Genomic DNA, 57,671 nt, shown 5'->3' with positions numbered 1-57,671 from the left:
TATGACAGTTCTGTCAAAGGACGCTTTCCTGATTTACTTGATCACTGGTCCGTTCGCCGGCTAAAAGAAGCTGGTGCGGACGCCTGCAAATTTTTGCTATATTATGATGTGGATGAAAATAATGAAATTAACGATCGAAAAAAAGCATTTGTTGAACGCATTGCTTCTGAATGTGTTGCAGAAGATCTCCCTTTCTTTCTTGAACTGGTTTCTTATGATGACAGCATTGCAGATCCCAAATCCAGAGAATATGCACAGGTTAAACCTCATAAAGTCATCGAAATGATGAAAGTCTTCGCTGAACCTCAGTATCATGTGGATGTTCTCAAAGTCGAAGTACCTGTTAATATGAATTTTGTTGAGGGCTTCGGAGAAGATGCTGTTCACAGTAAAAAAGAAGCTCAGAACTATTTTATTGAACAGAGTAAAGCAACCAACCTGCCGTTTATTTTCCTAAGTGCAGGTGTCTCTGCAGACTTATTCAAGGAGACTCTACGTTTTGCCAAGGAAGCAGGCTCGACCTTTAATGGCGTTCTCTGCGGACGGGCTACCTGGGCCAATGGTGTGGAACCATTCATTAAAAATGGAGAAGCAACTGCCAGAGAATGGCTGCAAACGCAAGGGCGACAAAACATAGAAGAATTAAATGATGTATTGAAAGAAACTGCAACTCCCTATAAAGACTGATGAATGTAAAAGCTAAAACTGGCAGCTCCAATTTTGTATCGGAGCCGCCAGTCTTAGCTTTTTACTGCTATTTCATTTTTTTAAAGTATCTTGGTAATCAGCACTTCATCCACTCGATGATCCTGCATTTTCTTAATCTCGAGATTCAGTGAACCAATCCTCAGCTTTTCTCCTGCCACAGGCACATGCCCCAGTGTAGACATGATATATCCCCCCAGCGTTGATGAAGAGGTATCATTTTCAATATCGAAGAGCTCTTCCAAGACATCAAATTCAGCTGATCCCTTTACCAAGTATTGCTTTTCATTCAGTTTTTTAAATTCAGTCTGTCTGTCATCAAATTCATCCCAAATCTCACCAACCAGTTCTTCAACCACGTCTTCCAATGTAACCAGACCTTCTGTTCCGCCATATTCATCAACAACAATTGCAATATGGCATTGGTCAATCTGAAACTTTTTCATCAACTCTGAAATACGCATACTTTTCGGAATATACAGTACCGGCTTTACAACCTCAGCAAGTTTCTTCTCTCCAACCAGTACATCATAGTAAAAGTCTTTTTGGTTTAGCACGCCAGTTACTTCATCGATGGACTGTTCATAGTAAGGCAGTCGAGATAACCCTGTTTCCCGAAAAATATCAGAAATCTCTTCCAGCGTTTTTTTATTATTGACTGAAACAATCTCCAATCGGGGAGTAAAAATATCCTGCACTTCCAAATCATTAAATTCCACAACATTTTTTATCAAAATCTCGTCTTCTTCATCTATAGAACCTTCTTGAGCAGCCTCTTCAACCAAAGTCAGCAACTCCTCCTCAGTAATGGAAGGACCCATATTTTTTCCGGGAAGCAAGACTATCAACAGCTTTTTAATTTCTGAAAAAAACAGAGTCAACGGATATAAAATTATCGTCAGGACCTTAAGCTGTCGTGCAAACAGAACAGCAAAATATTCAGGAGATTCTTTTGCTATCGTCTTTGGAAAAATTTCTGCAAAAGTCAGTACAACAATAGTCATGACGACCGTTGACAGCATCACACCGATATTTCCAAAATAGGCCACAAACAGTAATGTCGCAATTGAGGAGCTGGCAATATTTACAATATTATTTCCAATCAGAACTGCCGAAAAAAAGCAATCAAAATCATTAAGCAGTTCCAGCACAACCATCGCTCGTTTATCTCCTGCTTCAGCCATCTTCATAATTCTTTTTCTGTTTAGCGAAGAATAAGCCGTTTCACTTGAAGAAAAGAAAGCCGAAAGCAATAACAATATAAACAGTACAGGCAGCAAGGTACCTATCTGAGGGTCCATAAAATGTCATCATCCTTTTTTCATTTTATTCTATTATAGCGGAGTCTCAGACCATTCGTCTATACTACAAGGTAAACTAATCAATTCGTTAAAAATCGAAAGGTCAACCCTTTTCTTGACAATTTTATAAGGTGTCTATTTTCAGCTTGTATTCTTACTCGATTGACCTCAATAATAAGCCTCCTTGGATAGGAGGAGTCCCGGCAAAAGCTAATTATGAACCATTAAGCTGCCTCATCGCTATCATATCCGAACGAATCATCAAGGTTTCCACCCCGCCAATCTCAGATTTAGATAGCCTTGCTGGTATCTCGTAACTTAATGTTCCATGCAATCTCAGATAATTCCAATTGCAGTTACCGAAGACTCTCAAACTGATGCGGTTGAACTAATTCTGCTTTTTCATCGATTTGTACGATAATTCTGTTGCTGCGTTATCATAAGGACAATCTTTTTTACTTAATGAGTGCTCGATTTCAAAATTGGTCAGCAGCTCGATGATAGTTTGTTTGTCAAACTCCTTTCCTCACTCAGTATGAATGAGTCCCGCTTCTGTTAGTGGTTGCTTAATTTGATGAAATGCTTATTGAACCAGTTTCACATCTTTATATTTTTCAATTGAACAGCCAAATATCGCTTGATTGAACAGGTCTATTATTATGCAAACATAATACTTGCTGTTTCCTACTTATATATAGGTGAAATCAGTCACAATGGCTTCCAGTAGTTTTTTTTAATTCTCAATTGAGAATATTTTCTCAGCCGACTCATCACTTTTTGTCGCATGTTCCCTACAGGGTACGGTTGTGTAACTTGACTGTAACCCACAGTGTTTCATAATCTGATTCATTTTTTCGTTGGCTCAGTTAAATGCCCTAGTTAAGCAGTGCCTATTTGATTTTTCTTGTACCATATACTTTCCAACTTTTCATAAATTCTTCCGTTACAGCTTCTTCCAGTGCTGCTTCGTCCTTTTTTGGTTTTACTTTATAATAATAAGTTTGGCGGGAGAGCCCTAAAATATTGCACATCACCAATGCAGAATATTTATGCTTATTACGTGTAATCACTTCTCTTTTTGTCCAAATATCAGCACCGCTTGCTTTAAACTATCATTTTCTATTTTCAGCTGCTGATTCTTTTTACGTAGAGCCGCTAATTCCTTTTGTTCAGGAGTCAGATTGTCTTTCTCTTTAAATGACTTAGTCAAAGCAGCCTGTCTCACCCATTTATCAAAGGAGGATGGCGTAAGTTCATATGCTCGGATAATCTCTGCTCGAGATTTTCCAGCTTGATACAAATCAACCATTTGTTGTTTAAATTCTTGAGTATAGGTTCTCCGTGCTCTTCTTGACATAATACTGTCCCTCCTAGTGTGTTTTCTTTTAGTTTGCACACTTTATTTTTTTATCTACTGTATTGACCGAATTATAAATTATAATAAAATATAGTCTATAAATGATGTTTAATGATAGAAAATTTTAACTTGTATACTTCAAAACCAAGAACGAACAGCTTCAAAAACAGCTGGAGATCCGCCAACACGTTTCCAAATAGAAGCGTTTGTATCGAGAATCGAACAAAGTAAGACTCGCAGATACAAGGATTTTCTACTGATGCAGGAACCTCTAGTGGGATGGTATGCGAACCGACAATCTGAGGAATGTGTATACATTCAATCACTTTTTGGAGGTAGCTGCCAGTCTCACTAAGATAAATAAACTAGTGAGATGGTAGGCAATACTCTGATAGAGATACATGGGTTAAAATTTAGATCCTTATCAGGAGTTTGCTCCTACGCTTCTTCAAATGCTCGTCGCATGTCTCAGGAACATGGAGGACATGCTATATGCGCAGCCTCGATAAATATTCCTTGAATAGAGGCTCGCCTCATCTAGGAGCATTAGCAGGATGGTATGCAATGCTCTGATTGAAATAGATGTGCACCCATTTATGTTCATAACTAAGAGATTGCTAGTAGACGAAGCTCTGATATACATTTGTCAAAATTCACCCAATTCTAAATGAAGACGCCATTTAGAATTGAAGGTCTCTGTTACAATCATCGATACATAGGGAAGCTTTGGAATGCTGTTTATTCAGTTTTTTAATTTGATACAGCGCCTTTCCTTTCATTCTATATCTTCTTTATGTATAGAAGATATTATTGTATGTTCCTATAATTTTGTACATAAATACTATCGTTAACAATAAAACAAAGATACACCTGTTTCACTCTAAAAAGATAATTTTTTTATTTCATCTGCTACTTTATAAAATTTACTGGAAGCTGACCCCTTGACAAAAACTAAAGAATTATCTGTTAAATATGGTTGAACATGTTCTGCCAACAGGTTCTTATCCGCGACCCATTGTGCATCAGGCAATTCTTCCGCTATTTTTTTGAATGCCTCGCCCCATAAGAAAATTTGAGTTGCTTTACAGTCAGCTAACTCTTCTTTCAACTGATAATGCTGATCAAAACTATAATCACCTAATTCTGCTACTTCACCAAGAACCAACAGATTACTTCCACTATAAAACTGTTGTCTTTCTTTAAATGCTCGTATACCATTTTTTACGGCAAGTATAGAACTGTTATGACTGTCATCAATCAAAGTAAACTGCTTGCCATTATATTTGACTACAACCTCTTCCAAATTACGTGGCAAATTATTTTTCGTCTCCAATAAATGAACATATTTATTTACATCGTAACCAAGTGTGTCTAAAGTAAGCAAAGAGGCCATTACATTTTGAATCTGTCCATCACTGAAAGCAGCCATCGAAAATCGTTGTATTTTTCTATTTAAAGAAAGGATTACTTCCGTATGATCTTTTCCAACCTTTTTCTCAACCAAATAACAGTCCGCCTGCTCATTAATTAGGCTATATGATTTTATTGTTAAAGCTTGACGTCTTGCCTGTCTCAAAAATTTCCAAAGATATTTTTCTTCTATATCCCCATTGATAATAGCTGTACCGCCATTTTTAACACTAGTGAAAATTTCCGATTTTAAAGAAAGGTTACGATCGATTCCGTATTTAGAGTGAGCCATTCCAAAAGAGGTTAAAATTGCCACATCACTTCTATAACGATACCCCTCATTACCGTATGCCAAACGATTCATCCCTCCAACAGCAATTTCAAAAATTGCCTTAGCCGGCTGTCGACTCAGCGCCAGAGCAAGTCTTAAATTTGCAAAATGTAAATTTGAATTTTTAGTATTGCTTAATGGTGATTCCTCTGCTAATAGTTGTTCCAAAAGTAGTCTTACTGAAGTTTTTCCCACACTCCCCGTAATAGTGATCATTTGTCCCTGATAGGCTTCTACGATACAATCTGCTAGTAATGAGGCTGCAGCTAAAGTATTCGAAACAATAAACTGCGGCACCTTTCCTCTATACTCCTCAATTGGTGTATCGGTAAGAATCAAGCCTATTTTTTCCGGACATCCCACTTCTATTAATTTTTTATTGCGATGAGCAGGAAACCATTTTTCATCATGATACAAAGCCTTCATGTCCTTAGTACTTAGAGAAACAAAAAGTGCCTGTTCGCAAGAAACAGTTTTGAGATCCTCTTCAAAAATTGTTATATAATCAAAGGTGCCTGCTGGCAGATACCCATCTAAAAAAGAGCCGGATATATTCTTTTTTAACCAATTTGCATTTACTTGGTGATTTTCCTGTTCATGAGAAGCAGCATTGATTTTTACAGGATAGTAGAGGTGTCCAGCTTCATCAAATTGAGGAGCTTCCAGTAAAGATGAATTATCTAATTTTCCGATATCTTCTATTACCTGGTTCTGAGTTGCTTTTTCAACAAAATATGGTTGCCAAAAATTAGCTAAATTATAATTCCAGAAAGGATACACCCGAATCAGTTGATCTGTTAAATGCCAGTTAAGAAAATAGCTATAGGGTAAATTTCCTGGTTTTGACAATTCTTTCCCGTCACTATTAAAAACACCATTTCCTAAACTATAAAATACTAAAGTTCCATCTATTATTTCAACCGGTTGAATTTTATGTGGACCACTTCCAATAATTAAATCAGCTCCCGCTGAAACTAATCGTTTCGCCAAATTCTTTTGTCGCTGCGCTAAATTTCTAAAATCCTCTCCCCAATGAGCCAATACAATAGTAAACACTTCTGAATTCTCTTCTTTAAATGCTCTAATAGCTTCTAACAATACCCCATCCAAGGAAGCAACTCCCGATCGATTTGTTGCATAAAAATCAAAATACCGATCCCTGCCTTTTCGATACCAATAACCTGAAAAAATTGCTATTTTTTGATTATCATGACGAAGAAGAATCGGCTTCACCGCCTCCTTGAGATTTCTTCCTGCCCCCACTGTTGCAATCCCATTCTGATTAAATGCTTTGATCGTCTCCAACAATGCTTCATCCCCATAATCTTTCGCATGATTATTTCCGAGATTTGCTAAATGAATATGCCTTTTTTTCAGTTCATTGATCGTTTGTTGTTTATCGCCACCTAAATAAAAAATCTTTCTTTTATTAAAGCACTCCTCTTCTGGTTGAATCAAGACACCTTCATATGTAATTATGTTATAGTCATTTGCAGATAATTTTTCACCAATTTTTTGAAAAGAATACCCATATCCATATTTCTGTAAAGCATCCGTACGTTTCTTCCTTTTGCGCACTTCTGTCTGAAACTCACCAAAATATGTGTCTGCTAAAAAATTAATGATCGGTTTAGACAACACTATTTCTTTAGGTGAACAGGTTTCTTCAATAAACGGTAAGTAAGCAGTCTCAGAGGTATGTGTATAGTTTGTACCATTGATTACCAATGAACAATACAGCTCATTATCAATTTCTTTAAATATCATACAATCGTTTTGATTCGTTCCCCAAAAAATACTAGCAAGTACGTCTCCTTTTAAATCAGCTTCTGACTGCGGATAATATACCTCAGTTCCAATCACATGTATGCGGTTTCTAATATAGGCGAAGCTGTTTCTTGCTAAATTCAGATAAGCAGAAGCAATTTTGAAATAATCAAATAGATTAGACTTTTGCTTTTCTACTAAACGACCTGTTAAAGAAGTACGGGAAATACGAGAAATATTCAACTTAATTCCCAATTCATCAATCTTCTTTCTCGCCCCTTTTTGTCCGCCATATATTTCCATCAAAGCAACTAGACAATCTGGTGCATTCAAAGAGACTGCCTGATTCAATACATCAATCAACAGACGCTCTTCTCCTTTATGAGCATTGGTGGAACGTAAAGATTTTTGTTCACGTTCTACTCTCTCTGGAAAAATAATCGTTTGTTCTGGTGAAAGTTTGTTCTCTTGCAAATCAATTAAAATACTTAAGTACAACAGCAAATGTGATGTTCCATAAGGTGACGATCTATTCCCAGCCGGTCGTTTATTCAATAAACTTGTGTTAGAAAATGCTAGACATGCAATATTTTGTGTATTATTCTTTAAATCTGTCATATACATTCTTTCCTCTCGGCTTCTATATGTCTTTGGTTAATTTAAGTAAAAAGACCTCAACTACATAAAAATTCTAATTGATTATTGTACACTACCTTAATATAAATAAAACTCAGGGACCTAGAGCGCTTTCCTTCGGTTATTTATCAATCATATAAAGAAAATTCCACTACATTCCAAGCCACCTTGCAATGCACTATACTATACTTCGCTTGCTTTGTTCCAAGAAAGAGATTTTTTTGATTTTCTCCTCTATCAGGAACTAACTGAATGTAGATAAGCTGTTGAATGAGAAAATAATCATTTCTTAAATAGGGTTAATACGCTGCCCAAATTATAATAAAAGATAGTCTATAAAGGATATTCAATGATAGAAAATATTAACTTATATACTTCAATAATAAGACCGAACAGCTAGTGGGATGGTAGGCAAAGCTCCGATGGGGATAAATTTGTCAAAATTTATTCCAGAAACAAAGAGATAGCTGTATGCGAACGGCAATCTTTGAATGTGAAACATTCATCCAATAATTAGAGCAACTGTTCATTTATATTGGTGCATGTCTTAAGACTTTTTGCATAACTTACTCCTACGCTTCTTCACATGATCTGCTCCATACAAGATATACCAACGCTTTTCCAAGCAAACGCGTTTGTATCAAGAATCGAACAAGGTAAGACTCGTAGATACAAGGATTCCCCGCTTTTGTAGAAGTCTTTAGTGAAATGATATGCACAACTTCAATAAATATTCCTTGAAAGAAGCAAGCTTAGTTAAATGTTATACTACTTTACAGCTAGTTTGACTCCGATTAAGAATGAACTAGATATTCTTTTCCGAATCACCCCTGTACTGGCTGCTTCTCGAACTATAGGTATGAATAAGCTTTAATATTATCAACAGACTAGCTCTTAATTTTTTCAAACAAATTTGCCGTTTGAGTTTTCAAACCTGTTCAGAGTCTATTCTGAAAAAAGTATCACCAACGCCCTCTCTTAATTTTTTCCTTTTCTTTAAATCGTTTTGCATTTGCAGGAATACTTTTAGGCGAATTATCGGTATTTTTTTCCCAAGGATACAGTCCGTCTATATCCTTGGAATAATTTTTCAAAGAATCTGACAATCGCCCTTTCCTTCGTTTTCTGATCTTTTTTCTAATCAAAAAAGTATATGCTGCTAAAATAAAAAGAACCAGGAATCTTATTAGTCCATAGAATTTCATTCCTCTACACCTCCAAAGCGAAGTACTCGATAGTTAATCAAGCCTGATAAAAAGTGCTCTGCATCATCGATCCTCATTCTAAAACGATCATGTCTAGCAAAGAAACCGTATTGAATCTTTTCAGGCGACTGAAAAAACATGGCAAATTCAGGAAACATTGTTCCAGTAACTATTTCATGATATGCACGATAATCCATTACTTCAAAAATACGTTTTTTTCCTGCTGTAAATTCTTCAGCAGAAACCACTTCTCGTTGTTTATCATAATTATCTAACTTAAGCACCATTTTAGCTGCTGCAACTAATAGTTCCAGCATTGTCGGATAAGCGGTATCCCTATTTTCCATAAAATCAATTCTGCTTAAAGCATTTTTTAAGCCAAAGGTATAATACTCATTTTTCTGTTCATGTTTTAAAAATTCATTGACTGCGTAACTTAACCAATGATCATGATATTTTTCATAATTATTATCAACAAAATGCGTCATCATTCTCTGACAAATATTAAAAATTTCTTCCTCATTCATTAATTCATATGCCCTAAGCATGGAAAACAGAGCCTCACCATCATAATAAATGATTCTAAATCTATCTTTAACTTCAAGTAGTTTATCAAGAACATGAATCGTATCATCATTTTCGGTGATAAATCTTTTTTCTATCGTATGTGCAAGCGTACGCATCATGTTGAAAAATTGCGTATCACCAGTAATCTGTGTATATTTTGCCGAAGCAAGAATAGCCGTTGCCTGTGCACCAAGTTTATATTCGACAGTTGATCCAATTTGATCTTTGATTAAGCTGTCACCGTCAATTACGTCCAATAAATAGTCAAAGCCCCAAATTAAACCCTGATATGCTTTTTTAATCATTTCCTGATTATTCAAAAGTTCCCCAGCTTCAAATAGTGCATACAATGAAGAAAAGTGTCGAATTGCATTATAATTACGAATGTTTTTATCGTAGCAAGGAAAATAGCCATATATAAATTTGCCATCCTCTTTTAATTGCTCCAACAAATAAGCAGCCCCTCTACGAATAACATCATCCAAAATTTCTTGAAAATTTTCTTCCTCTACTACTCTAAAGTGATTTCCAAAACCATAATCCTTCAGTTCAAAAATTTTATTCTCTTCAATAAAATATGCTTGTGTAGTAAAGGTGTATATTGATGATTTTTTTAGATAGTTTAATGAATAATCATCCACACGATATTTTCTCTTTACATATGATTTATAGTTTGAAATATCGATTCGTAAGTTAGGTAAATTTTGCCCGATTTTATGATTTTCATCTGGAACAAATAATGCGTTGGATGTGATCTCTTCTTTCAAAAAACATCTCTTTTTAAACCCCTCAACTCGGAAGCCAAAAGTTATATAATTATTACGCTTGATTTTACCAATTTTTTCAATCAGCTGCTCTAAAGTAGTTTTACTTTCTTCTATAATTAGATCAATACGTACATACTCATTTGTTTCTGGCAAAGCTCGATAAAATAAAAAAAGTTTTTCCCAGCTTTGCTTAAATGTTTTTCCATAAAATTCTTTGACATAGCAACGTTCAGAACGATTGCCATAACTTAAAATAAACGTGGTAGCTTGAAGCTCTGAATTTTGATGAGCTTCAAAAAGCTCTAACAATTGGTTTAATGTACCTGCAATCATAAATTAATTCATCCTTTACTTCTTTAAATAGAAAAAGAAAATGTAAAAAAAATTTTGTTTCAAAAAATATCAAACTATGTAAACATTGTTAAAATATAAAAATAAAGTGAACAAAAATCAATATCCTCATGAAATGGATACTATCCAACTTTTGGGCATCCTCTTGTTTCTAATCAAGTATTTTCTTCTAAAGTACATCGGTTAATTATTTTTATGAGCTGTGACATTATCAATATGACTAATATCACAGCTCATAAAATATTTTAAAAGTTAGTTATTTTTTTCTATTTTTTCTAGATTTCAAGAATCCTAGTCCGGAAAATCCACCTAGTAAGCTCCCAATTATAGACATTCCAACACCTGCATCCGTGCCGGTTTTAGGGAAAAATCCACTTTTTGCTCCAGAACCTGCTCTCCCATTAGTATGGGAAATTTTAAGATTGGTTCCATCTTTTGAATTGTCGTTAAAACGATTGCCAGAGCGGTTATCTTTATCCCCATCAGAATCGCCGTCTGAGTCGCCATCGGAATCCCCGTCGGAATCGCCGTCGGAGTCGCCGTCGGAATCCCCATCGGAATCCCCGTCGGAGTCACCATCGGAATCGCCATCGGAATCCCCGTCGGAGTCGCCGTCGGAGTCTCCATCGGAATCGCCATCGGAATCCCCGTCTGAGTCGCCGTCGGAATCGCCATCAGAATCGCCGTCTGAGTCACCGTCGGAATCGCCATCAGAATCGCCGTCTGAGTCGCCGTCTGAGTCGCCGTCTGAGTCACCGTCGGAATCGCCGTCGGAATCCCCATCGGAATCCCCGTCGGAGTCACCATCGGAGTCGCCGTCGGAATCCCCATCGGAATCTCCGTCTGAGTCGCCATCGGAATCGCCATCGGAATCCCCGTCTGAGTCACCGTCGGAATCCCCATCGGAATCGCCGTCGGAGTCACCATCGGAATCCCCATCGGAATCCCCGTCGGAGTCACCATCGGAGTCGCCGTCGGAATCCCCATCGGAATCTCCGTCTGAGTCGCCATCGGAATCGCCATCGGAATCCCCGTCGGAGTCACCATCAGAATCTCCATCGGAATCTCCGTCCGAGTCGCCGTCGGAATCTCCGTCTGAGTCGCCGTCGGAATCCCCATCGGAATCCCCGTCGGAGTCGCCGTCGGAATCCCCATCGGAATCCCCATCAGAATCTCCGTCTGAGTCGCCATCGGAGTCGCCGTCGGAATCGCCATCGGAATCCCCGTCGGAGTCACCATCGGAATCGCCATCGGAATCCCCGTCGGAGTCGCCGTCGGAATCCCCATCAGAATCTCCGTCTGAGTCGCCATCGGAATCCCCGTCCGAGTCGCCATCTGAGTCACCGTCGGAATCCCCGTCGGAGTCGCCGTCGGAATCGCCATCGGAATCGCCGTCGGAATCCCCATCGGAATCGCCGTCTGAGTCGCCGTCGGAATCCCCATCAGAATCGCCATCGGAATCGCCGTCGGAATCCCCATCAGAATCTCCGTCTGAGTCGCCGTCGGAATCTCCGTCTGAGTCACCATCAGAATCGCCATCGGAATCGCCGTCTGAGTCGCCGTCGGAATCCCCATCAGAATCTCCGTCTGAGTCGCCATCGGAATCGCCATCGGAATCGCCGTCTGAGTCACCATCAGAATCGCCATCGGAATCTCCGTCCGAGTCGCCGTCGGAATCCCCATCGGAATCGCCGTCTGAGTCACCGTCGGAATCCCCATCGGAGTCGCCGTCGGAATCTCCGTCTGAGTCACCATCGGAATCGCCGTCTGAGTCGCCATCGGAATCGCCGTCGGAATCCCCGTCTGAGTCGCCGTCGGAATCGCCATCGGAATCCCCGTCGGAATCGCCATCGGAATCGCCGTCTGAGTCACCGTCGGAATCGCCATCAGAATCGCCGTCTGAGTCGCCATCGGAATCGCCGTCGGAATCCCCGTCGGAATCGCCATCAGAATCGCCGTCTGAGTCACCGTCGGAATCGCCGTCTGAGTCACCATCGGAATCGCCATCGGAATCGCCGTCTGAGTCACCGTCGGAATCGCCATCGGAATCCCCGTCTGAGTCGCCGTCTGAATCGCCGTCTGAGTCACCATCAGAATCGCCGTCTGAGTCGCCGTCGGAATCACCATCGGAGTCGCCGTCGGAATCACCATCGGAATCGCCGTCTGAGTCACCATCGGAATCACCATCGGAATCGCCGTCTGAGTCACCGTCTGAATCGCCGTCTGAGTCGCCGTCGGAATCGCCATCAGAATCACCGTCTGAGTCGCCATCGGAATCGCCATCGGAATCACCGTCTGAGTCGCCATCGGAATCGCCATCGGAATCGCCGTCCGAGTCGCCGTCGGAATCGCCGTCTGAGTCGCCGTCTGAATCGCCGTCGGAATCGCCATCTGAGTCACCATCGGAATCACCGTCTGAGTCGCCATCGGAATCACCGTCTGAGTCACCATCGGAATCACCGTCTGAGTCACCGTCGGAATCACCATCGGAGTCGCCGTCGGAATCACCATCGGAGTCGCCGTCGGAATCACCATCGGAATCCCCGTCTGAGTCGCCATCAGAATCGCCGTCTGAGTCGCCGTCGGAATCACCATCGGAATCGCCATCGGAGTCGCCGTCGGAATCACCATCGGAATCGCCGTCTGAGTCACCATCGGAATCACCATCGGAATCGCCATCAGAATCACCGTCTGAGTCGCCGTCTGTTTCTTCATCTTCCGGAACTACTACATAGGCTGGAGGGCTAACATGATTTTTATCATCCTTGGAAACCACTGTTAATTCTTCTGATTGTTCTACCTTATCTGCTGGGATCTCCACCACATAATTACCATTTTCATCGGTTTGTCCGATTCCCACAACGTTACCATCAGGATCTGTAATTTCTATTATCACATTAGGATCTGCTTCACCTGTTACCGTGTATCCATCCACACTGTCTCCTGTAATTTCTGCTGTTGGTGTTTGTAAAGTAATATCTTCCGGAACAACTACTTTTGCAGGTGCACTTTCATTCCCTTTATCATCCTTGGCAACCACTGTTAATTCTTCTAATGGATTCACTTTATCTGCTGGGATCTCCACTACATAATTACCATTTTCATCGGTTTGTCCGATTCCCACAACGTTACCATCAGGATCTGTAATTTCTATTATCACATTAGGATCTGCTTCACCTGTTACCGTGTATCCATCCACACTGTCTCCTGTAATTTCTGCTGTTGGTGTTTGTAAAGTAATATCTTCCGGAACAACTACTTTTGCAGGTGCACTCTCATTCCCTTTATCATCCTTGGCAACCACTGTTAATTCTTCTAATGGACTTACTTTATCTGCTGGGATCTCCACCACATAATTACCATTTTCATCAGTTTGTCCGATTCCCACAACATTACCATCAGGATCTGTAATTTCTATTGTCACATTCGGATCTGCTTCACCTGTTACCGTGTATCCATCCACACTGTCTCCTGTAATTTCTGCTGTTGGTGTTTGTAAAGTAATATCTTCTGGTACAACTACTTTTGCAGGTGCACTTTCATTCCCTTTATCATCCTTGGCAACCACTGTTAATTCTTCTAATGGACTTACTTTATCTGCTGGGATCTCCACTACATAATTACCATTTTCATCAGTTTGCCCGATTCCCACAACGTTACCATCAGGATCTGTAATTTCTATTGTCACATTCGGATCTGCTTCACCTGTTACCGTGTATCCATCCACACTGTTTCCTGAAATTTCTGCTGTTGGCGTTTGTAAAGTAATCTTGTTCTCATACCAAACAGAGGTTTTTCCATCACTGTTGATCACCCAATCCAGATCAATCAAATTGTCTTTAACAACTGTTCCATTAAAAACAGCATTATAAGGAACTGTAGTATCAACTCCGTAACTTTCTAACCGCTCAAATGTAGGGTCAGTAATTAGCGTTGGAATATCTATAGAAGTATCGCCTAATAATACGCCGTCTCCAAATTCATTAGCAATATTTCCAGTCGTATTGACAACACCTATAGCAACATTAATGGCACTAACAAATGCAGCTTTTGGAGCAATCAAGGCGGCATTTATTGCTGCTGCTATTGTAGAAGAAAATATATTATTTCCAGTCGCCTGAAGACTGTTTGTAGCAGTTTTCAGATTTTCCAAAATAATATTAATACGTTGCGCAATAACTAACGCTAAACCATCATCAAATTGCGCTACTATTTCTTTTTCATTACTTGTCAAATACTCGTCTACATAAAAATCAGCTTGCCCAAACTGAGCTAAATTATTAAGTAAATCCAGTTGATTGTGAATTTCATCAACATTAAATGTGATACCTGTCATGCTGCCAAAACCACCATTAATAACATTTTCAGTAAATGAAAGGAATGTGTTGGCGGCACCAACCAAGGTTTGTATGAATCCTATCTGATCCATTCTTAATGTCACACTTGTATTAATATGTGCTTGCCCATTTGGAGAAACTAACCCAACTAATGGTTCTGGTATTGCTAGTACAGCAGCCTTATTACCAGATAGCGCTACCGAAGCTCCAGCTAATTCATTTCCGCTAATCGTAAAATTTACTTGCCTAGTTACTCCCTCTATAGGGTAAGGTGTTTCAAATGAAGTACCACTATTATTATTTGCAATTAAATTAGTAAATATTTCACCTTGAAGAGCAGCCGCTTCAACTGTCTGAGGTGCTACTAACAATGTTGCCGGTACTACTGCACTTGTCAAAAGAATCCCAGTTGTTGCAACATTCATCAAAACAGATTTTCTGCTTAACGAGCGTTTTCGACTTTTACTGTTAAATAATCTCTTATAATCTCTACTTTTCATTAAATATCACTTCTCTTTCAATTTTTTGATAGCAAACATTAAGGAAGTAAAAATATTACATTAGAACTATTTAACTTCCTTTACGAAACTAATTACCGATTATCATCTAATGAAAATACTAATTTTTGACAATAAAAAACAGATTGAAAAAACTAAAAAGAGAAATATACTCTCTATAATTTGTTTTTTAATCTGGATTTTTATTAGTATCAGTAGCATTCCTTATTCAAATTTTATTAAGAATAACTGTACTTGGGATCTATTAATAATCCAGCTATTCTAAAATCAGCTGACAGCTCCCCACTGCTACAATAAAAAATCTCTTAGCCCTATACTGTGCTTTTGTCTTTTATATTCGAAGTGGAAATCGTAGCTGTAATACATACTTACAACACTTCTCATTTTAAAATCACCCCCTTTGATACTTTCTTGCCTATTACCAAAAATACTTTGTACATTTTAACTCACATACCTAGATGTACACTTTATGTCTTTTTGATATCACATCCTTCTAATTTTATTAAAAGAATTTACGTGCCTAGATAAATCATTTCTTTTTGATACAGCTCCTTTTATTCAATAATTTGTTTATTTCAAGTTTACATCTATACCAATTATAATTTTGTTATTTCGTAACCTTTTTCACATAAACATAAAAAACAAATAAATCAGACTTAAAAATATCTTTAACGACTAAATGAATATATTTTTATCTATACTGAATAAAACACATCTGGATCAAAAATATATCAAGATCAGATTATGTGCTAAATTCTATGTATTCCAGTTAACAACTTCTTTAGTCAAAGATAACATGTAACAATCAGTCAAAGTTCTCATTTTTATTTTTTTTATTCCCAATATTTTTTTTTCTAAAATTTTGCGGTGTCATTTTGTAATAATTTTTAAAGTTTCGTATAAAGGATTTTGCATCATAAAATCCCAGCTGTATTGCAATATCTTTGATTTTTAAATCCGTTTCAAGCAATTGAAATTTAGCATCATTCAATCTCCTAAATAAAATATATTTATATATGGTCATACCAAATACTGATTTGAACTCTTTTCTGATTTTTGACTCCGATAATTCTGAAAGAGAAAATAAATCATCCAGAGAGATATCCTCCAAATAATGAGAATCTATAAATTCTTTGATTACTTTAATATCTTTATCCATCATTTTCTTTTGAATCAATGATTCATCTCCTGCACTTTCTGTATCCTTTGATTTTGAATACATTTCATACAGAATCAGATTGAGATAGCCATATAGACCCATTTTTTTATTAATCAAATTTTGCTCATTATTGGCAACCTCAATAAAATCTTCAAAGAAGGTCGCAATTTTTTTTGAATTTGATTTTCCTAAATTAAACTTGCTATCCCTTCCCAAAAGCGAAAACATATACGACTTTACAAGAAAAATTGTAAGTACCACATTTTCTTTGCGATATTTTATTCTTGCTGAATGTGGTACTTCCGAGTTAACTACAATAAAATCACCTTTTTCCAGCGAGTAAATCCTATCTGAAATCTGAAAATAATCAATTTTTCCACTTTTGACATAATTAAGTTCTATTTCATTATGCCAGTGTGGCTCTATTCTCCCCCCAATCTCTTTTTGAATTAAGTATTTAAAATTAGCATCTACATTTGCTTCTACAAATTTATATTTGATCATTTTCTTCTCCCCTCAATCTTTACTTTTTAAAGCTGGTTTTCAAATGACAATTACCATTTTTTAACTTCCTACAACTATTTTTTCATTGAATATCCATCAAGCTTTCGTCGTCTGTTTTTATATATACCAATTTTTTATAAAATCATAATATTTCTTCATATTTTGAGTCCCCCCTATATAATCCTTATTAAAATAACACTGTATCTATAGTATGTCTATTAATTGTTCTCTAAATATTTCTAACAATGCTTTTAAATAACGATCTATTACTATAAAAAAAATAGTGTTATTCAATTTATGCTTTTTTCATTAACAAACCTTAAAATGAATATTATTTTTTCAAAAACTGATAGTTTTAAATATAACGCGCTTTCTTTATTCTTTAATTCATCAATAAAGAACTTCTTGTTTATCAGATAAAAAAGTACTATTAAATTATATTTAGTTAGTTTTTTTCATCCCAAAATAAATATTTCAATTCTTTGTATTTCCAAATGAAAACTGTTGTTCATCTACATTTTTTATACTCTTTTAATTTTCCAGCAAATAATTGATGCTGTTTAGAAAGTAAAAGCTTCACAATGATTATATTTCTATTAATTCACATTTAAAGCATCTATAAATTGTTTAAAATAACGAAAAAAAAATTTTGATTTTATACATAAATTTCCAGAATTTAGTAGAAAAAGATGAAGAAGTATAGACCTTTCCTATATTAATTCTAAATTATTAACTTCATTTGATAGTGGATAACTCTTATTAATGCTTCCATATAGACATGCATGCGTAACAATCAATTAGTTTATAAAACTTGATTTTATTCCTCAAAAATAGCTTGTATACCTCAGTTATGTATACCTCTCTATTGGACTACTACTATTGCTCTAACTATAGAATCTCAAGAAAGCGCTTTCTGAATGAGGTTGTATTCATATTATGCTTTGATTAATTAAACAATAGGAGCACAAACAATACTTTGAATTTATCCAAAGAATAGGAATAGAAAAACCAAAGAGGCAAATCACAATAAAAAACATGTGATTTGCCCCTATTTTAATCAGAAATAAAATAAAAAAATACGCCTCTTTCTATGTTAACGTTGAATCATCACAAAACAACGGTTAAACAACGAGAGGAGCAACTTCACTTTATCATGAGATCAATTGATTTACATCTAGTAAAAGAAGAAGTAGTTGCTTTTTCAGAAAAAACTTGTCCTGGGATTTTCTAACCCACAGCAAAAATTCATTCAGAGTATGGTTTTTAGACTGGTAAAAGAACGGATATTCCTCGCTTCCTTTTATCAACCGGGTATTGGAAGAGTCCAACTAACTGAGTTCAATATTATCAGTTCCATTTTTGCAAGTTTTTTATTGGAATGATATAAGCACAATAGTCAAATAAATTAGTGATCATTCATTCCAGAAAAAGAAGTAATTAATCGCAAATACATATAAAGACTGGAACCCTGTTCATTCGATTTTTAAGGGGTGTGACAAACTATGTCACACCCCTTAAAAATTATATAGTTAAATTATTTATTTAAAGCACCTTTTGCTTGATCTGCTAATGCAGTAAATGCTGCTGCATCATTAACAGCCAAGTCAGCTAACATTTTGCGGTTGATGTCGATTTCAGCCAATTTCAAACCGTGCATCAATTTTGAGTAGCTTAAGCCATTCATACGAGCCGCTGCGTTGATACGAGCAATCCATAATTTACGGAAATCACGTTTTTTCTGACGACGATCTCTGTATGCATAACTGTAAGATTTCATTACTTGTTCTTTTGCTGTTTTGAATAAAGTATGTTTGGATCCGTAGTAGCCTTTCGCTAACTTAAGGATTTTTTTACGACGTTTACGGGTTACTGTTCCACCTTTAACACGTGCCATGTTGATTTCCTCCTAAATATCTATATCTCTTTGAATTTTTTTATTTTTCGTTACAAGAATCGGCCGCTCAAATAATTGCAGCCTTTCAAAATTTAAATTTTGAATGAAAGGAGTGAATTAATCGCAGACAACATCCTGGAAATAAATCGTAATATCTCAAAAATTTATAAAGTAATTTTTAGATATTTCTCAGAATTAACTGCTTTTGCTTCTACGATTCTCACTTTGTTACAACGCTCAAGTCACATAGAGATTATTACAATCTTCTATTATTTCATTCTCGCTAATTGTTGGCGAATACGTTTGAAATCGCCAGCTGATACCATTCTTGCTTTACGTAATTGACGACGTTGTTTTTTAGTTTTACCGTGGAAACGGTGACTTGTAAACGCGCGAAATCTTTTTAATCCGCCTTTACCAGTACGCTTGAAGCGTTTCGCTGATCCGCGGTGTGTTTTTTGTTTTGGCATGACTAATTTCCTCCTCAAAATCTTTTGTTCTAACGAACATATCCATTGATATTTCTCGAATTACTTGTCGTTTTTCGGTGCCAGCGTTAGAAACATGCTGCGTCCATCCATTTTCGCTTTCTGTTCCACTGTAGCAATATCTGCAGTTTCTTCAGCTAAACGATCAAGAACTTTTTGACCAATCTCTTTGTGGGTAATGGCACGGCCTTTGAAACGGATCGAAGCTTTCACTTTGTCTCCCTTTTCCAAAAACTTGCGTGCATTACGAAGTTTTGTGTTAAAGTCATTGACATCAATTGTCGGACTTAAACGAACTTCTTTTACGTTGATCACTTTTTGCTTCTTACGAGCTTCACGCTCTTTCTTCTGCTGTTCAAAACGGAACTTACCATGATCCATTATCCGTGCTACAGGTGGTTTTGCTCCTGGAGCAACAAGGACTAAGTCTAGGTTCGCAGCTTCAGCTATTTGTAGAGCTTCAGCTTTAGTCTTTACACCTAATTGTTCACCATCTTGTCCGATCAATCGTAACTCACGCGCACGAATGCCGTCGTTCACCATCATATCCTTTGCTATGGTCATTCACCTCCAAGTTTCTTAGAGAACATCAAGCAGAGTAATTGATCCGATTTTTCCTCTCATAAAAGAGTATAAAAAAAGCCGGTCCCATAAGAACCCGCGTTAGCTCACACTTATATCTTACTGATATAAGGAATCTACTTATCCGGCCCAGTGATATGCTCAACTTAGGCGAGAAGCGGGTGCTTCTGCTTTTATTTCTCAACTAAGATAGTATAAAACAAATTTGATTGTTTGTCAACATTTTAAATTTTTGAATTTATCCAAAATAAAAACTAATATGAAAAAAGAGAAGTCAATCTAAACAAATTCTTTATAACAAGGAACCGCCTATATTTTACCCTGAATTCTTCTGAACTGTATCAATCTAAACGATTTTGCTTCTCTTTTTCTAAAAATCTTTCTTTGAGTCTCTCCAAACCAAATCAACACTTCATTCGCGGCATGTTTTATGGCATTAGTAAAGTACAAATAGTGATTATTTCTAATATTATTCATGTTCTTGAGAGACCTTCTATTTTCAGAAAAACAAACGACTATGCAGAAGTTCCGCTTCTTTTTATCATTTTCAACTGCTTCGTTAAATAAAAAAGTCACCCTCACTGATTAGCCAAGGTGACGTATTTGTCCATTTAATAATTAGTGAACTGCATGTCTGAAATCAGAATGCTTCCTAGAAAGAGATAATTTGGATTATCTTATATGCCCTAGGCTATCCCTGTAGTCCCTACAGTTTTTATACTTACTTATTTTTTAATCCTTGAAGCAGCAGTTGAATACTGGCATCTGTTTCAGAATCTTCCTTTGCCAGTTCCAGATCAACATCACCAATTAGTCCATTCTTTAAGCTGACAGCCATCTTTTCATCACATTTTTTCAGCTTGATCAGCTGCTTGTCATGCCACGTCGCTTTATACTCCAGTTTAGAAACAAACAAAGCCCATGAGACATCGGAGACTCGCTTATTCAGTTTGTAGTTTCTGCAGAAGTCCTCCTTATGGGCATCTTCCACACAGATAACATCATAGGTATCAATCAGTTCTGTTGTTACTTTATTTAAGAAATCATGACGCTGATTCAAAAGTTTCTCCCTTAATTTAGCAACCTTCATTTTTTGCTTCTGGTAGTTTTTTTGATTCAGCAAATCCAATCCTTTTGTACCAGCCAAGTGTTTTTTTCTTGCCAGTTTCTTTTCCTCTCGTCGAATTCTCTGTTCTATTTCGTCAGTCAGCTGGTCATTATCTATTTTTTGACCATTTGATAAAACCGCAAATTCTGTCTGCCCAAGACTGATTCCCACAGCCCTATTTGTCTTTTCCTTGCAATGAATTTTTTCCTCACAAAGAAGAGAAACAAAATATTTACCGCTGGGAGTTTTGGAAATCGTTGCAGATTTAATTTTACCCTTTATCTCCCGATGTGCCTTAACTTTCACAAATGTTTTTAATTTCGGAATTTTCAAATAATTTAAACCGATAATTTTTATTGTTCCTCCCTGATTATTCGTCGTATAGGAGGTCACCGGATTTTTCCTGGATTTCAATTTGGGAAAACCAACATTTTTTCCCGTATAGTAATATTTTAACCCTCTTTCCAAATAGACCTGCGCATTTGCCAGCGCAAGGCTGTCGGCTTCCTTTAAAAAAGGATATTCTTTCTTATATTTTGCAGGAGTGGGAGGCTTTAAATGCAGATCGGGATTTTTTTTAGAAGCTCTGTACTGCATGATCCGATCCTGCAGCAATAAATTATGAACCAGACTGACACTGTAAAAATTTTTTTCAAAAAATTCAATTTGGGAAGGAGTTGGATAAAGTCTATATTTATAGGCCTTTAATACTTTCACCAATCCACCGCCCTGTATGAGCCAACGAATAAAGAACCCTTGGCGAATAGAAGACTTCCAACAAGTTGTTCCATATCCAGCCAGCTTATATTTTCTCTATTTTCATTTATACACCGAATATAATACAAAAGAGGTCGGGACAAAAGCGATCAGCTCCGAGAATCAAGAAAAAATATCCGAAAATTGTCAAGGAATACTATTCATAAAATGAATAGCTGTGAATGGATACCTTCCTGGAGCTGCTATTATTTTCAGGATCATTCGGCTTAATTCCGAAGGAGCTGCTTTTGTACCGCCATTTATTCGGGGTTAGATATGAAGAGAGTTTGAAACGTTATTTCTGTCCCAAACTCCTTTGTATGGCCAGTCAGAGAACTTAAAAGTCAGAATCATCCGATACTTTCTCTGACTGTATAACAACAAAATAATCATCCGAAAAATTTTGGAATCTCTCATCCTATTACTCAGTTTTAAAAAGCGCCACACCTCACTGATGTGCCTGTGCTTTTCTATTTTCAATTTTTTCATGATACATTTCAACTTCATCTTCTGAACAGTAAACATAGTGCTCTGGAGCCACTTCACGCAATTTGCGCTCTTTTCCATCTTCCGGCTGCGGTTTATAAATAATCCGTTTACGTGTACGTTCGTAGTCAGGGTCCGGCAACGGAATCGCAGAAAGTAAACTTTCTGTATAAGGATGAACACCGAAGTTATAGATATCATCACTTGAACCCATTTCAAGTAGTTTTCCGCTATGCATTACACCAATACGGTCACTGATATGTTTCACCATTGACAAGTCATGGGCAATAAACAAATAAGTTAAACCTGACTCTTTCTGCAGATCCTGAAGCAGGTTTACAACCTGAGCCTGAATCGATACATCCAATGCAGAAATTGGCTCGTCACAAATAATAAATTTAGGATCAACCGCCAATGCGCGGGCAATTCCTATTCGCTGACGCTGTCCGCCAGAAAACTCATGAGGGTAACGAGATGCATGATTCGGATCAAGTCCAACTACTTTAAGCAATTCTTCAACCTTCGCTGTCCGCTCTTTATCATTATTTACCAGATGGTTAATATCTAATCCTTCAGCGATAATGTCATTTACTTTCATTCTAGGATTTAGAGAAGCATACGGATCTTGAAAAATCATTTGAACTTCCCGTCTAAACGCCTGCATCTTCTGTTTGGAGCGAATATCAGCGATATTTTCTCCATCAAAAATGATTTCTCCAGCTGTCGGATTGTACAGACGAATAACACTTCGTCCAGTTGTTGATTTCCCGCTGCCTGATTCGCCAACCAATCCAAATGTTTCACCTTCATAGATATGGAAACTAATGTCATCTACTGCTTTTACTTCATCTGGACGGCCAACATTGAAATATTGCTTCAGCCCTTTAACATCTAAAAGTAATTTACGTTTTTCAACATTCATTAATTAGCTCCTCCTGTTTCTGAAAAATGATGACGTTCGTTATAAAGAGCCCAACGTCTTTGTATTTCTGCTGGAGGAGTTACTTTTGGTGCTTGCGGTGCTAAAAGCCATGTCGCAGCTTTATGCGTAGGAGAGACTTCAAAATATGGAGGAGCCTGCTCCGCATCAATTTTCAATGCAAATTCGTTTCTTGGATAGAAGGCATCCCCTTTGGGAGGATCCAGCAAATCGGGAGGAGAACCGGGAATCGCATAAAGTTTTTCCTCAGTCCCTTCCAAAGTCGGCATTGACCCCAACAGTCCCCATGTATATGGATGCTGCGGATTATAGAAGATTTCTTCTGAAGTCCCGACTTCGACAATACGACCACCATACATAACTGCCACACGATCAGCTACGTTGGCCACAACCCCTAAATCATGGGTAATGAAAATAATGGAGGTACTGATTTTTTGCTGCAAATCTTTCAGCAATTCCAGAATCTGCGCCTGAATTGTTACGTCCAACGCAGTCGTTGGTTCATCCGCAATCAGTATTTCTGGGTAACAAATCAAAGCGATCGCAATAACGATCCGCTGACGCTGACCGCCTGAAAATTGGTGAGGATAGTTCTTCAAACGCTTTTCAGCATTCGGAATCCCTACAAGCTTTAACAATTCCAGCGCCTGAGCCAATCCTTCGCTTTTTGAAACTTTATTGTGCTTAATCAGCGATTCGGCAACCTGTCTGCCAATCGGCATTGTCGGGTCTAAAGAAGTCATGGGATCCTGAAAGATCATCGCAATTTCTTTCCCACGAATCGTCTGCATTTCTTTTTCAGTCTTTTTAACGATGTCAGATCCTTTAAACAGAATCTCACCCTTATCGATATTCGCATTGTCACTTAACAGGCGCATGATTGTTCTAGTCGTTACAGACTTACCACTGCCTGATTCACCAACGATAGCCAGTGTCTCACCTTTATGAAGATCAAAGTTCACACCGCGAATGGCATTGACTTTTCCTGCGAATGTATCAAAAGATATGTGTAAATCTTTTACTTCCAATACTTTTTCCATAGTCATTCACTCTACTCTTTCATCTTAGGATCTAAGGCATCACGCAAACCGTCAGCCAGTAAATTGAAACAAATCATAATTACAGATAATGTTGCTGCTGGTATCCACATCAGGTATGGCAGGAATCTGAAGGTCTTATATCCTTCATTCAACAACGTACCTAGTGAAGCAGTCGGCGGTCTCAGACCTAAACCGATGAAACTCAGGAATGCTTCGAAGAAAATTGCTGCTGGAATACTGAACATCATTTGAACAATAATGACACTTGAAATATTAGGCAGGATATGTTTTACAGCGATCTTCAGACGGGATTCGCCCAAAGTCTGAGCAGCTAAAACAAATTCCTGATCCTTCAATTTCAAGGTCTGGGCTCGAACAATCCTGGCCATCGATATCCAGTTGGTCACGACCATGGCCAAAACAATTGAAAGAATACCTGGATCAAAGACAGTCAGCATCAAAATCATAACAACCAGATTGGGAATCCCGGAAAGAACTTCCAGAATACGCTGCATTACTGTATCAACACGACCGCCAAGCAATCCTGATATCAGTCCATAGGTTACCCCTATCGAAATATCCAGTACAGCTGCAATGAATGCAATCAACAGCGATACACGTGTTCCCATCAGCAAACGGCTCAAAACGTCACGTCCAAGTCCATCTGTTCCCAAATAAAAACGCAGATCATCCGGAACATTTGCCTGTGCGTATTTATCTACAATCTGTCCTGCAACAACCGCTTTACCATTCAAGCCATTAATTCCATCCAAACCCGGAATTTTAGGCGGCAGGTTAATATACGAGATATTCTGCTTTGTCGGATCATGTGGAGATAACCAAATTGAACCAATAGAAATAATTACAATGACCACTAAAACAGCCATTGAAATAACCGCAGCTTTATTTTTCTTTAAACGGCGCCATGAATCTTGCAGGAAGCTCAAAGACGGCATTGCAATCCGTTCTCTCTCTTTAGTCGTCGAAGCATCAAGAAGCTGAAATTCATCAGCAGAAATATTTTTAATCGTATCTGGTACTTTATTCAAATTAATACTTTCCATTAGCTTCGGTCACCTCCTGAAACACGGATTCTCGGATCAACCAATCCATACAACAAATCGACAACAAGAATAACTATAACCAATAAAGTGGAATAAAGTATCGTTACAGCCATAATTGTCGGATAATCATTTGTCATGATTGATTTAACAAACTGCTCCCCGATTCCCGGGATAGCAAAGATATTTTCAACTACCAGTGAACCTGTCATCAAACCAACAGCCAAAGGTCCCAATAAAGTGATCAATGGGATCAAGCTATTTCTCAAACCGTGTCTGAATGCCACTTGCCAGCGGCTTAAACCTTTTGCTCGAGCCAGCTCTACATAATCACTGTGCAGCACCTCCACCATCTCTGTTCGAATGAATCTGGCTGAGTCTGCCATAGGACTCATCGCTAATGCGATTGTCGGTAAAATTGTTGAAGCAAATGTTTCCCATTTTGCAATAGGCAGTATACCCAATTTCATTGCAAACACATACTGCAGCAGCACGGCAAAGACAAAGTTGGGAATCGAACGCCCTAAAATTGCCATTAATGTTGCCAACGTATCCACCCAGGTATTTTGACGCATTGCTGCGATAATCCCCAGTAGTATACCTACAAATGTACCGAATAGAATCGCCTGTCCTCCTAATTGTACAGACGGACCGATACGATTAATCAAGAGTTTGGCTACCGGCTGATTTTTAAATTGGAACGAAATCCCAAAATCACCTACCAAAAGATTTTTTAGATAAATTCCGTATTGAACGATAACCGGTTTATCCAGCCCGGACTGCTTGTTCAACATGGCAATTGTTTCAGGACTAAGTTTTTCTTGGTTGGTATATGGAGTACCAGGTAATAATTGCATTAAGAAAAACGTAATCGTTGCGATTAACCACAATGTGATTATCATGAAGAAGACACGTTTAAGAAAGTATTTCCCAAAACTGTTCAAGAATGACACCTCCGAAATTATTTTGACTTCAACAGCTGTTTTCGATAAAGTATAGACAATAAAACTAATATAGACAAGGATGACCTCATGAAAAAGTTAAAATGGTCTTTTACCACATTCGTTATTTCAAGTTTTTGCATTTTTATCTATCTGTTCCTGATAAAAAAATCAGTGACTATCCAATCAGTATCAGATACGTTCTTCATCGTTTCACTTTTCTTTCTCATTATCGGTATGGCCCTATGGATTATGTCTTCAGGATTTTTTGATAATTTTCAGTACTTCATGAAAAAAGCGCTTCGTCTGAGAAAGAAAAACGAACCGAAAGAATATATCCCATTCTCAGAAATCGGTAAAGCCCATCGGCTGTACTGGCTTACAACAGGGGGATATTTACTGATTCCAGCTATTGTTTCTTTACTATTTTACTTTTTCTAAGCAAAGATAGCAAGAGGACCGTTGTCTTTTTAAGAAGACAAGGGTCCTTTTGCTATAAACGGCTCATTTCATTTTTATTCTGAAATGTATGTCCATTTGTAATCATATTGTGCTCCAGCAGGGTGGAACCCAACATCTTTTACTTTAGCTGCACGAAGGTGACCTTCTGCTTTTTGATAAAGTGGAATGACACCCATTTCACCGATAATAATCTTCTCAGCATTTACCATGTCATCCCAGCGTTTTTCAGGATTGTTGGCATTTGTAGTAGAAGCTGATTTCAAATAGTTGTCATATTCAGTATTTGAGTATTTACCACGGTTGTAAGAGTTGTCTGTGATAAACAAGTCCAGGAAGCTACTTGGATCAGCATAGTCTGCTCCCCATCCGCCCATAACTACATCGAAGTCGCCTTTGTTTGAACGATCAAGACGTACAGAGAATGGTACAGGACTCAATGTCACAGTAACTCCGTCAAGTGTTTCCTGAATAGCACCTTGGATGTACTCAGTTACTTTCTTGGAAGAATCTGTATCAGAAGAAAGGATATCAAATTTCAGTGAATCAATATTCAATTCCTTCTTCGCTTTTTCCCAATACTCTTTTGCTTTGTCTGCATCTGCAGCAATATCATCGCCTGCATCTTCTACAAAGTCAGCCCCGGTATCAGGATTTGTAGACATATCGGCAGGAGTCAATCCCTTAGGAGCTACTGAACCGTCACCCAGAATTGAGTTAACCAATGCTTCACGGTCAATAGAGTAAGAAATTGCTTTTCTCAGATTTTCATTTTTAAATGGAGAATCATCATCAATCTGGTTCAACTCAAGATATTGAGTTGACGCTTCTTTTTGGCTTACATATTCTGGATCGTTTGCCATTTGCTGTGCCAGCTCACCAGTTAAGATTACGTCATCTGTCTGTCCGTCCTGGAATAGGTTCAGTGAAGTTGGTGCTTCTTTAACAACACTTACTTGAACTTCTTCCAATTGAACTGTGTCAGCATCCCAGTAGTCTGCATTTTTCTTGTATGACCACTCAGTGTCAGTCCCCGGACCATCAAATCCGTCTAACACGAATGGACCGTTATAAACAGCATTTTCACTTGTTGCTGCATATTCTTTTCCATATTGCTCCACAATGTCTTTTCTTTGCGGGAAGAATGAAGGGAAGGCTAATAGGTAATCAAAATAAGGAGTAGCAGATTCTAAAGTAATTTTAAGTTCATAATCACTGACTGCTTCAATTCCCAATTCTTCTTTGTCTGCTTCACCATTTACAATCTTGTCGCCATTTTTAACTGGTGCAAACATGTAGCCGTATTCTGAAGCTGTTGCAGGATCAACGGTACGCTGCCAGCCAAAGACATAGTCTTCTGCTGTTACAGGTTCACCATCTGACCATTTTGATTCCTCATTCAGCTTCAATGTATAAACTAAACCGTCATCACTGACTTCTGCCAATTCTGCTGCTCCTGCTGGGATCGGTGTGTTATCCAGATCCAAACGATATAATCCTTCATACACATTGTTTAATGCAGTAAAGCTGATAACGTCTGTCGCTACAGATAAATCTGCACTTGGCATTTCCTGCTGCTCGATCACACGGTAGATTTGTTCTCCGCTGGCTGTTCCATTATTAGTTGAAGAACTTGCTGAATCATCAGTTGTTCCTCCACCGCCTCCACATGCTGCAAGCAAGAGTGTCGTACTAAGTAATGTTACTGCACCTAAAGTAAATGACTTCTTTAACTTCATCCCTTTTCCTCCTAAGAATAGTCGTCTTCATTTTTCAGAAAACTCAGAATTTAATAATTATTTATGCTATGGGTTATAGTTTACATTCTTAATATTAAAAAATCAAGAAAAATCTTATGCTATCTTAATAATCCCCCAAAGAAATTACTTCAAGAAAAATATTAATATCTCAAAGTCTTTGTTACACGGCACCTTCTAGGAAAATACTTAATAATTTATGGTGTGTATCCTCATTCTATTCTAAGAATCCTCATTTTTAATTTATGATTTCATAAAAATAAATCTCAGTGTTAGTATATAATGAGATAACTTTAATTAATGAAGGAGAATTTATATGAAAGAAAAAAAGAGAATTGTGCCTATTCTTCCTGCCGGGCTGACAGAGAATTCTCCAACTTTTGAAGACGAATCCATTATTGAAACAATTTACATAGAAAATCAGCGGGTAGACGGTGCAGATTTTCACCATTTATTTTTCAAGGAAAGTTATTTCAAAAGGCTCCAGATTTCTTCCGGCTTTCTTAAACAATTTGAATGCATAAATGTTATTTTTGAAAATTGCGATTTCTCAAACACTGAGTGGATTGGTGCCGGCTTTCATCAGGTAGAGTTCCGCCAATGCAAATTAACAGGTACAAATTTTGCAGAAAGCTATTTGAAGGACTGTCTTTTTACCGACTGTATGCTGGACTATGCTTCATTTGCTGCTTCAACAATGAAAGTTGTTCATTTTGCTGCTTCCAGTTTAAGACAAAGTGATTTCTCTGAGATTGACTGGCAATACCTTCGATTAACAGACTGCACATTAACACAAAGTCAGTGGTTCCACACACTGTTAAAGAATCTTGATCTTTCAAAAAATCAGTTTGATACGATAGCAGTATCTCCAGAATTTATACATGGCGTAATTGTCAATGCAGAACAGGCTTTGATTCTTGCAGAGACACTTGGGATCATTGTAAAATAGGTCGGAACCAATTTGCTTTCCGCTTTTACAAATAAGAAGAAACAAGTACATTTGAATTTAATTTTTTCTTTAGAAATAGGAGAAAGAATTTTACTTACCTTTTCTTTTTAGATAAACTGGTGAGGGTTAACTTGTGAAAATATTAGAATCGCAGGCGAGTCTTTCCGTCTGCTTTTTATTTGGGATAAAAGAGTCCGGGACAGGAGGGCTCAGCTTCGAACACTAAGCAGATATCATGCAGCATCGACTCTGACAAGTCAATCATAGTGCTTTATGACAACAAGAAGGAATAACGAAAATAACAAAAAAGCTTGCGGGAACATACCGCTATATTTTGAATAATCGCAGACCTCTCTGCATATGGCCTAGGCTATGACGAGTGTTCAACGAGGAAACATCTATTTTTTTACAAAATAGTGATTCTCAACAATTTCGGCTTATTATCGAAGAAGTTGTCTCTGCAGTTACTCGAGACATACAAAGACTGCTCCTACGGTTATTCATTGCAGTCTTTATGTGTACCGAATAACCACAGATACAAAAGAACCTTTTGCTTCTGTCCCGCCATTTATTCAGATTTCCGAATGCTATTAGTTATGTTGCAACCCCCAGTTCCTGCATTGAAGATCAGGTACTTTTGTTTTTTGAGCAGGTTCATTTGATTCTAACCGGATGACTTTACAAATCGAAAGGAGAAATAATCGTGAAAAAAGAATTTATAGAGGTTTGGGGAGATTTGGTCGCAATTAAAGACCTGATCATTTCAATTATTATTTGTAGTGGATTTACAATGGGTGCCTATTTTATCGCTCCTTCTTCCGATCAGACAAAACAGTTGTTTTTCGGACTTGGCGGTGCAGTAGCAGGATTTCTTATCTCAACGCTCTTAATTAAACCAAAACGTACTGTACAGGAGGAGAAATAAAATGGATTTTTCTTTACTTCTGCAGATGCTGCTGGCAATTTTCGGTGCTATTGTCCTCTATACATTTATCGGCTTTGTACCCGGTACAGATGAAACTTCTGTTTTAATGCCTGTTACGCTTGCCATTGTACTTGCAGGTGTCAAACCTATTGTCGTGCTTACATTTTTCATTTCAGCCATTATTACATTAAATTTGATGAATGCTATTCCCACGGCTTTGGTTGGGTTGCCCGGCGGTGTCATGTCCACTCCAATGATTGAACATGCACTGTTTCTGAAAGAAAAAGGTATGGCCGCTGCAAGTATTAAAAAAATGGCAACCGGCTCTGTTATTGGAACAGCTGTTGCTATTCCTGTCAGCCTGCTGCTGGCAAATATCCTTGCTCCGTTCTCAGAAACAGTAAAAGATTATGCCTCTCTGCTGTTTGTTGTCGGTGCAGTTTTCCTTGCACTAATTGGTAAAAACAAAATATTTGCATTGATCAGTATTATTCCTTTGGCATTACTGTTTCAAGGCCTTCGTTACTTATACTGGGGAATCGGAGCCGTACCACAGGAAAAAACAGTGACTACATCTTTCTTTTTAGGTATTACCATTGGTCCGCTGATTGTTTCTTTACTCGGATTACTGAACAAACAGAAGCGGGTTCAACTGCCGCGTCATGATAAAAAAGATATTTTTATCAAAAAAGCAGATGAAAATAGCGCATTAATGCATCCTTTAAAAACAATTACCAAAAAAGAAGCTGGAACCAGTGCTGTCGTTTCTTTACTGTCAAATTTCCTCTTTTTCCTGAGTCCAGTTGGGCTGACTATTCTATTTGGCGAAATCACAGCCAACAGAGAAAAGGATCCAGTAAAAAGAGCAAGCATGGCAATTACATCAATGAGTGCACTGTCCCATGCAACCTATCTTTCCGGAGTGATTATTCCCCTGATTGCTTTAGGGATTCCATTGTCTCCTGTTGCAGTTGGACCGGCAAATGCATTGTTTAATGCACCTCCTGTCTTCACTCTGGATAATAATATCCACCATCTGCTATCAAAAAATGAATTTATTTTTGCTATTATACTGGCATCTGTGATTGCTTCAGTTGCTACCTATTTAATTGCGATGAAATATGCACAGCAGATGACAGCTTTTGTTTTGAAGAAAATACCACATGAAGCGATTTTAGGCTTGTTTGTTGCCTTTATCTTTTTATTAGCCTACATGGATGCAGGTTTTATCAATGTATTCGGCGTTCTGCTTGTGGGAATTGTCTGCGGCACGTTGAATAATATGGGGGTCAATTACGGAGTACAGTTCATGATCTTATATGCGGCTCCATGGATCACTGCACATCTGCTTTTCTAGGCACACAGAACAGTAAATACCATTAAACAATACGGATTGAATAAATGAAATAAACTATCTATGGCGTATCTGAAAATTATTGAGGTATCCGAATTACCAACGCTTCTCAAAATAGACACATTTGTATCGAGAAGCAAACGAGGTAAGACTCGTGATACAAGGATTTTCTACTGATGTAGGAACATCTAATGAAATTGCCAGTCTCACTAAGATAAATAAACCAGTGAGATGGTAGGCAATACTCTGATAGAGATACATGGGTTAAAATTTAGATCCTTATCAGGAGTTTGCTCCTATGCTTCTTCAAATGCTCGTCACATGTCTCAGGAACATACAGGACATGCTATATATGCGCGGCCTCGATAAATATTCCTTGAAGAGGCTCACTCATCTAGGAGCATTAACAGGATGGTAGGCAATGCTCTGATTGAAATAACTAGGCAACCATTTATGTTCACCACTAAGAGATTGCTAGTATGTGAAGCTTTTATAGGGATAAATTTGTTAGAATTCATTCCGTTATAAAGAGATAACTGTATGCCAATGCGAAGAATGCGGGAACACTCTTTCTTTTAATAAAATCAACTCCTATCTATTTTTTGAAGGCGTTCGCCACTAGAGTTCTCAGATACGTCCTGATATTAATTCATTCAGCTATTTCTGTACTTTATTCACTACTATGCTTAAAGGAAGTTAAATAAATGAAAACAATTAAACAAGGAATTGGCAAGGCTGCTGGGAAAATCATCTTAATCGGTGAACACTCAGTGGTCTATGGGGAACCGGCTATTGCTTTCCCTTTCCCCGCTGCTCATGTAACTACGACCGCTGTCCCTTCTGATACGATGACTATTGACTGCAGCTATTATTCAGGACCGATTTCCCACATCCCCGCCACATTAAAAAATATTCGGGAAGCGATAACTCAAACACTGAATGTCTTGAAAAAAAAGGAATTTTTTTCTTTTACAATCACCAGTACCATCCCTCCTGAAAGAGGAATGGGCTCCAGTGCTGCAGTAGCCGTTTCTGTCATACGCAGCATCTTTGATTATTATGGTTACACTTATACGCCGGAAGAACTGACTGAGCTGATTAATCATTCCGAAAAAATTGCCCATGGCAATCCAAGCGGAATCGATGGGGCGGCTGTAAGCGGATCTCAGCCTCTATTTTTTATCAAAGGCCAACCTTTACAGACCTTTCCGATGAATCTGAAAAACACCTTTCTGATTGTTGCAGATACTGGAATCAAAGGACAGACAAGAGTAGCTGTTCAGGATGTTGCTCATCTATTCGAATTAAACAATAAGGAGACCAGTACTCACATTCAGAAGCTCGGAGAGCTCACCTTAGAAAGCCGCAATGCTATCCTGGAAGAAAACAGTCAACTTCTGGGACAGACAATGGATCAGGCACAAAAGATTTTATCTGAGCTGACAGTCAGCCATCCAGCAATTGACCGGCTGATACAGGCAGCAAAAATACAAGGAGCTTTGGGTGCCAAACTAACCGGGGGAGGACGCGGAGGCTGTGTCATCGCATTGGCAGATTCACAGGAAACTGCTGAAAAGATTGCATCATCGTTTAAAGAAAATGGTGCTGTCACAACTTGGATTCAATCATTGGAGGATGAACAGGCATGAAAGTCGGAAAAGCAAGAGCTTATACCAATATCGCTTTAATTAAGTACTGGGGAAAGAAAGATGACCAGCTGATTTTACCGATGAATAGCAGTCTTTCATTGACATTAGATACTTTCTATACTGAAACAACTGTTTCCTTTGATTCTGCACTCCTAAAAGATCAGTTTTATCTCAACGATCAGCTGCAGAATGAAAAGCAGACTGAAAAAATCAGCCGCTTTTTAGATATTGTACGAAAGAACAATCAAACAGATTTATTCGCTCATGTCAAAAGTCATAATTTCGTTCCAACTGCTGCCGGTTTGGCCTCATCAGCCAGCGGACTGGCGGCTTTGGCGGGTGCCTGCAGTGCTGCCCTTAATTTAGATTTATCACCTAAAGAGTTGTCCATCCTTGCCAGACGGGGTTCAGGTTCTGCCTGCCGCAGTATTTTTGGCGGCTTTGCCGAATGGAAACAAGGAGACTCAGATAGTACGTCCTATGCTGAACAAATTCCGGCTGATTCATGGGAAAATGATCTGTCCATGCTTTTCGTACTTGTCAATGATGCACAAAAAGATATTTCAAGCAGAGATGGGATGAAGCGAACAGTTGAAACCTCCGTTTTCTATGAGGGGTGGCTGAAAGCTGCAGCTGATGATTTGTCTGCTGCAAAACAGGCGATTAAAAACAAAGATTTTATTTCTCTTGGAAAAACAGCAGAAGCCAATGCCTTACGGATGCATGCAACAACACTGGGGGCTACCCCTCCATTTACTTACTGGTCACCAGATTCTTTAAAAGTTATGAACTTAGTAAGAAGAGCCCGCACTGAAGGTATACCCTGCTATTTCACGATGGATGCCGGTCCAAATGTAAAAATCCTCGTACAAAGAAAAGATCGCGAGCAGCTGTTTCAGTTTTTTTCCGAGCACTTTGATAAAAAACAACTGATACTGGCTGATTCCGGTCCAGGCTTAAAGATACTATCTTCAGAAAGGTCGTTGTCGCATGATTGAAATTTCAGCTCCGGGAAAATTGTTTATCTCGGGTGAATATGCAGTTGTTGAGCCCGGGCATCCGGCAGTTATTGTTGCTGTCGACCAGTTTGTCACAGTTACTCTTGACGAGGCAGAAGGAAACGGCAGTATTCAGTCAGAACAGTACCGCTCCATACCAGTCCGCTGGACAAGAAAAGAAAATGAACTGGTATTGGATACAAGAGACAATCCTTTTCATTATATTCTCGCTGCTATTCGCTTGACAGAAAAGTTCGCACAGGAAGAAAATATGAAGCTTTCTTTTTACCACTTGAAAGTTACCAGTGAATTGGATAATGCCAATGGACGCAAATACGGGCTGGGTTCCAGCGGAGCAGTGACTGTAGCTACAGTTAAGGTGTTGAATCAGTTCTATCACTTAAATTTGGATAACAAGCAAATTTTCAAGCTTTCTGCGCTTGCCCATTTATCTGTTCAGGGAAATGGCTCATGTGGAGATATTGCAGCCAGCTGTTATGGCGGCTGGATTGCCTTTTCCACCTTTGAACGTAAATGGGTACAGCAGCAGCTCGAATCCGTGTCTTTACGCGAGCTGCTGACAAAAGACTGGCCCAGTCTGATGATCGAACCATTACCTGTGCCGGAAAACTTACGACTTCTGATTGGTTGGACAGGAAGTCCCGCATCTACTTCTGACTTGGTGGATCAGGTCCATCAATCAAAAGGAGACAAAGAATTATCCTATCATTCTTTTTTAGATAAGAGTAAAGAATGTGTAAAAAAAATGATTCAGGGATTTAAACGCCATGATCTGACTGCCATTCAAAGCGCATTAAGAGAAAACAGACAGTTGCTACAACAGCTAACCTCTCTTACCGGTGTTATTATTGAAACACCTGCTCTTAAAAGGCTCTGTGATTTGGCAGAAACATTTGGTGGTGCTGCTAAATCCTCCGGTGCAGGCGGAGGTGATTGCGGCATCGTATTATTTAAACAAAATTCTGGTATTCTGCCGTTAATTAATGCCTGGGAAACACAGGGAATTACTCCGCTGCCGCTGCATGTCTATTTTTATGGAGGAGAAGAATATGAAAAATCGAAAAGATGAGCATTTATCGTTGGCAAAAGCTTTTCATAAAGAAAGGGAAAATGATTTTGATCATCTGCGGTTTATTCATCATTCTTTTCCTGAAACAAGTACTGAAAAAATTGATATTTCCACTTCTTTTTGTCAGATGACTTTTCCCCAGCCGTTTTATATCAATGCGATGACCGGCGGAAGTGAACGGGCTAAGAAAATTAACCAGCAGCTGGGAATAATTGCCAGAGAAACCGGTGTACTGGTTGCAACAGGATCTGTGAGCGCAGCACTTAAAGACGCTGCTTTAGCAGATACCTATACCGTTATTCGGGAAGAAAATCCGTTGGGAAAAATTTTTGCCAATATTGGTGCCGGAACTTCTTTAGAAGATGCTGAGCGGGCCATTGATCTGTTTGGTGCTGATGGTCTGCAGATTCATGTCAATGCACCACAGGAACTGGTTATGTCAGAGGGCGATCGACAGTTTGCCGGTTGGCTGGAAACTATCCAGGAAATTACAGCTTCGATAAATGTGCCGGTGATTGTTAAAGAGGTTGGTTTTGGAATGAGCAGTGAAACATTGGAACAGCTGCTTGCTGCTGGAGTCAAGACAGTAGATGTCAGTGGTCAGGGCGGAACCAGTTTCACTCAAATTGAAAATGCACGCAGAAAAAAACAAGAGCTGACTTTTCTAAATGACTGGGGTCAGTCCACTATCATTTCACTGCTGGAATCTGGTAATTTTCAAAAGGAGCTGACTATTCTCGCATCCGGAGGTGTAAGGAATTCTCTAGATGTTGTTAAAGCGTTAAGCTTGGGAGCAAAAAGTGTCGGTATTTCCGGCACGATCCTCAAGCATTTACTATCTGACGGTGTAGATGCAACCATTGACCTGATTCAACAATGGGAAGCTGAAATAAGAATGCTTTACACGCTTCTTGGTAAAAATAATACATCAGCACTTGCAACTGCTGACATCATCTTCGATCGTTCCATCATTGACTGGTGTGAAAGTCGAGGTATTCCCTATCAGCATTTTGCTCAACGAAGCTCTTAAAACAAATGAAAAGCAAAACGACCTTCAGATGCTGGAACAATGGCGAACATCTGAAGGTCGTTTCTCTATTAATGAAAACAATTATCTTGTCTGTCTCACTATTCGTTGTTTCTATTTTTATTACACAGAATACCAGAAATATACTAACCAACCAGCTTACACAAACCATTCACGTAACAAAGGAAAACTATGTTCAAATAGGGAAATATTCGGTGACCTTCTTTTTTGATCATTTTACATGCAGATATGCTAGTCTGTATGACTGATGTTTGCTCTATAATAAAAGAAGGAGACCTGACATTAGTATGTCCCAGCCTCCTAAAGTCGAACAAACAGTGCTCCAGTCTTTGTATATCCCTGTGGCTACTCGGTACATAAAAGATTGCTACGAGTAACCACAGAAGCAGCTCAGCTGCCTCTCATATTGTTCAATACTTCATCCCAGCTGCTGCCAACAGTTAAAAAGCCATATCTTTCATAGATTTCCTTCGCTCTGTGATTTTCTGGTATGACAACTAGATACAACTCTTTGTACACATCTGAAACTACCATTGTCTCCACTACCTTATCCAGCATTTTCACAGCCAGCCCTTCTCCCTGTCGATCTGGGTCAACAGCCAGATAAATTAGCAGCGGAATTTCTCTGAACAGTGAAACAATTGCAGTTCCCAAGACTTGGTCTGACTCAGTATCTTTAGAAATAAAAGAATGTGTTCTGAGAAGCTCACCGTATTTTCCCTTAAAGCTTTCTGAAACTTCTTTTTCCCAATCCGACAAACTCTCGCCTCGATCATCCGGTGTGTTTTTAAAAGAACGTCATAGCTGGCGGCTTAACTGCTGTATTTGTTCTTTATTGACATCCTTTAAGGAAACCATTTCATTCCCTTTACTATATTTATCCTGATCTGCAATTACCAATCTCTTTTTCATAATAATTTTCGTCTGTTCCATTTCTTCCCTCTTTCCAATGGGCTATATCTTCAATCACTAATGCAGCTTCCAGCTCGCAATCTTTGAATTTTCAGCTGCCAAATTAGAAACACAATGATTGATGCTCATCCTTTGAAATTGTACAACGGCTGAATAATTTCCTGTACATTGACAGTAGGCTGGATATCCTCAAGCAGCTGCTTTACTGATTTATAAGCTTTTGGGGCCTCGTCAATTGTCTTTTTTGATACAGAGGTCGTCCAGATATTTTTCATGACATGCTGATAGCTTTCCAAGCTGATTTTTTGTTTTGCCTCTGAACGACTCATTTGTCTTCCCGCTCCATGAGGACCCGAAAAATTCCATTCTGGATTTCCTTTGCCTGTTCCGATAATACTGCCGTCTTTCATATTCAAAGGAATAACTAGCTGTTCACCTTTTTGCGCTGAAACAGCTCCTTTACGAAGAATGCCATGTTCTAAATCCACATAGTTATGCGGACAGTCAAAGTCTTTAATCACAGACTTTTTCCACTTCATTCCTTTTAAAATGATTTCACCCATCAACCTGCGATTTTCAGCTGCATACGCCTGAGCAATTTTCATATCCGATAGATAATGGTCCATTGTTCGTCCAGTTAAATAGGACAATTCATACGGTATTTTTACAGTCTCTCTTTCAACTCTCAGTGCTTCTGCTTTACTTAAATCACCAAATCCCTGTGCTTTTTTCATTTCCAGCTTCAATTCTTTTCTCACTTGTGACAGCTGTTGGAAAGCAACCTCCTGATGGTGTTCAGCGATTTCCTTTCCAAGTATGCGGCTGCCGCTGTGAATAACTAAATAGCAGCCGTCTTTGCCTTCATTGACTTCAATGAAATGATTTCCACCGCCAAGCGTACCCAAGCTCCTTAAAGCCCAGCCTTTATGAATAGGCGCATGAACTTCGCCAAGCTCGAACGAACAAATTGGTTGAGAATGAGTTTTATGTCCACTGGGAATTTTAGATCGAATAATTCGATCCAGTTTATCAAAATTTAATTTGCAGTTCTTTTTAAGCTTCACAACATAAAGCCCGCAGCCGATATCCACACCGACTAAATTCGGAACAATTTTATCACCTATTTCAATAGTTGTACCAATTACACAGCCTGTTCCGCTATGAGTATCGGGCATAATTCGGATTTTGCTTCCTTTCGTAAACGGCTGATTGCACAGCCCTATAATCTGACCAATCGTCCCTTCACTGACCTGATCTGTATAAATTGTTGCTTCATTATATTTTCCTTGTATTGTTAACATTCTGATTCCTCATTTTCTTTAATTTTCCAGGAACGCAAAATGTTTTACGTTCCCATTATTTAGTTATTCTGAATTCTTTCTTTTTTCCGCTCACTGGCAACACCTCCGCTATTTATTAATCCTTACTGAAACGCACCAAAAAACCGCCTATCAAAGAAATGAATGGCGGTTTATCTATCTGAAAACAGACAAATCTATACTGTTAACAAAGAACGCATAAGATGATTCTTACACACATTCATAGCAACATCAACCACACAACCATTCTTCAATTCAATAATAACACGAGTCAAATTCATCATTATACTCTCTCCTTTCATTTATTTGTCTGATATCATTTCCAGTAAAACAGATGATGATCAAAAAGCAGCTTCTTTTTGATCACTATTTCGTTCATCGTATCATGTAAGCGCCTGCTATGTCAATAACAATTTAAAGACAAACATAAATGGCTGTAGAAGCAGCCTATTTTCTTCCTGCTCCAAAGATTCACAGCTCATTCTTCGGGAATTCACTACAAAAAAATAACATTCTACTCACAGTTTCCAATCTATTTTAATTTATTTTTTCCCCTCTTCTTTAAATATTAACTTGATAAGTACTGTTTGTTTTTGCTAAACTTAGATATTGGTTTCAATTAGGCAACTCAAAAGAATCTATGAAAAACTAACCAATTAAATAACTGGTACACTTGACAGATAGCCTTCACCCTTGAGCATTCCAGCAATAAAAAGTACCGCAAAGAAACACACCAGAATTGCAGCTCCATGTGGCTCAGTGTAAAACGTTTACTTCACCACCTAGTTACAAAGAGAGGGAACCACTATCAGGTTATGAATCCTCGTATATCAAGAATTTGGAGGTTTTAGGTAAATATATTTTGAGTTGCCTTCAATTATTTAGGAGGAAAAAATGAAATTTTTAAGGAATAGTTTAATCGTTTTTGGGCTTTTTATTTTAAGCCAGCTTGGAACAACTGCTTTTGGCATAATCAAAGGCTTTACCCTTATAGGAGGACAGACTTCTCTCTCTCCGATGAATACTTTTATTACAATTATTATCACCGTTGCCACCATTGTGATCACAATGCAGTTGGCAAAAAAGCTGGGATTGTGCAACTTTAAATGGGATTGGCTGACTAAAAGAAATATAGGATTTATTCTGTTGTGCTATATAGCAGGAAGAGTGGTAGTTATTGGAGGTACCTTCCTTGGAGAAATGCTTTACGGACAGAAAACAACAGCGAATGATGAATTAATTGGCAAAATTTTTTCTGGAGAAAGTCCGATTCTTCTTTTCATGTTAATTGCTGTAGCTGCACCGATTATGGAAGAGATCGTATTTCGCGGCGGGATTATGGGCTTAATGTTTAAAGAGCATCCATTTATTGGACTGGCTGTAAGTTCAATCATCTTTGGACTAATGCATTCAGCAACTACACTTATTGAATTTATGATTTATGCATTGCTGGGCTTTATCATGGCTTATGCATACAAAAAAACAGAACGACTTGAGGTGGCTATCGCCGTCCATTTTGTCAATAATGCCATTGCAGCAATTGCATTGTTTAATCTGTTTTAGGACGTGTCTGAAAACATGAGTGACGAATATTTCCGCTATTTTTCTGGAACTCGTCGTCAGAAATTCTCGCCTATGCACCACATAACCTGCGCTTTCTTTCTAGATTTCCACCAAAAATTTCTGGAAAATTCAGATTTCGCTATACTTTCCAGACACACCCTAGTAAACGAATCGATAATTAGCAAAACATGCAGAAGGACAGCGGAAAAAATCCGCTGTCCTTCTGCATTCCAGTATCTGTTTACCTTATAAACCAGGTCATACAGATAAAAATTCTGTGTTTCCCAATAGAAGTCATCCAACCAAATCAGTTTCACTAAAGCTGCACCTTTGTAACGTTGCTTCATCTTACATTCTGCTGTATGAGAAACTTAAGTAAAGAATCACTGGCATAATAACCTCCACAGATACCAGCCAGAATAATCCAAGCGTCTCAATCATTTTCAAATTTCTTCAATTGTTCATCTTGATTACTAAAAAATATCAGCAGTTAAAAACATGAAATATTCTAGTGTTACGTCCGTAGATTTATATTTTCTATTTTGTGTTGATAAACCTTTGTTAATATTCGAATCATAGGGAATATATACAGGTAATTAATCTTAGGACAAGACACTAGTGCACTAACCAAATTTTAAATTACAATAGAAGATAGTTTATAGATGATGTTCAATGACAAGAACAAACAACTTTAAACCTGTATTAAAATCTTGCTTCTACGCTTCTTCGAATGCTCGGCGCATGTCTTATGGTCTTGCTTCTACATTTCTTCGGATGCTCGTCTCATGTCAAGTAGTCTCATGGCTGCACATTCCTTGGATTAAAATCATAATTTACTTTTAATTTGGTCAATACACCAGTCAATGTTAACATAAAAAAACCCGCCCAGAGATTTCTCTCCGAACAGGTCCGTATATTAGTTTTTATGCATTGTATGCATCAATGATGATTTGTTTCAGTTCACTGATTAATGGTTCTTTAGGATTGGCAGTTGTACATTGATCTTCATAAGCCAGTTCAGCCATACGATCTACTGTAGAATCCAATGTTTCCTGAGTTACACCTTGTGCCTTCAGGCTCATGTCGATTCCTACTGCTTTACCCAGGTCAGCAACAGCATTTACTAGTGCGTCAACCAATTCTGCAGTGTTCTTACCTTTCAGACCCAGGAATTTCGCAATGTCAGCGTAATCTGTGTCTGCACGGAAGTAGTCATATTTAGGGAACATAGCATGTTTTGAAGGATCTTTGGCATTATAACGGATAATATGAGGCAATAGAATTGCGTTCGTACGTCCGTGAGGAATACCGTATTCTCCACCAATTTTGTGTGCTACTGAGTGACAAATTCCCAGGAATGCGTTTGCGAATGCCATACCAGCCATTGTAGAAGCGTTATGCATTTTTTCACGAGATTCCATATCAGGAGTGTTCACTGATTTTTCTAAATAGTCGAAGACTAATTTAATTGCCTGCAGGCTCAATCCACGAGTGTAATCTGATGCCATAACAGACACATAAGATTCGATCGCGTGTGTCAATACATCCATACCAGTATCTGCTGTTACTGATGCAGGAACTGACATAACAAATTGAGGGTCAACGATTGCTACGTCCGGTGTCAAAGCGTAATCAGCTAATGGATACTTCACATGCGTATCGCTGTCAGTGATAACGGCAAATGGTGTTACTTCTGAACCAGTACCTGAAGTTGTAGGGATACATACAAACTGAGTTTTCTCAGGCTTGTCGATCTTGTACGTACGTTTACGGATATCCAGGAATTTTTGTTTCGCGCCGAAGAATGAAGTGTCTGGGTGTTCATAGAACATCCACATTCCTTTCGCCGCATCCATTGCAGATCCCCCACCTAAAGCGATGATTGTATCTGGCTTGAAGTCAGCCATAACTTTTGTTCCGGCATAAACAGTATTTGTAGATGGGTTAGGTTCCACATCAGAGAATACTTCGATTTTCACATCATTTTTACGTTTTTGCAATTCTTTACGAACGGTATCAGCATAGCCGAATTGAACCATCCCCGGGTCACAAACGATCATAACACGTTCAACATTTTCCATTTTTTGCAGGTACTGTAATGAGTTCTTTTCAAAGAAAATTTTTGGTGGTAATTTAAACCATTGCATATTATTTCTCCGTTTCGCCACAGTTTTGATATTGATCAAATTGATTGCAGATACATTCTTAGAAACTGAGTTTTTACCGTAAGAACCACAACCTAATGTCAATGAAGGAATCATTTCGTTGTAGATATTACCGATACCACCTTCAGCAGATGGAGAGTTAACCAATACACGGCAAGCTTTCATACGGATACCGAATTTGATTTGCAGATCTTCATCTTCAGTATGGATAACTGCTGTATGTCCCAGTCCACCTAATTCAAGCATTGCTTCACAAAGATCAAACGCATGAGCTGAATCTTTTGCTTTCATCATTGCCAATACAGGAGAAAGTTTTTCACGTGACAACGGATATTCAGGTCCGGCACCTTCAAGTTCTGCAACTAGAATTTTTGTTCCGGCAGGTACTTTGATACCAGCTAATTTTGCGATGTGTTCAGCAGAATATCCTACAATTGCAGGGTTTACTGCGTATTTGCCTTCGTTCATTACAGCGTCTTCAAGTTTTTGTAATTCATTTGGTTTAACAAAGTATACTTGATGCGCTTCGAATTCCGCTTTAACTGCTGCATATACATCTTTATCTACGATAACTGCTTGCTCAGAAGCACAAATCATACCATTATCGAAAGCTTTTGAAACGATCAGATCGTTTACTGCACGTTTGATTTTTGCAGATTTTTCAATATATGCTGGCACATTACCGGCACCAACACCTAAAGCTGGTTTACCAGTTGAGTAGGCTGATTTAACCATTCCAGGACCACCGGTTGCCAATACAATTGCAACACCAGGGTGATTCATCAACATAGATGTTGCATCAATTGATGGTTGTTCGATCCATTGTACACAGTTTTCAGGCGCACCTGCTGCAATCGCTGCATCACGAACGATACGAGCTGCTTCAGCTGAACATTTTTGAGCGCTTGGATGGAAGGCAAAGATAATTGGGTTTGCTGTTTTCAAAGCAATCATTGCTTTAAAGATAGTTGTTGATGTTGGGTTAGTCGTTGGAGTAACTCCACAAACAACTCCGACTGGTCCGGCAATTTCAATTAAACCTGTTTGCTCATCATTACTGATTACGCCAACTGTTTTATTGTGCTTAATGCTGTTCCAGATATATTCTGAAGCATACATGTTTTTGATTGCTTTATCTTCTACGATACCACGACCTGTTTCTTCAACAGCCATTTTAGCTAAAGGCATATGCTGATCTAAAGCAGCCATTGCCATTTCATGAACGATATGGTCAATTTTTTCCTGATCGAAGCTCTCCATTTCTTTTAAAGCTACATTCCCTTTTGCAGCAAGCTCGTCGATCATCGCTTGAACGTCAGTTACCGGAGCTTCCTCTTTTTTCTTTGTCTTTGCCATTGTAATCCTCCTAAAATAATTTATCATTAAGTTTCTTGTTAACTATTTCACATTCATATCATACAACATTCTTTTTCTCTTGTAAACAGTTTTTTGTGATTTTTTTCACAGTTTCAAAAAAATTATTTATCTAAATGTTTTCGCAACAAAAGAATTATAATAATAAGGACAAACGAGCGTAGGCCAGAAATAAAATTCCAAACTCTCTTCGTATCTACCCCCGAATAAACGGCGGTATAAAAGCAAAAATTCTTTTTGCGACGAGTAACCGCAGGAGCAACCCCTTCGGAATTAAGCCGAACTATCCTGAAAATATGAGAAACTCCAGGTAAGTATCAATTCACAGCTATTCATTCTATGAATAGTGTTCCTTGACAATTTTCGGATATTCCTTCTTAATTCTCGGAACTGATCGTTTTTGTCCCACCCACATCTTATAAGTAAGTTGTCTATTTTTATTTTTTAATAAAGTTTATTTTCCGATTGCTCAATATTCCACAATAAAGGCATATTATTGCGTAATTCATGTTCTTTTATAATACATGACTTCTGATTCAGGCATCGTTTCTTCAAAATCAAACTGACAATATAAACATTTGGCTTGACCATCTGCAATCAGGCTGACATATGCTTCGTCAGGAATCTCTGAATCAATATGACACTTCAGTTCTGCCATAATCTGTTTTACCAGAGCTTTTCCCTGATACTCAGGGTCAACAGCAATGTCCACTACCTGATAGACAGTCCCTCCATCCCCGATAATTCGTCCCGTACCAACCAGTTTTTTTCATCCTGCCACAGAGTAACACAGCAATAACTGTTTTGTAATGCCTTACTGATATATTATGGATTTCTTGGAGATAGTCCTGCTTTTATACGCTGTTGCTGAAAGTCCTCTGGAGACGACAGCTGCAGCGTTTATTTAATTAAATTTGTCATTTTTATTTTCCTCTCTAAAAAAAACGATCAGACAGTCCTCTCACCGCCTGATCGTATATATTCTTTTTCTTATTATCTATTGCTGAATAAACAGTCCTATGTTCCAACAGCAGCCTCTTTCTGCTCAACTGGAGAACAACCAATCAATAAATAAAATTCCAGTCCAACTCATCCGTCCGGCTATAAAAGATCTTGAATATCTTTCCAGTCGTTAAAACGAAAAGGACTGGTTTGTGCCATCAGCTGCTGATAATCAAAAAAATCATTTGGCTGAATATGTAAAATGTCACTTTTGCATTCTTTAATTGATAATTTCGCCTTGTCCTTCCAGCGATATGCAATCAAATAATTAAGCAGCTGCGCTTCATCCACAGCATTGTACCCATCTTCATGAAAGGAGCGGCATTTCATTTTTATTTCTTTAGACAAAAGCACCTTTTGATGCCAGGATAACTTTTCTATCTTAATCCCCTCCCAAAAACTTCCAGTGAAAAAAAGAGCTCGAGACAGAAGAGGTCGCTATAGAGCCCCTTCTGTCTCGTCGCCTATTCGGCTTTTAAGAGGATAGGGCAGCCGTTATGACTGTTCATCCCCTCCTGTCTTCTCATTCACACTCATTCCAAGCATACAAAACTGCTTGAAAACGAACTTGCTCCTTTATGCAACGACTATTCTTTTGTTTCCTCTTGCTCTTCAGTACTATCATCCGTATCAATATCTGTAATCGTTTCTTCTTTCTCCAAAACAACTGCAGCCGGTTCTTCCATTTGTTCAATTGGTTCCGAAGTTGAAGTAGTATTTGGTTTCACTGTTCGAATAGCGCTATGATCAAACTCTAAAATAATTCCTTCACAGTCAATAAAAACTGTTTTATTCACAGAATCAATCTCAGAAACAACACCATGCAAACCACCGATTGTAACTACTTTATCGCCAACTTTCATGCTATTCAAAAGTATCTGACGTTCCTTCTGCTGTTTCTTTTGAGAACGAGTCATAAAGAACATCATTCCACCTAAGACGACTAATGTCAAAATCATAGTAAATCCGTTGCCCATTATTTTCACCTCACTGTTCATATAATCACTCTTAACTGTAACAAATAATACAAGATAACACTAGCATTTTACTGCAATTCTTAGAAACTTTTCGCATTTTCCTTATTGAAACCATACTCTTCAAAAAAGGCTTGTCTGAATTCCAGAAGCTGATCATCCATAATCGCCTGACGGACCTGCTTCATCAAGTTCAACAGGAAGTACAGATTATGATAAGAAGTCAGTCGAATACCGAATGTTTCATCGCACTTGATTAGATGACGTATATAAGCACGTGTATAATTTTTACAGGTATAACAGTCGCACTTTTCATCCAGAGGACGGAAATCTCTTGCATACTGCGCATTTTTGACAACTAGTCTTCCCTGAGATGTCATGCAGGTGCCATTACGGGCAATTCGTGTAGGCAGAACACAGTCAAACATATCGATTCCGCGAATAACACCGTCAATCAATGAATCCGCCGTACCAACTCCCATGAGATAACGAGGTTTGTTTTCCGGAATCAGCGGAGTGGTAAACTCAAGAACTCGATTCATTTCCTCTTTCGGTTCGCCTACAGAAAGACCGCCAATGGAATAGCCCGGAAAATCCATGCTGATTAAGTCTTTAGCACTTTGACGACGAAGATCTTCAAAGCCAGCTCCCTGAATAATGCCAAACAATCCCTGACGATCGGGATTTTTATGGGCCTTCAGTCCTCGTTCCGCCCAACGACTGGTGCGCTCAATTGAATCTTTCACATAATTATAGCTTTCATCAAAAGGAGGACATTCATCAAAGCTCATCATAATATCCGAGCCAAGCTTGTTTTGAATATCAATTGCTTTTTCCGGTGATAAAAACATAGGAGAACCATTTAAGTGATTCTTAAAGTGAACCCCTTCTTCAGAAATATTCCGCATATCACTCAGTGAGAACACCTGAAATCCGCCTGAATCAGTCAGAATCGGCTGATCCCAGTTCATAAATTTATGCAGTCCGCCTGCTTCTTCCACTAAATCTTCTCCTGGTCGAAGCCATAAATGGTATGTATTGCTGAGAATTACCCCTGCACCCATTTCTTTCAATTCTTCCGGCGCCATTGTTTTAACTGTTGCCAAGGTACCTACAGGCATGAACATAGGTGTCGGGAATGTGCCGTGCGGAGTGATTAATTCTCCCAGACGTGCACCTGTATGTTTTTCTTTTTTTATTAACCGATAACGAACGGCTGGTTCAGTCATTCATTTCCCTGCTTTCTATATCAAAATTCATCCTTCCCCATCATACTGTTTTTCCATTCTCATTGCAAGATTTCTAAGGATTCCTTTATTTATTTAAGGTATCTTTTATGAAAGAAGCCAGGACAAACACTCATGAGGGCTATCGCCCACACCAAACAGAATGAAAATAAAAAACGATCGACCTACATGCTATTTCCTGTCATACTAAAGAGGACAGAAGAGCTTCTAGATCGATCGCTTATTGAGGTTCTTCTCCAAGTTAACCTTGAGGGACAAACTAGATCGTTCTACTTATTTGCCCCTGCGGTTACTCGTCGCATGAAAAGATCTGTACCAATCATTAGGTCACAGAACCTGCGTATAAAAATAAATTATTTCTATAAATAGAATAGCTCCTTCTGTACATTTTTTCAAGGGAAACCCAATCGAATACAGGCATTTTTCTTTCGGATAAGAAGGAATACCGGACACAAAAAAACAGTCGTAGCAACTGTACATTTGATGGTACGAATTATTATATCGGATGTTTTCCGATGCATCCCGTTACCAAGAACTTGGAGAAAGAGAGTTACAAGAGAAAAAGACTACTCTAACACTTACAGGTGTCAAAGTAATCTAAACCAAATCTGGATAACTACGAATGAAGTAGGAGGTAGCCAGATTTGGTTTTTGAGGTGTTTAATTTTCGTATAAGAAGTGCTCAGCTTCAAGCAATAAAAAAGAATTCACTAAAATTGCTTCACAAATTTTTGGTGAATTTCTTTTTATTGTCAGAGAAGTTACTTCTGTCCTGCCATTTATCTAAATTTTTATATACTGTAGTTTGTTTGGTATTGCTGCTTCAGATTTCTTCATCTTCTTTTTTTATTCAATATCGGCTGTCTTTTATACAGAATTTTTTTCTGCCATAAATACTTCAAGTGCCTGCATTGCCTGATAAACGACCTCCGGAGTAATTGTTTCCTTCATATAATGAATTGTTTCATGAGGAGCAGCTGCCCGCTCAGCGACAGCTTTATACTCAGCATCAGAAAGTGAAAACCCCAATTCTTTCAGAGATGCCGGCAAATTCATTGAACGGTAAAACGACAGTAATTCTTCAATTTCATTCCATTTATCTTCAATTACCAATTGTACAAAAACACCATAAGCCACTTTATTGCCATGCAGCTGATGATGGCTGTCAGGTAAAAGTGTGAGCGCGTCATGAATAGAATGTGCACCTGCAGTTCGTCCATAGTCATCACCAAATCCGCCAACCATACCGCCGAGCAGAATATTCGTTTCAATCACATTTAAAAATGACTGATTCAGTTTTCCAGTCTTCATCGCTGCAATCGCCTGCTCACTGTCCCTCAGAAGTATCTCCCTGCATTGTCTCGCAGCAAACGAGGCAACGCCAATTTCAATCGGTTGAACCGTCAGCTGTGAAATCATTGTATCAGCTTCATACCACTTTGCCAGTGTATCGCCGATTCCCGCCACCATCAGGTTAACAGGTGAATGAAGGATAACGGAGGGTTCAATTAAAATCAGCGAATTGCTCACTGGATAAACATCATACCGATCCATTTCTCCATCCTCTTTATACACAACACTTAGTGGTGTATACGCAGCACAAGTAGCCGCCAAAGTAGGCAAAATAATGATTGGAATTCCTAACTGGTATGCTGCTGCTTTTCCCAGATCAGAAACTGTTCCGCCTCCGACTGCAACAATTCCAGACATTCTCTCTTCCTTAGCATATACAGCTGCTTTTGCGATTTCTTTATCCGTACATCTGCCGCCATATGCCATAAACTTACTGTATATATTCTCAAATTCTGGAAAAAACGGCTTTGCCGCTTGCCATGAATTCTTTCCATGCAAAATCAAAACTCGCTTTAAATTTCTTCTCTGCAAATGGTCTTCCAATCCATTCCATGCTCCTTCACGGCACTCATATTCCTGAGGTGCACCTCTAACAATTAATGACTGTTCCATCTATTTGTTACTCCTTAAACTATTTTTATTCAACCTTTTTTCTGAGGTGTAATTTCCTCTTTTCCTTTAATACAAACTATGATATGATAAAAAACATCTGAAAACAATAAATTTTTATACATTTACACCGATTATTAAGAATATTTATTGAATAGTTTATCAAAGGAGTTCAGTTTATGAAAACTTGGAAAAAATTTTTTACCCTTATTCTGCCTGTACTGATAGTCGTTCTATCATTACTTCCAATTAAGACAGCTTTTGCAGAAGAAACTGATGCAGTTTATGACAAAATCATGGATAGAGGAGAATTAATTGTCGGTTTATCTGCCGACTATGCTCCTTATGAGTTCCATGCTAATGTAGATGGAAAGGATACAATTGTTGGTTTTGATGTTGCAATCGCACAGAAAATCGCAGATGATCTTGGTGTAGACCTGAAAATTGAAGAGCTGGGATTCGACGCCTTGCTTGGTGCACTGAAAACCGGCAAAATTGATTTAATCATCTCCGGTATGGCTCCCACAGTTGAACGACTGAAAGAAGTAGACTTCTCAACGGCCTATATGGATGTGCAACAACGAGTGATTGTTAGAAAAGAAGATCAGGACACCTTTAAAACTACAGACGACTTTGAAGGAATAAAAGTCGGTGTTCAAAAACAAAGTACTCAGGAGGAACTGGCTAAAAACGAGCTGACTGGTTCCATCCCAACTTCACTTCAAAAGGTTCCGGATATCATTATGAACTTGAAAAATAAAAAGGTCGATGCAGTTATTCTGGAAGGACCTGTTGCTGAAGCGTATGTTGATCGTAATGACGACCTGGTGTTTGCGGATGTAGAATTCGTGGAAGGCGAAAAGCAAACAGCTATTGCAATGGCTAAAAACACTCCTATTCTAAAAGAAAGAGTAAATGCTTCTATTCAAACCATCAAGGATAATAATTTACTGGACGGCTACAAAAAGGATGCCGCAGCTTTAATGTTTGAAGATAATGAAAACTTTATTCAAAAATATGGCAGGTTTTATCTGAACGGTGCCGGCTATACAATCTTCCTTGCCTTTATCGGTGTGCTTTTCGGTGGTATCCTTGGCGGGATTCTGGCATTGATGAAACTGTCTAAATCAAAAATCCTGCGAGCTCTGGCTATTATTTATATTGAATATGTCAGAGGAACACCCTTACTGGTTCAAATTTTTATTGTTTACTTCGGAACCGGCGTTTTGGGACTGGATTTATCTAAGCTGGCAGCCGGATGTATTGCACTTTCACTGAACAGCGGTGCATATGTTGCTGAAATTGTACGTGCCGGAATCAATGCGGTAAACAAAGGTCAGCTGGAAGCTGCACGTTCACTGGGAATGACTCAGCCCCAGGCAATGCGCTACATTATTCTGCCTCAGGCAATCAAAAATATTCTTCCTGCACTGGGAAATGAATTTGTTACAGTAATCAAAGAATCATCGGTTGTTTCTGTCATCGGTGTATCCGAGCTGATTTTCCAAGCAGGAAATGTTCAAGGTGCAAGCTTCAAGCCGTTCCTGCCATATCTGGTTGTATCACTAATTTACTTTGTATTGACATTTACCATTTCCCGTCTGTTGGGTGTGGCTGAAAGGAGAATGAGTACGAGTGATTAAGATTGAAAATCTGCATAAATCTTTTGATAAAAATGAAGTATTAAAAGGAATTGATTTAACAGTAAATGCCGGTGAAGTGGTGGTAATTATCGGTCCTTCCGGCAGTGGTAAAAGTACATTCCTTCGCTGTCTGAATTTATTGGAGCAGCCGACTGACGGAAAAATTGAATTTGAAGGTAAAAATCTGTTGGATAAAGGAACAGATATCGACGCACTTCGTCAAAAAATGGGCATGGTTTTCCAAAGCTTTAACTTGTTTCCGCATAAAACCGTTCTGGAAAATCTGACAATCAGCCCGATTAAAGTGAAAAAGGAATCTCCCGAGCAGGCAAACACCAAAGCCCTTGCTCTTCTGGAGCAGGTTGGATTGAAGGAGAAAAAGGACAGCTATCCTTCCAGTTTATCTGGTGGACAGCAGCAGCGTGTAGCAATTGCCCGTGCTCTTGCAATGAATCCCGATGTCATGTTGTTTGATGAACCTACTTCTGCCTTAGACCCTGAAATGGTTGGAGAAGTACTATCCGTAATGAAAGCTCTGGCTGTTAAGGGAATGACTATGGTGGTTGTCACACATGAGATGGGCTTCGCCAGAGAAGTAGCTGACCGTGTCATCTTCATGGATGCAGGCGTCATTCAAGAGGAAGGAACGCCGGAAGAAATCTTCGGTAATCCAAAAAATTCACGTACACAAGACTTTTTACGTAAAGTGTTATAAAATAGACAGAGTCTGGCTGACTAATAATCACTTAAGTATATTGGAAACCTAAAATTATGTGTTTGATTTTCAGAGGGACTGTGACATAAGTATGTCTGAGATCCCTAAAACTGAATAAACGGTGTTCCATTCTTTGTATGATTCGAGCATTCGAAGAAGCGTAGAAGCAAAGCCCCTCCATGCTTCGAGGATCGGAACGAAGTGAGAACCGTAGACGCAGAAGCTGTCTCTTCGGAAATAAGTCGAACTATACTGAAAATATGAGTAGCTATTTTCGTATAGTCCGACTTATTGACATAAATCACTACGATTGACTCGTCAGAGTAGATAATGCATGTTACCTACCTGGTTCTTGAGACAGAACACTTCTGTCTCAACCTCCTTTTTCTATACATATGAAGAATAAGAATCGGCAGCTTGCTTTTGATTATTTAATTAACTGAGAAAGAGTGATGGAAAATGGATATTTCAAAGATCGCTATACGACATCAGCAACCAGTAGAAAATATTTTAATGGATATCGCCACTTTGGCAAAACAAACACCTGATTTAATTGACCTTTCTTTAGGCGATCCTGACTTGATTACAGACGAACGAATCATTGATGCAGCATTTACTGATGCCAAAGCCGGTCATACAAAATATACGGCTTCTGGAGGCAGCAGCGCATTTATTGATGCTGTGGCTGCGTTCTATAAAAAGCAGTACAATTTATCGTTTCTTCCCTCACAGGTTCGTGCCACAGTAGGCGCCTTGCATGGAATGTATTTGACTCTGCAGGTAATACTTGATCCGGGAGATGAAGTTATTATTCATGAACCGTATTTTTCACCGTACAGAGATCAGGTTGTTTTTGCCGGTGGTATCCCGGTTTTTGTTCCTACTTATGAAGAAGACCAGTTTCAATTGAATATTGAACTTTTAAAACAGGCAATTACAGACAAGACAAAAGCGATTATTATCAATTCGCCAAATAATCCGACCGGAGCAGTTTTTTCAACAGAAATATTTAAAGCTATTGCAGATTTAGCCATTAAACATGATTTTTATATCCTTTCTGATGAAGTGTATGAAGCATTCTGTTTTTATGATGAGTTTACCCCGATGGCAGCCTTTGCACCGGAGCATACAATTACATTCAGCAGCTTCTCAAAGGCATTTGCAATGACTGGCTGGCGAATCGGCTATATGATTGCACCGGATTACATTAATGCTGCGGCTAAACTAATTAATGAAAGTGTAACTTATTCCGCTCCTACCCTTTCCCAGCAAGCGGGGATTTATGCATTGGAACACTCAGAAACACTTATTCCTGAAGTTGTCTCTGTCTTCAAGGAACGACTTGAGTACATTCAAAAAAGAGTTGCTGAAATTGATTTCCTTTCCATGCTTCCAGTAAAAGGAACCATGTACGCATTTATCAATATTGAAAAAACCAGCTTAAACTCTATTGCTTTTGCAGAAAAGGTGTTAAAGGAAACAAAAGTATTGGTCATTCCCGGGAAAGCATTTGGAGAGACGACTGGTGACAGTCACGTGCGCTTAGCGGCAACACAGGATCTTGAAGAGCTGAAAGAATCCTTTGACCGAATGGAAAAATTATCTTTTTGAAAAATACATTAACCACCCATTTACTAAATGATATTACAACTGGAAAACCTTTCCCGCTTCATTAATTTGGCATTGACGTTTAACTGTTCTGCCGCGTTGATTAGTGATTTACAGCAGGCAAATCATATTACAGCAATTGAAAAAGATAATTTAAAGGCTAGGCTGCCCGGTGCTTAATTATCTTTTTGATTTTGACGAAACATTGGCTGCTTCTAAATAATTCAGTGTCTTAGCCACTATTGAAATCAGATTTAAACAGAAAAAGCAGACTCCGTGCCTATTAAACTGACATGGAGTCTGCTTATTTTATTATGATTTTACGGTTGAGGAACGCGACAGCAGCCTTTTTGCGCTTGTGAAGACAGGAATATCCGTCGTTTTACTTAAACTGCCGGCAATAAAGTAGGCAAGGTTAAAATCAACCAGACTGTGGATGATTCCACCCACACCCATCAAAAGAAGAATTGAGTAGATATAACCATCAGAATAATAGGTTCCCGGTAAGTTGCCCAGCGTATAGAAAACAGTGATAACAACCAGCTCAGCAGCCGAGTGAATGACAGCAATCACTAAATTGAATAACTGGAAACGACCATTAAGCAATGAAAATTTATCAGAATGCAGTGCGACTTCTGGATGTTTATTTAGATAAACAGCTCCAATCACTGCAAAAACTAAATGAGACAATGCCCTTAATGCGATAATTGGTGTTGCAGACAAAAAGAATCCAAAGCCTGTTCCCAAAGAAACCGCAATTGCTGCTGTTGGTGAAATAAACATCGCCAGAAATACCGGAACATGACTTGCTAAAGTAAAGGAAGCTGGTCCTATGGTAATTCTTGGCATTACCATAGGAATAATGATTCCCATCGCTATCAGAAGCGCTGAAATAGTCAATTCTCTAACTGATTTTTTTCTCATAATTTCCTCCCGTATATGTCTTGACACATTTGTTGATTCTTATTCTATGCAAAAACAAGAGATGTGTCAAGACACCCTCCGGATGATTACGTTTCCAATTTCATTCATGGAAAGAAACTTTAACAAAATAAAAAAACCAATCAAAGAGCCCTGCCCTCAGCTTCCAGATTCTCCTCTGATTGCCGCAGGTTTCAGCATATTTGACTGGGTCTGTTTATTTTACGATTTATATTTTTCCATAGTATTGCTTAGTCGGGCAAACTCTTCCAGAGAGAGTGTTTCACCTCTTCGGGAAGCATCAATCTCTGATTCTTCCAAACTTTTTTTCAACCATTCCACTGTAGTCTCATCTTTTCCATAATAATGGGTCAGATTATTCCAAAGTGTCTTTCTTCTTAACTGGAAGGATGCTTTTGTCAGTTTAAAAAATTCTTTTTCATTACTGACATCAACTGCAGGTGTTTCCCGCTTTTTCAATGTAATGATTGCAGAATCTACATTCGGTTGAGGAACAAAGACAGTCTTTGGCACAATAAATGCCACTGCTGCTTCCATATAATACTGAACAGCGATGGATAATGAACCGTAGGCTTTTGTCCCCGGAATCGCAGAAATTCTATCGGCTACTTCTCTCTGCATCATGACAACCATTTCTGAAACATCCAGATCTGATTCTAAAAAATGCATCATGATAGGCGTCGTAATATAGTATGGCAGATTTGCTACCACCTTAAGCGGCAATTCATCATTTTTAAAGACTCTGGCAGTCTCTGCAGACAAATGCGTCTTCAGTACATCTTCATGAACCACGGTCACATTATCATAAGGAGACAGCGTATCTTCCAGTACAGGGATCAAGCGATCATCGATTTCGAAAGCCAATACCTGCGCTGCATTCCTTGCCAGTTGTTCTGTCAGCGCACCAATTCCCGGACCAACCTCGATTACATTGGTCTGTTGATCAATTTCTGCTGTATCTACAATTTTTCTTAGAATATTTGGTTCCGTCAAAAAATTTTGTCCTAAGCTTTTCTTAAATGAAAAGCCGTGTTCCTTTAGTATCTCCCTTGTCCGGGAGGGAGTTGCAATATCTTTATAATCCTTCACAGTGATTCCTCCACTTTTGCCATTGCCTCTTTCAATTCTGTTTCAGTGATTCGAAACATTTGCAGGCGTTTTACCAGTTGCTTACTATTTGTATAGCCGATACGCAGTTCATCACCTAGTCGTTCCCGGCGTTCTTTTGCATTGGCTCCTGCTATTAAACCATAGTCCAGTAATATCTGTCTAGAAATTTCCTGATAATTATCTGTTTCAAATGTCGGCGTGACCACTTTTCTCAGCGCTTCGATAATGGCTTCATCACTGGCATGTTCCACACCTAAACTGCTTCCTCTTTTTTGAGGTTCAGCCAGACGACGGGATAAGAAAGCATGCTTTGCATCCGGCACGACCTCCATAATGATTTTACGGATTTTTTCTCCTGAATAGTCCGGATCAGTGAACACAATGACCCCTCGCATTTCCTGTGCATGCTCGATTTGAGCCAAAATATCTTCATTAATCGCAGAACCTATAGTTTCAATTGTATCTGCATCGACGACTTCCAACAGCCGACGGGTGTCATCTTTTCCTTCGACGACTATAATTTCCTCAATTTTCATCTTCTCTGTCATTTTTCAATCTTAAAAAGCTGATGAGCGTTTTGGGTCGTCTGCTGCGCCAACTCTTCCCAGTTCATATTTCTCATCTCAGCTATTTTCTCCACGACATAACGTGTATAGCCTGGTTCATTTCGTTTCCCTCTGTAAGGAACCGGAGCCAGATAAGGAGCATCAGTTTCAACCAGCATACGATCCAGCGGAACCTCTTTTGCAGACGCCTGTATCTCAACTGCCTTTTTAAAGGTGACAACTCCGCTAAAGGAAATATGCATTCCCAGATCAAGAAATTTTTTCATCCATTCCTCATCGCCACTATAACTATGCATAATTCCACCGATATCTCTGACATCTTCTTCTTTTAGGACCTTGTAGGTATCCTCAATGGCATCCCGCATGTGAATACTAATCGGCAGCTTCATTTCCTTTGCTATGGCAATCTGTCTGCGAAATACTTTATCCTGAACCTCTTTCGGATCCTCCATCCAGTAATAATCCAAACCTATTTCACCCAGCGCAACCACTTTAGGTGTCGTTAAACGTTCCTGCAAATTTTTTTCAATTTCAGCAGTATAACTCCCTGCTTCAGTTGGATGCCAGCCAATAATACTGTATATATCCTTGTACTTCTTGCTTAGCTCCAGCGATTTTATAATAGTAGGTGTATCAAAACCGACAACAGCCATTTCTGTCACACCTAACTCTTGCGCACGTTCAATAGTCTCCGGTATATCCTCATTAAATTGCTCTGCATTCAAATGGGTATGTGAATCAAAAATCATCTAACTTCCTCCTTGCCATTATCACTCTACCATATTTTAACAGAAACAGGGAGAAAGAAAAGCTGCAAGCGCCTGTTTAGCTCACGAATGATATAGGAAACTGGCAGAGTGACGCTCTCTGTCACTATAGGCAGTTTATCTTATCATTGAGTGAGCTGGTGTATGCAGCTGGACAATAGAAAAGCTGCAGGCACCTGTTTAGCTCACGAATGATATAGGAAACTGGCAGAGTGACGCTCTCTGTCACTATAGGCAGTTTATCTTATCATTGAGTGAGCTGGTGTATGCAGCTGGACAATAAGAAAAGCTGAACGAGTCGCTTAACTCATGAGCGATAAAGGTAAACGAAAAATATGATGCTCTTTATCATGAGGTTCGTTTGAATTATCGTCGATTGAGTTGACTCGTGAAGCTGGACAATAGAAAAGCTGAACGAGCTTGTTCAGACTATGAGCGATAAAGAAAACTGGTTAAGTGATGCTCTTTATCACTTGGACAGTTTATCTTATCGTCGATTAGTCTAGCTCGTGAAGCTGAACAATAAGAAAAGCTGCAAGCTCCTGTTTAGCTCACGAATGATATAGGAAACTGGCAGAGTGACGCTCTCTGTCACTATAGGCAGTTTATCTTATCATTGAGTGAGCTGGTGTATGCAGCTAGACAATAAGAAAAGCTGCAGGCACCTGTTTATCGTATTGCTGGTGAAGCTCTTTCAAAGTACGTATATTAAACCACACAACTAATCCCTGCTCCCGACATCTTCCTGCTTATTCCCCTCCGCCTCAAGCCTGATGCTCTTTCTTCAATTTCCTGTTACACTGCTCTTACATTTACTGTAGTTAGGAGTTGATTTAAGTTGAAACAAAGTGATACTTCCAACCTGTTCAAATCGATGATTGCACAAAAGGCAACTGCAAATCGAAAAGATCAGACACAGACACTCTGGCATTGGATTCTTCTGATACTTTTTGCCATGCTTACATACGCTAGCATGTTTCAACAAATACTTTTAATTGTTCTTTTGATTGGGGTTACAGCTGTCGTAAAAGGACCCTTAATGCTTTTGTGGGGCAGTATCTATTCTGCGCTCGTTGCCTTTTTCCCGCCAATTACCATGTTGCTCTCCATTTTATTTTTTGTATTGAATATCGGCGCTGCCGCAAAAAACTGGCGCATTACGCTAGTTGGGATTTTTTTCTATCTCTATCCGCTACTTGCCCGTCTCAGCCAATCCTTACTAGATATCAATTCCCGCTGGATTACTCTATTGCTGTTAACAATTGGGATTACAGGCTTTCATTTTTTACTGAAATGGCTTTATCAACAATATTTCACCAGCCACAGTTTAATGGTAACCATTGTCAGTATGCCGCACACTCT

At 38.7% G+C, this 57,671-nt stretch carries 43 protein-coding genes, 1 pseudogene and 1 other annotated feature (2 of these 45 running past the window's edge); of the genes and pseudogenes, 14 read left to right on the top strand and 30 right to left on the bottom strand.

The genetic code is table 11. From position 1 onward, the window contains the following. Positions 1 to 687 carry the 3' portion of a tagatose-bisphosphate aldolase gene (gene lacD / locus LI954_RS06145; protein ID WP_267491436.1) on the top strand. It extends 282 nt beyond the left edge of the window, so the window shows 687 of its 969 coding nt (coding positions 283-969); the start codon falls outside the window, past its left edge; the stop codon is at positions 685 to 687. 80 nt (positions 688 to 767) lie between these two features. On the opposite strand, the gene LI954_RS06140 is transcribed toward lacD, so the two are convergent. The 15 genes and pseudogenes from LI954_RS06140 to opp3b form a co-directional block, all read right to left on the bottom strand. Next, complete coding sequence (locus LI954_RS06140; protein WP_229443969.1) at positions 768 to 2,006, bottom strand: hemolysin family protein; 1,239 nt, start codon at positions 2,004 to 2,006, stop codon at positions 768 to 770. A 214-nt stretch (positions 2,007 to 2,220) separates the two neighbouring features. Beyond that, positions 2,221 to 3,363: pseudogene (locus tag LI954_RS06135) on the bottom strand (IS3 family transposase). 880 nt (positions 3,364 to 4,243) lie between these two features. After that, positions 4,244 to 7,489, bottom strand: a complete 3,246-nt coding sequence (locus LI954_RS06130) for a CapA family protein (RefSeq protein WP_229443968.1) — start codon at positions 7,487 to 7,489, stop codon at positions 4,244 to 4,246. A 980-nt stretch (positions 7,490 to 8,469) separates the two neighbouring features. Continuing rightward, entirely contained in the window at positions 8,470 to 8,712 is a 243-nt protein-coding gene (locus LI954_RS06125; RefSeq protein WP_202064197.1) for a hypothetical protein, read from the bottom strand. Beyond that, positions 8,709 to 10,379 carry a hypothetical protein gene (locus LI954_RS06120; protein ID WP_202064196.1) on the bottom strand — a complete coding sequence of 557 codons (1,671 nt, stop codon included), beginning with the start codon at positions 10,377 to 10,379 and terminating at the stop codon, positions 8,709 to 8,711. Before LI954_RS06120 ends, LI954_RS06125 begins: the two co-directional genes overlap by 4 nt. Positions 10,380 to 10,653: 274 nt before the next feature. Next, positions 10,654 to 15,234: an adhesive domain-containing protein gene (locus LI954_RS06115; RefSeq protein WP_229443967.1), complete on the bottom strand. Its 4,581-nt coding sequence runs from the start codon at positions 15,232 to 15,234 to the stop codon at positions 10,654 to 10,656. 823 nt (positions 15,235 to 16,057) lie between these two features. Continuing rightward, positions 16,058 to 16,915, bottom strand: a complete 858-nt coding sequence (locus tag LI954_RS06110) for an AraC family transcriptional regulator (RefSeq protein WP_202064193.1) — start codon at positions 16,913 to 16,915, stop codon at positions 16,058 to 16,060. Positions 16,916 to 18,449: 1,534 nt separating this feature from the next. Further along, entirely contained in the window at positions 18,450 to 18,809 is a 360-nt protein-coding gene (gene rplT / locus LI954_RS06105; RefSeq protein WP_202064192.1) for a 50S ribosomal protein L20, read from the bottom strand. Positions 18,810 to 19,078: 269 nt separating this feature from the next. Further along, positions 19,079 to 19,279, bottom strand: coding sequence for a 50S ribosomal protein L35 (rpmI, locus tag LI954_RS06100; RefSeq protein ID WP_202064191.1), 201 nt, complete (start codon positions 19,277 to 19,279; stop codon positions 19,079 to 19,081). Between the two features lie 60 nt (positions 19,280 to 19,339). Next, positions 19,340 to 19,861 carry a translation initiation factor IF-3 gene (infC, locus tag LI954_RS06095; RefSeq protein WP_202064190.1) on the bottom strand — a complete coding sequence of 174 codons (522 nt, stop codon included), beginning with the start codon at positions 19,859 to 19,861 and terminating at the stop codon, positions 19,340 to 19,342. A 63-nt stretch (positions 19,862 to 19,924) separates the two neighbouring features. Next, positions 19,925 to 20,058, bottom strand: a sequence feature (ribosomal protein L20 leader region). 542 nt (positions 20,059 to 20,600) lie between these two features. Beyond that, positions 20,601 to 21,704: a transposase gene (locus LI954_RS06090; protein WP_229443966.1), complete on the bottom strand. Its 1,104-nt coding sequence runs from the start codon at positions 21,702 to 21,704 to the stop codon at positions 20,601 to 20,603. A 487-nt stretch (positions 21,705 to 22,191) separates the two neighbouring features. After that, positions 22,192 to 23,151 carry an ABC transporter ATP-binding protein gene (locus LI954_RS06085; RefSeq protein WP_202064188.1) on the bottom strand — a complete coding sequence of 320 codons (960 nt, stop codon included), beginning with the start codon at positions 23,149 to 23,151 and terminating at the stop codon, positions 22,192 to 22,194. Further along, a complete protein-coding gene (locus tag LI954_RS06080) occupies positions 23,151 to 24,215 on the bottom strand; it encodes an ABC transporter ATP-binding protein (protein ID WP_202064179.1) in 1,065 nt (354 codons plus the stop codon). Before LI954_RS06080 ends, LI954_RS06085 begins: the two co-directional genes overlap by 1 nt. A 5-nt stretch (positions 24,216 to 24,220) precedes the next feature. After that, a complete protein-coding gene (gene opp3C, locus LI954_RS06075) occupies positions 24,221 to 25,273 on the bottom strand; it encodes an oligopeptide ABC transporter permease (RefSeq protein ID WP_202064177.1) in 1,053 nt (350 codons plus the stop codon). Next, complete coding sequence (gene opp3b, locus LI954_RS06070; protein ID WP_202064175.1) at positions 25,273 to 26,214, bottom strand: oligopeptide ABC transporter permease; 942 nt, start codon at positions 26,212 to 26,214, stop codon at positions 25,273 to 25,275. Before opp3b ends, opp3C begins: the two co-directional genes overlap by 1 nt. A gap of 87 nt (positions 26,215 to 26,301) precedes the next feature. Between opp3b and LI954_RS06065 the strand changes: the two genes are divergently transcribed. Continuing rightward, complete coding sequence (locus LI954_RS06065; protein WP_229441827.1) at positions 26,302 to 26,652, top strand: DUF3899 domain-containing protein; 351 nt, start codon at positions 26,302 to 26,304, stop codon at positions 26,650 to 26,652. Positions 26,653 to 26,726: 74 nt separating this feature from the next. Here LI954_RS06065 and LI954_RS06060 read toward each other — a convergent pair whose 3' ends face one another. Next, positions 26,727 to 28,409, bottom strand: coding sequence for a peptide ABC transporter substrate-binding protein (locus LI954_RS06060; RefSeq protein ID WP_229443965.1), 1,683 nt, complete (start codon positions 28,407 to 28,409; stop codon positions 26,727 to 26,729). Between the two features lie 334 nt (positions 28,410 to 28,743). Here LI954_RS06060 and LI954_RS06055 point away from each other — a divergent pair, with 334 nt between their 5' ends. From LI954_RS06055 to fni, 7 genes are all read left to right on the top strand, one after another. After that, positions 28,744 to 29,376 (top strand): pentapeptide repeat-containing protein, encoded by a 633-nt coding sequence (locus LI954_RS06055; RefSeq protein WP_229443964.1) that lies wholly within the window; start codon positions 28,744 to 28,746, stop codon positions 29,374 to 29,376. A 703-nt stretch (positions 29,377 to 30,079) separates the two neighbouring features. Further along, positions 30,080 to 30,301: a hypothetical protein gene (locus LI954_RS06050; protein WP_202064167.1), complete on the top strand. Its 222-nt coding sequence runs from the start codon at positions 30,080 to 30,082 to the stop codon at positions 30,299 to 30,301. Position 30,302: 1 nt separating this feature from the next. Beyond that, positions 30,303 to 31,658, top strand: a complete 1,356-nt coding sequence (locus LI954_RS06045) for a tripartite tricarboxylate transporter permease (protein ID WP_229443963.1) — start codon at positions 30,303 to 30,305, stop codon at positions 31,656 to 31,658. Between the two features lie 701 nt (positions 31,659 to 32,359). Continuing rightward, the gene (gene mvk, locus LI954_RS06040; RefSeq protein ID WP_229443962.1) at positions 32,360 to 33,304 is read left to right on the top strand and encodes a mevalonate kinase; all 945 of its coding nucleotides are present in this window, start codon (positions 32,360 to 32,362) and stop codon (positions 33,302 to 33,304) included. Beyond that, positions 33,301 to 34,302: a diphosphomevalonate decarboxylase gene (mvaD, locus tag LI954_RS06035; protein ID WP_229441832.1), complete on the top strand. Its 1,002-nt coding sequence runs from the start codon at positions 33,301 to 33,303 to the stop codon at positions 34,300 to 34,302. Before mvk ends, mvaD begins: the two co-directional genes overlap by 4 nt. Then, entirely contained in the window at positions 34,295 to 35,392 is a 1,098-nt protein-coding gene (locus LI954_RS06030) for a phosphomevalonate kinase (protein WP_229443961.1), read from the top strand. Before mvaD ends, LI954_RS06030 begins: the two co-directional genes overlap by 8 nt. Continuing rightward, the gene (fni, locus tag LI954_RS06025) at positions 35,373 to 36,422 is read left to right on the top strand and encodes a type 2 isopentenyl-diphosphate Delta-isomerase (RefSeq protein WP_229441834.1); all 1,050 of its coding nucleotides are present in this window, start codon (positions 35,373 to 35,375) and stop codon (positions 36,420 to 36,422) included. Before LI954_RS06030 ends, fni begins: the two co-directional genes overlap by 20 nt. 408 nt (positions 36,423 to 36,830) lie before the next feature. On the opposite strand, the gene LI954_RS06020 is transcribed toward fni, so the two are convergent. The 3 genes from LI954_RS06020 to LI954_RS06015 form a co-directional block, all read right to left on the bottom strand. Further along, positions 36,831 to 37,199, bottom strand: a complete 369-nt coding sequence (locus tag LI954_RS06020; RefSeq protein WP_229443960.1) for a GNAT family N-acetyltransferase — start codon at positions 37,197 to 37,199, stop codon at positions 36,831 to 36,833. 39 nt (positions 37,200 to 37,238) lie between these two features. Continuing rightward, positions 37,239 to 37,373, bottom strand: a complete 135-nt coding sequence (locus tag LI954_RS16035; protein ID WP_267491435.1) for a hypothetical protein — start codon at positions 37,371 to 37,373, stop codon at positions 37,239 to 37,241. A 104-nt stretch (positions 37,374 to 37,477) separates the two neighbouring features. Continuing rightward, positions 37,478 to 38,653, bottom strand: a complete 1,176-nt coding sequence (locus LI954_RS06015) for an RtcB family protein (RefSeq protein ID WP_229443959.1) — start codon at positions 38,651 to 38,653, stop codon at positions 37,478 to 37,480. A 912-nt stretch (positions 38,654 to 39,565) separates the two neighbouring features. Here LI954_RS06015 and LI954_RS06010 point away from each other — a divergent pair. Continuing rightward, positions 39,566 to 40,234, top strand: a complete 669-nt coding sequence (locus LI954_RS06010) for a CPBP family intramembrane glutamic endopeptidase (protein WP_229441838.1) — start codon at positions 39,566 to 39,568, stop codon at positions 40,232 to 40,234. Positions 40,235 to 40,290: 56 nt separating this feature from the next. Here the strand turns inward: LI954_RS06010 and LI954_RS06005 are convergent, their stop codons facing one another. The 7 genes from LI954_RS06005 to LI954_RS05975 form a co-directional block, all read right to left on the bottom strand. Further along, positions 40,291 to 40,581 (bottom strand): hypothetical protein, encoded by a 291-nt coding sequence (locus LI954_RS06005; RefSeq protein WP_229443958.1) that lies wholly within the window; start codon positions 40,579 to 40,581, stop codon positions 40,291 to 40,293. Between the two features lie 576 nt (positions 40,582 to 41,157). Beyond that, entirely contained in the window at positions 41,158 to 43,755 is a 2,598-nt protein-coding gene (gene adhE / locus LI954_RS06000) for a bifunctional acetaldehyde-CoA/alcohol dehydrogenase (protein WP_229441839.1), read from the bottom strand. A 523-nt stretch (positions 43,756 to 44,278) separates the two neighbouring features. Further along, positions 44,279 to 44,536, bottom strand: coding sequence for a GNAT family N-acetyltransferase (locus LI954_RS05995; RefSeq protein WP_267491439.1), 258 nt, complete (start codon positions 44,534 to 44,536; stop codon positions 44,279 to 44,281). Positions 44,537 to 44,874: 338 nt separating this feature from the next. Continuing rightward, entirely contained in the window at positions 44,875 to 45,162 is a 288-nt protein-coding gene (locus tag LI954_RS05990) for a post-transcriptional regulator (RefSeq protein WP_202064440.1), read from the bottom strand. Between the two features lie 200 nt (positions 45,163 to 45,362). After that, a complete protein-coding gene (gene yajC / locus LI954_RS05985; RefSeq protein WP_229441841.1) occupies positions 45,363 to 45,773 on the bottom strand; it encodes a preprotein translocase subunit YajC in 411 nt (136 codons plus the stop codon). A gap of 59 nt (positions 45,774 to 45,832) precedes the next feature. Continuing rightward, positions 45,833 to 46,978, bottom strand: coding sequence for a tRNA guanosine(34) transglycosylase Tgt (tgt, locus tag LI954_RS05980; RefSeq protein ID WP_229443956.1), 1,146 nt, complete (start codon positions 46,976 to 46,978; stop codon positions 45,833 to 45,835). Positions 46,979 to 47,863: 885 nt separating this feature from the next. Continuing rightward, entirely contained in the window at positions 47,864 to 48,961 is a 1,098-nt protein-coding gene (locus LI954_RS05975; RefSeq protein WP_229443955.1) for an iron-containing alcohol dehydrogenase family protein, read from the bottom strand. Between the two features lie 176 nt (positions 48,962 to 49,137). On the opposite strand from LI954_RS05975, the gene LI954_RS05970 reads away from it, so the two are divergent. The 3 genes from LI954_RS05970 to LI954_RS05960 all read left to right on the top strand — a co-directional run bounded on the left by LI954_RS05970 (position 49,138) and on the right by LI954_RS05960 (position 52,927). Continuing rightward, positions 49,138 to 50,601, top strand: a complete 1,464-nt coding sequence (locus LI954_RS05970; RefSeq protein WP_229443954.1) for an ABC transporter permease subunit — start codon at positions 49,138 to 49,140, stop codon at positions 50,599 to 50,601. Beyond that, the gene (locus tag LI954_RS05965) at positions 50,594 to 51,316 is read left to right on the top strand and encodes an amino acid ABC transporter ATP-binding protein (protein WP_202064139.1); all 723 of its coding nucleotides are present in this window, start codon (positions 50,594 to 50,596) and stop codon (positions 51,314 to 51,316) included. The genes LI954_RS05970 and LI954_RS05965 overlap by 8 nt, the downstream gene beginning before the upstream one ends. Positions 51,317 to 51,775: 459 nt before the next feature. Beyond that, positions 51,776 to 52,927: a pyridoxal phosphate-dependent aminotransferase gene (locus LI954_RS05960; RefSeq protein WP_229443953.1), complete on the top strand. Its 1,152-nt coding sequence runs from the start codon at positions 51,776 to 51,778 to the stop codon at positions 52,925 to 52,927. 309 nt (positions 52,928 to 53,236) lie between these two features. Here LI954_RS05960 and LI954_RS05955 read toward each other — a convergent pair whose 3' ends face one another. The 4 genes from LI954_RS05955 to LI954_RS05940 form a co-directional block, all read right to left on the bottom strand. Continuing rightward, on the bottom strand, positions 53,237 to 53,848 hold the full coding sequence (locus tag LI954_RS05955; RefSeq protein WP_229441844.1) for a hypothetical protein: 612 nt from the start codon (positions 53,846 to 53,848) through the stop codon (positions 53,237 to 53,239). 219 nt (positions 53,849 to 54,067) lie between these two features. After that, positions 54,068 to 54,955: a 16S rRNA (adenine(1518)-N(6)/adenine(1519)-N(6))-dimethyltransferase RsmA gene (rsmA, locus tag LI954_RS05950; protein ID WP_202064134.1), complete on the bottom strand. Its 888-nt coding sequence runs from the start codon at positions 54,953 to 54,955 to the stop codon at positions 54,068 to 54,070. Beyond that, positions 54,952 to 55,524 (bottom strand): ribonuclease M5, encoded by a 573-nt coding sequence (rnmV, locus tag LI954_RS05945; protein WP_229441845.1) that lies wholly within the window; start codon positions 55,522 to 55,524, stop codon positions 54,952 to 54,954. Before rnmV ends, rsmA begins: the two co-directional genes overlap by 4 nt. Next, positions 55,521 to 56,291, bottom strand: coding sequence for a TatD family hydrolase (locus LI954_RS05940; RefSeq protein ID WP_229443952.1), 771 nt, complete (start codon positions 56,289 to 56,291; stop codon positions 55,521 to 55,523). Before LI954_RS05940 ends, rnmV begins: the two co-directional genes overlap by 4 nt. 856 nt (positions 56,292 to 57,147) lie before the next feature. Between LI954_RS05940 and LI954_RS05935 the strand changes: the two genes are divergently transcribed. Beyond that, a protein-coding gene (locus tag LI954_RS05935) for a hypothetical protein (RefSeq protein ID WP_229443951.1) crosses the window boundary here: on the top strand, positions 57,148 to 57,671 show its 5' portion. The gene runs 64 nt beyond the window's last position; 524 of the gene's 588 nt are visible here — the first part of the coding sequence; the start codon lies at positions 57,148 to 57,150; the stop codon falls past the right edge of the window.

This window comes from Enterococcus sp. CWB-B31 (genome assembly GCF_020567645.1).
In the GTDB taxonomy this organism is placed as follows: domain Bacteria; phylum Bacillota; class Bacilli; order Lactobacillales; family Enterococcaceae; genus Enterococcus_L.
This window is presented reverse-complemented; position numbering and strand designations above follow the sequence as displayed.

Coding starts and splice junctions, on each gene's coding strand:
- LI954_RS06120 (WP_202064196.1), bottom strand. CDS start 10,379: ATGATTGCAGGTACATTAAACCAATTGTTAGAGCTTTTTGAAGCTCAT.
- LI954_RS05955 (WP_229441844.1), bottom strand. CDS start 53,848: ATGAGAAAAAAATCAGTTAGAGAATTGACTATTTCAGCGCTTCTGATA.
- LI954_RS05940 (WP_229443952.1), bottom strand. CDS start 56,291: ATGATTTTTGATTCACATACCCATTTGAATGCAGAGCAATTTAATGAG.
- adhE (WP_229441839.1), bottom strand. CDS start 43,755: ATGGCAAAGACAAAGAAAAAAGAGGAAGCTCCGGTAACTGACGTTCAA.
- LI954_RS06085 (WP_202064188.1), bottom strand. CDS start 23,151: ATGAATGTTGAAAAACGTAAATTACTTTTAGATGTTAAAGGGCTGAAG.
- LI954_RS06005 (WP_229443958.1), bottom strand. CDS start 40,581: ATGAAGCAACGTTACAAAGGTGCAGCTTTAGTGAAACTGATTTGGTTG.
- rnmV (WP_229441845.1), bottom strand. CDS start 55,524: ATGACAGAGAAGATGAAAATTGAGGAAATTATAGTCGTCGAAGGAAAA.
- LI954_RS06115 (WP_229443967.1), bottom strand. CDS start 15,234: ATGAAAAGTAGAGATTATAAGAGATTATTTAACAGTAAAAGTCGAAAA.
- rpmI (WP_202064191.1), bottom strand. CDS start 19,279: ATGCCAAAACAAAAAACACACCGCGGATCAGCGAAACGCTTCAAGCGT.
- LI954_RS06015 (WP_229443959.1), bottom strand. CDS start 38,653: ATGTTAACAATACAAGGAAAATATAATGAAGCAACAATTTATACAGAT.
- LI954_RS16035 (WP_267491435.1), bottom strand. CDS start 37,373: ATGGAACAGACGAAAATTATTATGAAAAAGAGATTGGTAATTGCAGAT.
- fni (WP_229441834.1), top strand. CDS start 35,373: ATGAAAAATCGAAAAGATGAGCATTTATCGTTGGCAAAAGCTTTTCAT.
- tgt (WP_229443956.1), bottom strand. CDS start 46,978: ATGACTGAACCAGCCGTTCGTTATCGGTTAATAAAAAAAGAAAAACAT.
- LI954_RS05975 (WP_229443955.1), bottom strand. CDS start 48,961: ATGGAACAGTCATTAATTGTTAGAGGTGCACCTCAGGAATATGAGTGC.
- LI954_RS06130 (WP_229443968.1), bottom strand. CDS start 7,489: ATGACAGATTTAAAGAATAATACACAAAATATTGCATGTCTAGCATTT.
- rplT (WP_202064192.1), bottom strand. CDS start 18,809: ATGGCACGTGTTAAAGGTGGAACAGTAACCCGTAAACGTCGTAAAAAA.
- opp3C (WP_202064177.1), bottom strand. CDS start 25,273: ATGGAAAGTATTAATTTGAATAAAGTACCAGATACGATTAAAAATATT.
- LI954_RS06125 (WP_202064197.1), bottom strand. CDS start 8,712: ATGAAATTCTATGGACTAATAAGATTCCTGGTTCTTTTTATTTTAGCA.
- LI954_RS06010 (WP_229441838.1), top strand. CDS start 39,566: ATGAAATTTTTAAGGAATAGTTTAATCGTTTTTGGGCTTTTTATTTTA.
- LI954_RS06140 (WP_229443969.1), bottom strand. CDS start 2,006: ATGGACCCTCAGATAGGTACCTTGCTGCCTGTACTGTTTATATTGTTA.
- LI954_RS06065 (WP_229441827.1), top strand. CDS start 26,302: ATGAAAAAGTTAAAATGGTCTTTTACCACATTCGTTATTTCAAGTTTT.
- LI954_RS06045 (WP_229443963.1), top strand. CDS start 30,303: ATGGATTTTTCTTTACTTCTGCAGATGCTGCTGGCAATTTTCGGTGCT.
- LI954_RS06080 (WP_202064179.1), bottom strand. CDS start 24,215: ATGACTATGGAAAAAGTATTGGAAGTAAAAGATTTACACATATCTTTT.
- mvaD (WP_229441832.1), top strand. CDS start 33,301: ATGAAAGTCGGAAAAGCAAGAGCTTATACCAATATCGCTTTAATTAAG.
- LI954_RS06055 (WP_229443964.1), top strand. CDS start 28,744: ATGAAAGAAAAAAAGAGAATTGTGCCTATTCTTCCTGCCGGGCTGACA.
- LI954_RS05960 (WP_229443953.1), top strand. CDS start 51,776: ATGGATATTTCAAAGATCGCTATACGACATCAGCAACCAGTAGAAAAT.
- mvk (WP_229443962.1), top strand. CDS start 32,360: ATGAAAACAATTAAACAAGGAATTGGCAAGGCTGCTGGGAAAATCATC.
- LI954_RS06060 (WP_229443965.1), bottom strand. CDS start 28,409: ATGAAGTTAAAGAAGTCATTTACTTTAGGTGCAGTAACATTACTTAGT.
- infC (WP_202064190.1), bottom strand. CDS start 19,861: ATGACCATAGCAAAGGATATGATGGTGAACGACGGCATTCGTGCGCGT.
- LI954_RS06030 (WP_229443961.1), top strand. CDS start 34,295: ATGATTGAAATTTCAGCTCCGGGAAAATTGTTTATCTCGGGTGAATAT.
- yajC (WP_229441841.1), bottom strand. CDS start 45,773: ATGAACAGTGAGGTGAAAATAATGGGCAACGGATTTACTATGATTTTG.
- LI954_RS05970 (WP_229443954.1), top strand. CDS start 49,138: ATGAAAACTTGGAAAAAATTTTTTACCCTTATTCTGCCTGTACTGATA.
- LI954_RS06110 (WP_202064193.1), bottom strand. CDS start 16,915: ATGATCAAATATAAATTTGTAGAAGCAAATGTAGATGCTAATTTTAAA.